We start from the raw sequence: 57,671 nt of genomic DNA, 5'->3' as shown, positions 1-57,671 counted from the left end.
GCGGATAAATATAAAACGGAACGGTTCGTTATGATCTCTTCCGATAAAGCTGTTAATCCTTCAAGCATTATGGGAGCGACTAAGAGAATTGCAGAGATGTACATACAGAGTATTAACACAATAAGTGATACCCAGTTCGTAGCTGTACGGTTCGGGAATGTACTCGGAAGTCGAGGCAGCGTAATTCCAAGGTTCAAACAGCAGATTGCTGCAGGAGGACCTGTGACCGTAACTCACCCTGACATGGTCAGATATTTCATGACGATTCCAGAAGCGGTTCAGCTCGTTATCCAAGCGGGGTCATTTGCTAAAGGTGGAGAAATCTTTGTCTTAGATATGGGAGAGCCAGTACGAATTCTTGATCTAGCGCAGGATCTCATTCGATTGTCAGGCTACGAGCCGAATATAGATATTGAAATAAACTTTAGCGGCATGCGTGAAGGCGAGAAGCTGTTCGAGGAGCTGCTAACGGATGAAGAGGCTGTAACCTCTACACATCATGAACGAATTTACATAGGCAAGCCTACACAGATTAATAGAGTAGAACTCGAGCTTCAATTCAAACGAATTGAGAAAGCTATTGGAGATAATCAAACGACAATTAAAGATGTTATCGAGCATCTTGTTCCTTTTTATTCACATGTATCTTAGCAGACAGACTATCATAACGGAGGAGATTAAACATGCGTAAGAAAAAGTGGAAGAAGATATTAATTTGGGTCGCATCAATCATTGTCATACTGGGAGTAGGGGGCTTATTTGCAGCTAATTATGCTGTGGATAAGCTTATTTCTACATTAGCTGCTGATCTTGAAGGCGATTTGTTGAATGAAGTGGTGACTCCAGACACAAAGCCAGAAGAGCAGGGAACAGATGAGACAGGGAAGGATAATCCTTCTACAACGGTTAATAATGATGGAACGGTAGATAGTTCAAACGAAAAAGTAGATAAGCCGCGGACAGATAATACTAAGGATAGCGGATCTAATGATTCAAACGGAACCAAAGAAGAAGATAAGTCTAAAGATGGCTACAGCGGCGAGGTTTCTTTAGATAAAGCTAAAGATCTTCAGGAAAAAATAACAGTATCTGAAAAAGCGAAGGTCTCATCCGTATTACTTAAAGAACTCAGCATGGCAGATATTAAGAAACTGCAAGCTCTTGCAAGCGGAGGCTTGAACTTAGAAGAAAAGAAAGAAGCGCGTACTATTATTCTCGAAAAACTATCAGAGGAGCAGTATGATGAACTGATTCAAGTTGCAAAAAAATACGGTATGAGCCAAGGGAAATCTTTTGATGAGGTTATTCAAGATAAATAGGTGTATTTCTAAAATTGTCACCCCAATAAGAAGGGGAAGTTGGATGAAGTGAATATTGAACCATACTTTAAAAAGCAAATTTAGACCAGTAGGAGGTTATCTCATGAAAGTACGTAAAGCTATTATACCGGCAGCAGGGTTGGGAACACGTTTTCTTCCAGCAACAAAAGCTATGCCCAAGGAAATGCTACCAATTGTAGATAAGCCTACTATTCAATATATTGTCGAAGAAGCGATTGCATCAGGAATCGAAGATATCATTATCGTGACGGGTAAAGGGAAACGAGCCATCGAAGATCACTTCGACAATTCGTTTGAACTGGAGCAGACTCTACTTGAGAAGGGAAAGCTAGAAATACTTAGTGAAGTACAGAAGTCGTCCAAGATGGTGGACATTCACTATATTAGGCAAAAGGAAGCGAAAGGGCTAGGTCATGCGATCTGGTGTGCTCGCAAGTTTATAGGACAAGAACCATTCGCTGTGTTGTTAGGCGATGACATTGTGCAGGCGGAAAAGCCTTGCTTGAAACAAATGATCGAGCAATACGATCGTTACAGATCATCTATTATCGGTGTCCAGACTGTACCGATGGATGAAGTATCCCGTTATGGTATCGTTGACGGTAAAGTTGTTCAGGACCGACTCTATAGTGTGTCGAACCTAGTAGAGAAGCCAAAACGTGAAGTTGCTCCATCTAATATTGCAATAATGGGTCGCTATATCCTTAGTCCAAGCATATTCGATGTTTTAGAGAACCAAACACCAGGTGCAGGCGACGAGATTCAACTCACCGATGCTATAGCAGAACTCAATCGTTTTGAAGCAGTATATGCTTACGACTTTGAAGGTACCAGGTATGATGTAGGGGACAAGCTTGGGTTTATTAAGACTCAATTAGTATTTGCATTGCAAAGGGAAGATCTGAAGATGGATTTACTAGAGTATTTAGAATTCGTCATGAATGAGCATCAACCGAAAGTCTTATTTTGAAATACATAAATTCAACAACGTGGGTGATGAATTGAAGCTGTACAGTGTTGTGAAAATAGTTGCTGATATTGTCTTATCCTTCCTTGCCATCGTCATATTGTCGCCAGTTTTGGCGCTTATCACTATTCTTATCAAAGCTGACTCTAAAGGCCCTGTCTTATTCAAACAAAAGCGTGTTGGTAAGAATAGGAAGCACTTTTATATTCTGAAATTTAGAACAATGCGGACAGATGCACCAAAAGATATGCCAACACATATGCTACAAGACCCGAAGGCTTTCATTACGAAGCTGGGACAATTTCTTCGTAAATCAAGTCTGGATGAATTGCCCCAAATCATTAACATACTCAAAGGTGAAATGAGTATCATTGGCCCACGTCCTGCACTATGGAATCAATACGATCTGATCGCAGAGCGCGACATTTACGGTGCGAATGACATCCTACCTGGCCTAACAGGCTGGGCGCAGATTAACGGTAGAGACGAGCTTCCAATTGAAGTGAAGGCTAAGCTGGATGGGGAGTATGTAGATAAGATTGGTTTGTGGATGGATGTTAGGTGCTTCTTCGGTACGATCTTGAGTGTTGTGAGAAGAGATGGTGTAGTTGAGGGCGAAACCGGAAAAGTGAGAAATAAAGATTTTCCTAGTTTATTGGAGACTAATGCAAAATGAAAAAAATATTGATAACTGGTTCTAATAGTTATATAGGCATAAGTTTGAAAAATTTACTTGTAAAAGATCCAACTAACTATTCAGTTGAATTTATTAGTTTAAGAGATGATATATGGAAAGAGAAAGATTTCTCCTCATATGATGTCATTTTTCATGCAGCTGGGGTAGCTCATGTCTCGACTGATCCTGAAATGGAATCCATATATTACAAAGTAAATCGTGATCTTACTATTGAAGTAGCGAAAAAAGCTGAAAATGAAGGTGTCAAGCAGTTCATATTTATGAGTAGTATCATCGTTTATGGTGATGGCAGTAATTTGTTAAAGCTTATCGATAGAAATACGATACCTGCTCCAAGAAATTTTTATGGCCGTAGTAAACTTCAAGCGGAAGAAGCGATACTTCCATTACAAAATGATAGTTTCAGAATTGCTGTCCTGAGACCTCCAATGATATATGGAAAAGGATCTAAAGGAAACTATAGTAGGCTTGCAAATATGGCTCAAAGATCTCCTATATTTCCGGATGTAGATAATATGCGAAGTATGCTTCACATAGATAACTTATGTCAATTTTTAAAGAGTATAATCGATTTTGAAGATTCGGGTTTGTTTTTTCCGCAAAATAGAGAATACGTTAAAACCAGCGAAATGGTTAGGCTAATTGCTGAAACGCATGGTAAAAAATTAAGATTAATTAAAGGGTTTAATCCACTTCTAAAGTGGCTAGCTACTAAGATAGGGGTCTTTAATAAGTTGTTTGGAAATTTAGTGTATGAGCAAAGTATGAGTGCTTATAGAGCAAATTATACAATAAGAGATCTGAAAAATTCAATTGAGATGACTGAGAGATAAGGGGTCGAAATTTACTTGAAAAAACATATTCTAGTTATTTCACAATATTTCTACCCTGAACAATTTCGAATTAATGATATTTGCACGGAATGGGTAAAGCGAGGCTATAAAGTAACGGTAATTACAGGAATCCCGAATTATCCACAAGGAAAGTACTATGAAGGATACGGATTATTTAAAAGTAGAAGAGAATCATATAATGGAGTCGAAATAATAAGAATTCCATTGGTTGCTAGAGGTTCTAATTCAATAACTTTGATACTAAATTATTTGTCATTTGTAGCAACGGGATTTATATGGAAGTCTACTACAAATATTAAAGCTGATTTTGTATTTATTTATGAAGTTTCACCAATGACTCAGGCATTGCCCGGAGTATGGTATGCAATGAAACGGAAAATCCCATGTTACTTATATGTACAGGATCTATGGCCAGAGAATGTAGCAATTATAACAGGGACAACTAATAAATGGGTCCTATCATCTATTGGTAAGATGGTAGATTACATCTATTCTAACTGTACAAAGATACTAACAACTTCAAAGAGTTTTGTTAAGTCTATTGAAAACCGAGGTGTTTCAACAGAAAAAATCATGTTTTGGCCGCAATATGCCGAAGATTTCTATAAGCCTATGAAGCAATCGGAATCTGTTATAGAAGAGACAAAAAAGGTGTTTAAGGTGATATTTACTGGTAATATCGGTAATGCTCAAGGGTTAGATATATTACCAGAAGCAGCAAGGATAATTAAGGATGAAATAGATTGTACTAGCAAGATACTGTTTACGATAGTAGGGGAAGGTCGATACAAAGGAACACTCTTAGAGCTAGTTAAGAACAAGGGTGTAACAGAGTTATTCTCGTTCATTCCAAAGAAGCCTGCTATTGAAATTCCTAAGATACTATCAGAGCATGATGTGGCTGTCATATGTTTAACCGCGAATCCTCTATTTAAGATGACAATTCCAGCTAAGCTGCAATCCTATATGGCGTGTGGAATGCCAATTCTTGCTTCTGCTGATGGCGAAACAGCGGATATAGTCAATGAGTCGAGTTCGGGTATGGTTTGCGAAGTGGGAAATGCTAAAAGTTTCGCGGATGCGGTGATAAAGATGTCCAAGCTGTCAGCTACCGAATTGGATGAGTTACAGTTAAACTCAAGAAACTATTATGATAATAATTTTAATAAGCAAGATTTACTAAATGAGATTGATGATTTATTCCAAAATGTGAAATAGTTAAGTCATAGTCAAGGGAGTGAGAATAGTATGTTTAAAGATAAAACTCTGTTGATAACAGGCGGTACTGGCTCCTTCGGTAACGCTGTTATGAATAGATTCTTAGATTCGGATATAAAAGAAATTCGTATATTTTCACGCGATGAGAAGAAGCAAGATGATATGCGGAAAGTTTATAAGAGTGATAAATTAAAGTTTTATATAGGCGATGTTCGTGATCTTGCAAGCGTAAAAAATGCAATGTATAACGTTGACTATGTATTCCATGCGGCAGCATTGAAACAAGTTCCTTCTTGTGAGTTCTTCCCTTTAGAAGCAGTGAAAACGAATGTGTTAGGTACTGAGAATGTGCTTACAGCTGCCATTGAGAATAGCGTAGAGAAAGTCATTTGTCTATCTACAGATAAAGCAGCATATCCGATTAACGCAATGGGAATCTCTAAAGCGATGATGGAGAAAGTATTTGTAGCTAAGGCGAAGACTGTAGATCCTAGTCGAACACTAATTTGTGGGACACGTTATGGAAATGTAATGGCTTCTAGAGGTTCAGTGATTCCATTGTTCATTGAACAAATTAAGAGCGGTCAACCACTAACTATTACGGATCCTAATATGACTAGATTTTTGATGAACTTAGAAGATGCCGTTGAGCTTGTAGTGTTCGCGTTTGAACATGCAGAAGCTGGTGATATTATGGTACAGAAATCTCCTGCATCCACGATTAGAGTCCTTGCACAAGCGCTCGTAGAGTTATTTAATGCTGATAATGAGATTAAAATCATTGGCACACGTCATGGTGAAAAGTTGTATGAGACTTTACTTACTAGGGAAGAACATGTAGTCTCCCATGATATGGATGGATACTACCGTGTACCAGCAGACAAGAGGGATCTAAACTACGATAAATATTTTGTTGAGGGTAATCAAGAACTATCTACGGAAGAAGAGTATAACTCCCACAATACGCAGAGGCTCACTATAGCACAGGTCAAAGAAAAGTTACTGATGCTAGATTATGTGCAAAAGGAACTTAGAGCGATTCCTGTAATATACTAATTCTGAATTATAGGAGGTTGGAATAAACAGTGAACATATTGGTGACCGGAGCAAACGGATTTATTGCTAAGAACCTGATAGCGGAATTGAAAAATAAAAATTTCGGAACTATCTTTGAATTCAGCAGAGACACTGATCCAACCCTACTAGATGAATATTGTAGAGAAACGGATTTTGTATTTCATCTTGCAGGTATAAATAGACCTAAAGATCAGTCCGAATACATGGATGGAAACTACGGATTTACTACCCTACTTCTCGACACTTTAAAGAAGTATGAAAATAGATGTCCAATTATGATATCCTCGTCTATTCAAGCTGATTTAGATAATCCTTATGGGCTGAGTAAGAGGGCAAGCGAGGAGTTACTATTTGAACACAGTAAGGCTACAGGGGCAAAAGTGCTAATATACCGTTATCCCAATGTATTCGGGAAGTGGTGTAAGCCTAATTACAACAGTGCTGTAGCAACATTTTGTTACAACATAGCCCATGATCTACCTATTACCATTAATAATCCAAATGTTGGCATGAGATTGGTGTACATTGATGACGTGATTGAGGAGTTACTTAATGCCCTGAATGGCAATGAAAACGCTGTTGGACAATATTGTGAAGTTCCAATCGTTCATAGTATTTTACTTGGAGAAATTTCTGAAATAATATATTCATTCAAGAAGAGCCGTGTGGAGCGTACTATTCCAGATATGTCAGATGCAGTTACCAAGAAATTGTACAGTACATACCTCAGTTATTTGCCAAAAGATCAATTTAGTTATGAATTAAAGATGAATGTGGACCATAGAGGTTCCTTTACTGAATTTGTGAAGACGCCAGATCGTGGACAAGTGTCCATTAATATATCTAAGCCAGGGATAACGAAAGGTAATCACTGGCATCACACAAAGAATGAAAAGTTTCTTGTTGTCAGTGGAATCGGGGTTATTCGCTTTCGGAAGATCGATAGCAATGAAGTGTTAGAATATTTTGTGAGTGGTGAAAAGATGGAAGTTGTAGATATACCTACAGGATATACACACAATATTGAGAACCTGGGGCAAGTAGATATGGTTACAGTCATGTGGGCCAATGAACACTTTGATCCGGCAAAGCCAGACACCTACTACTTGGAGGTTTAAATTATATGCAGAAGCTCAAAGTGATGACAGTCGTTGGAACAAGACCAGAAATTATAAGACTCTCAGCTGTTATCAACAAGTTGGAACAGTCCAATGCAATAGAACATATTATTGTCCATACAGGGCAAAATTACGACTATGAGTTAAACGAAGTATTCTTTAAAGAGTTCCATTTAAGAAAACCGGACTATTTCTTAGATGCTGCCACAGGTGGTGCCATTGAAACGATTGGGAATATATTAATAAAAATTGACCCTGTTATGGAAGAAGTTCAACCTGATGCTGTGTTGGTCTTAGGGGATACGAATAGCTGCTTATGTGCCATCGCAGCAAAGAGAAGGCAAATCCCAATCTTCCATATGGAAGCCGGAAAYAGATGTTTTGACCAAAGGGTYCCGGAAGAAACMAAYMGAAAAATTGTAGACCATATCGCAGATGTTAATCTAACTTACAGTGATATTGCAAGAGAATATTTACTAAGAGAGGGACTACCAGCAGATCGAATAATCAAAACGGGAAGCCCGATGTTTGAGGTTCTTCATTCAAGAAAATCGGATATTGAGAATTCCGATGTGTTAGAGAGACTGGCATTGAATGAGGGACAATACTTTGTAGTGTCAGCACACAGGGAAGAGAATATTAGCTCAGAAACGAACTTTTTAAACCTGGTGGAGAGTTTAAACGAGATTGCTGAAAAATATCAGTTGCCTATCATCATAAGTACTCATCCTAGAACAAGAAATATGATTGAGGCCAAGGGCATCAAGTTTAATCCGTTAGTGAAAACAATGAAACCCTTGGGGTTCAATGACTATAATAAGCTTCAAATTCATGCAAAAGTTGTTCTCAGTGACAGTGGAACAATAAGTGAAGAGTCATCGATTCTCGGATTTAGAGCACTTAATATTAGGCAAGCTCATGAGCGTCCTGAAGCAATGGAAGAGGCTTCGGTAATGATGGTTGGACTCAATAAAATGCGGATTTTGCAGGGATTAGAAGTGTTGGAAACTCAAGAAGCAGAGACATTAAGACGTGTGACGGATTATAGCATGCATAACGTTTCAGATAAAATATTAAGGATTATATTGTCTTATACGGATTACGTCGATAGAGTTGTTTGGGGGCGCAATTAGTGAAAGTATTACAAATCAACTCTGTCTGTGGAGTTGGGAGTACCGGTAGGATAGCTACAGATATCCATAAAATGCTTGTTGAGCAGGGGCATGAGAGTTATATTGCTTATGGTAGAGGCCAGGCGAAAAACTGTGATCAAACCATTAAAATAGGATCGAAATTCGACAACTATGCCCATGTAGCCTTGACTAGGATTTATGATAAGCATGGGTTTGGCTCGAAGAAAGCTACTAAGGAATTTATAAATAAGGTTGAAGAGTTAGACCCGGATGTGATTCATTTACATAATATTCATGGATACTATATCAATGTTGAAATATTGTTCGATTATTTAAACAAAGCTAATAAGCCAGTTATTTGGACCTTACATGATTGTTGGGCATTTACAGGCCATTGTGCTTATTTTGATTATGTGGGATGTGATAAATGGAAAACCAATTGCTTTGAATGTCCTGAGAAAAACTCATACCCAAGCAGTAAATTTATTGATAATTCATATAATAATTTTTCTATAAAAAAAGATATCTTTACTGGTATTAAGAATTTAACGATAGTAACACCATCAATTTGGTTAGCAGGTATAGTAAAAGAATCTATAGTAGGCGAATATCCTATTGCAGTTATTAATAATGGCATAGACTTGGGAGTTTTTCAACCAACAGAGAGCAATTTTAGAACAAAACATAATCTTGAAAATATATATATTATATTAGGTGTCGCAAGTATTTGGGATAGAAGAAAGGGATTAAAATATTTTGTTGAGTTATCAAAAAAACTGGAAAATAACGAAAAAATAGTTTTGGTGGGATTAACAGAAAAACAAATTGCTCAACTGCCTGACAATATAATTGGTATAACACGAACTAATAATATTAAAGAACTTGTGGAGATATACTCAACTGTAGATGTTTTTATTAATCCTACATTAGAAGACAATTTCCCCACAACCAATCTAGAGGCATTAGCATGTGGTACTCCTGTCGTTACTTTTGCCACGGGCGGAAGTGTCGAAAGTATAGACGAAAGTTGTGGTTTTATAGTAGAAAAAGGGAATTTGGACATTCTTATTGAGAGAGTAAGAGAAATAAAAACTTATGGCAAGTCTAAATATTCAATACAAGCGATAAACCGAGCAAAACAATTTTATAATGATAAAGACAGGTATATTGAATATGTAGAAACTTACAATAATAATATATAAAACTTTTCAACTATATATTAGGAGTTATTAACTTAAATGAAAATAGAAAACTCAATGATCTTCAAATTGTTTGTAATAGCGATAATATTTACTCTTATTACGCTTTCACCAATTAATACTTACACAAATATGATTAGTGCAATAGGAGTATTATTAGTATCAATATATTTGTTATTTAAAAGCAGAAAAAACATACTGTTTACAATAATGTTTATGTTCATACTCTATGTTAATTATAGTTTTACTATGGGTGAATATATTGTTGGTGGGGAATTAAGTGTTCCGTTTTATGAAGTTAAAACCCAAGAAATTTATGGACTTACGATAAGAATAATTTTATTGTTTATGACCGTTATAACCGTATTATATAATGGGAAATCTATTGAATTAAGTAAGATTAAATTAGAACCCAAAGACAATCTTATAGTATTTTATTTAATAATTTCAGCGTTAGTTTTTTCTTTAATTACTGGAGTTGATAGAGGGGATTTTAATTCTTATTCCGTTAGAATTTCACCTATTTTTGAATATTCAAAATTGCTATTTCTATTTGCATATTATTTTTCGGGAAAATCGAAAATTAGAATAACTATATTCACTCTATTAATTGGAATATTTATTTTGCAAGATTTGTATTATGGAGGAAGGATTACTTCTTTACAACTAATGATTCTCTTTTCTATAACGTTATTGGTTAATAAATTATCCTTTAAGAAAATATTCATTTTTGCAGCAATAGGAATACTATTAAATAGCATAGTCGCTGCATATAGAGATAGTTATTCTTTAACACATGTCAACCTAAAGCAATTAATTGGTAATTTGTTTAACAATTATTTAGTCTTTGATACTGCGACATTTGCTTATTATGCTTCTGCTACTCATGTTGCTGCTTCAGAAATCGCCAACATAAGTACAAGATTCAATTCATTTTATGAATTTTTCAAATCAATTTTAATAGGTTCAGACTCAATAGCTTCGGATGTAACAACTTTTGTTTCCATAAAATATTTTTATAATATGGGTGGAGGACTAATACCAACTCATTTTTACTTTTGGTTTGGATGGTTTGGGGTTTTAATTATATCTTTTATTGTAGTAACTTTACTAAATAACTTGAATTTTGGTAGAAGTGAATTCCAAAAGATATTAGTTTATTCTATAATTTTCAATGTGCCAAGATGGTATCTTTATTCACCAAATCAACTTTTTAAAGGCGCTTTGTTTTTTGTAACAATTTTGTGGATAATATTTTGGATTACCAATTCAATTACAACAAAAATAAAAAGTAAAGCAGTTAATTTATAAAGTAAGTGAGGTTAATATGAAGATAAGTATTATAATTCCGGTTTATAATGCAGAAAGATATCTAAATAAGTGTTTAGAGAGTGTTATAAACCAGACGTATAAAAAATTGGAAATTATTGTAGTTAATGATGGTTCTGTAGATAACAGCGAAAAAATATGCAATGAGTATGCATTAAAAGATAAAAGAATAATAGTAATACATAAAAGTAATGAGGGAGTCTCAGAAGCAAGAAATACAGGTATTAATATTGCTACAGGAGCTTACTTTTACTTGCTTGACTCCGATGATTTCATTAGCTCGGAAACTATTGATATATTTATAAAACGAGCAAAAAGAACAAAGGCCGATATTCTGACAGGTAAATTGATCAGTGTGGATGAGAATGGAGTTGTTGATTCAACTTTTACTTTTGATAAAGATAGAATTGAGAAAAAAAACTTAATGGACTCTAAGGAGAAATTTATATATTTCTTTGGTAAAAGTTTCGGTGCTTGTGCTGGTAATAAACTTTATAGAACTGAGTATGTTAAATCACTAGATATAAAGTTCGAGAAAAATATATATTATGGTGAAGATTTTCTTTTTAATCTCAAACTATACGTGAATTATCCGAATATTGAATTGATTAATGATGATACATACTATTACTATAAAAATAGTTCATCGATTTCAAATTCCTATAAAAAAGGATTGGCGGATAGATACATAGATTTAGTAACAAGTTTTTATAATTATACAGAGAAGATGAATAAAGTTAAAGAGAACCAGGACCTTATCTCTTATAATTCATTTACTGCCATTGATAATACTTGTTTAAACTGCTTCGGATTTTCAAAATATACATTAAGTGGAATAAAAAGTGAAATAAAAAAGTTTAAAAAATCAAAAATTATAGGTGAAGGAATAAAAAATCTAGCTTTAGGAAGATACTTGAAAGAGGTTCCAAGAAAAGATTGGAGATACTTTTCTAGAATATTCTCGATTTTATATACTTTAAATTTAATAGATTTAGCTGCATTAATACAAATCCTTAGATTCAGGTATAAAGCAAAAAAAAGAATTATAGAAATTATAATCACGACGATCGCGAAAATGCTTCGTCCTTTTCTTGATGAACTGCGCGGAAGACTCGCGTTTGTATTTCTCCCACCTTACAATCCTAAACTAAATATAGTAATGGGGCTTTGGAAGTGGTTGGAATTGGATGTCATCAACAATGTTTTTTTCAAAAGTCAATGAGATTTAAAAGAACGTCATTTTTTCATTGAACAGATTAAAAGAGCCCATGATTATCATAGAGCACCTTCAAAAGTGGCTCGATAAGGGACAAACTCCTGTTCGTTGCCCTGTTGATTGATAAGAAATATAGCTAAAAGTTCCTGAAGATGCAAGTGATGCCTGATGTGAAAGGAACCACACTTGTCAGTTTCACATGGAAGTAAATTAGAGCTTTTTGAAAGAGTTTATGAGAGTAAGGTGGGAAAATGAAAAAAAAAATCTTGTTTGTATCCAATCACCTGGGAGCTGGGGGGATTGAGAAAAGTTTACTATCGTTATTAAAGAATATTGATTACGAAAAATATGAGGTTCATCTTCTTCTCTTTGAGAATGAGGGAGTATTTCTAAATGAAATTCCACCACATGTAAAGTTACTAACTCCGCTACTTCCGAACTCTGTTATATCACTGACAAAAAAGGATTTGATCTTTAATAAATGTAGGCTAGCCATTATCCGCGTTGCAAGACTTACTGGGGCAATTTTAGGAAGGTTATTTCCAAACTTTAAATGGAAAATTTATTGGACATTCTTCAAAAAAGTCCTGTTTCATGCAAACGAGAGGTATGATGTTGCGATTAGTTACGCTGATGTATTTTGTAATTACTTTGTTATAGATAAGGTGAAAGCAAATAACAAAATACTCTATAATCATTTTAATTATGAAGCTGGTTTTAAGACGGGGATTTTTCAACCAAATATGGATTATTATTATTTTAAAACTGCACATAACATTGTTACTGTAGGGAAAGAAAGCTACAACTCATTGTGTAGAACATTTCCTGATATATCCGAAAAAATACATATAATTGAAAATATAATATCTCCTTCAGAAATTCAAAGGAAGTCACTTGAAGAGGGTTATACTGATGATTTTAAGGGAACGAGAATTGCTACTGTCAGCCGTCTTGCACCGGAAAAAGGAATACTTTTGGCAGTAAATGCATGTGAGTTACTTATAAGACAGGGATACAATATAAGGTGGTATATTGTTGGAGATGGGCATATTCGCACTGAGATAGAAAGGGAGATAAGCCATCGAGGGCTTGAGGATTATTTTATACTATTAGGCACCAAGGTAAATCCCTATCCTTTTATGCTTAATTGTGATGTATATGTGCAACCATCATTAACTGAATCGAATGGTATGACGGTCACTGAAGCCAAGATTCTTTATCGACCTATAGTTGTTACTGATATACCTGCTTTCAAGGAGCAGATAACCAATAGGGAAACAGGAATTGTTGTATCTATTAACGCTGGAGATATAGCTGAAGGAGTTAAGAAGCTTCTGGAATCAAAAGAGTTAAGAGACAGGTTATCGCAATCGCTTAAGCATGAGGATTTAGATAATAGTAACCAAGTAAATAAATTATATAGACTTATGGATAACAGGAGGTAATTATTATTAATTCAATATTTTGGAATATTGCATATAGAATAGCAAAGTTGTTACCTACCTCAGATGGTAGTTGGTATAATACTCTCTCAAAGAGGACAAGAGGAATAATTGCTTCAAAGCGTCTTAAATATGTTGGGAAAAATATCAATATAGAAAAAGGAGCAATTTATTCCACAGAAGTGTCACTAGGGAACGATTCAGGTATAGGTATAAACTGTCTAATCACTGGTGAAGTTGAAATTGGAAATAATGTAATGATGGGACCAGAAGTTATTGTTTTCACTACCAATCATAGGCATGACAGAGTTGATATACCTATGATAGAACAGGGTTTTGAAGCTATGCGTCCCGTCGTAATAGGTAACGATGTTTGGATTGGACAACGAGTAATCATTTTGCCTGGTGTTACTATAGGTGACGGTTGCATTATTGGTGCCGGTGCAGTGGTGTCAAAGGATGTGGATTCATATTCAGTATTTGTGGGTAATCCCGGTCGTGTGGTTAAAAAAAGGATTCTGTAAACTGATAAATAGAATAAGTCAACAAAGTGATCAGAACAAGTTGGTTTGTTAGTGATTACGACAAGTCATTGTAAAATTAATTATCAATATAATAATGACAGTAAGGAGAACCGTTAATCATGAGTTATAAAATATCAATTTTAATGCCTACATATAACGATGAATTATATATACAGAAAAGTATTAAATCGATTATTGAACAAACATATAAAAATTGGGAACTAATTGTTATTAACGACGGTTCAACGGATAGTACAGAGAATAAAATAAGAGAATTTAAAAATGGAGAAATTAAGTACATTTATCAAGAGAATAGTGATCAATTAAACGCACTTCAAAATGGAAGTACATTAATAACAGGCGACATTGTAATGCTTCTTCATTCAGATGATTTACTAAATAATGCAAACTCATTAGTAGATATTATCAAGGAATTTGAAAACAATCCTAACATAGATGGTCTATATGCTGATCTAATCACGATAGATGCGAGCTCTAGTGTGACAGGTACAATTAAAACAGCTGAGTTTAAGAAAAATGATTTGCTTAAGCGGATTTTTTGGACAAGAGGATCTAATTTGATTGGAGATATCTTTGCGGTAAAAAAGGTGGTATATGACAAAAATATAATACCTAATTATATACGAGATAATACAATATATTACCTCGCTACACCGTTACTTAATTTAAAAAAAGTTGATTCTTGGTATAAGTATAGAGTATTTAATGAGAATTATATAAATTCAGATGTTGGTAAATTCGTGGTTTATAACGGCACTCAACGAACGATTTATAAACATTTTTTTGAAAAAACGTTTTCATTGTATCCTCTAATATTAAATCCTTTTATTCACAAAGTAATCAATAGGTTTGGTTTACATAAAATGTATAAACTCAAGAGTGAGATCAATTCCAATTGGCCTTTTTTGAAAAAGTATTATAGCTTATGGTTAAGTGATATGGTGAGTCAAGAACATTCAGATTTAGCAAAAAAGCAATTGACTAAGACAATTGATTCAATAAATAAAAGAATGAGTTCCAAAAAAAACAACTGTCTAGAAATCAAGTATAGTCAGGAACAGCATTATTTTGGTAAAGATGCACGTAACTTTTATAAAGACTATAAAAGTGCTCAATTAAATTTATTTTATAAAAAAATACTGGAGGAAAATTATAATTATATATTAGTCCATGACATGGAATCAAAGAAAGCAGTAGAAGTAGCTATAAATTTCTATGGATTTTATTACGAGGTTGTTTATGAGTAGATTTTTAAAAAAAAGTAATTTTCAACAGGCAGTTAAAATATTATTCATATTTGACAATATTGCAAAAGTATTATCGTTTTTAAGAAACATTATTATCACAACTCAATTTGGATTATCTAAAATTACGGACTCTTTTAACTTTGCAACTACTATAATTACAACACCTATAAACTTAATATCAGATGCTATTTTGGCTGGAGTTATTCCCTTTTTAAATGAACGCAAAACAGATCAACAAAAAGTGAATTTCATTTATAGTGTAGCATTATTAAATATAATTTTGTTAATGATTAGTTCAATATTATTTTATTTTTTTTATGATTTCATCATTAAGTTACTAGCTCCTGGATTTTCAGATAAGGAAATTAAGTATGTATATGAATTTAGCATTGTTCTCTTAATATCAGCGCATTTTCAGTTATTTATGAAAGCTATGGAAGGATATTTTCGGGCAGAAAAAATTTTTGGAGTCAGCAACATAATTAATTTTATTTCGGCTGTTGTTTCACTTGTAACGTTATGGCTATTTATAGAAAAACAATTTATCTTTATAGTTCTGAGCCAATTAATAGGAATATTGATAGGATTCATTTTTTTTCTTTTAGTCATTCCCAAAAAGGTTACTGGCCTAGATAAAGAAGTTATAAAGTTAATATGGTTTTCATTACCACTTATACTTGGTGGTGGGATGGGAGTAATAAATAATTTTGTTGATAAGGGATTTGCTTCTAACTTAAATCCTGGGGATATTTCAGCATTAACATATTCTTTTTTAATCATAACTCTCGTGGGTAGCACTGTCACATCCCCAGTTGCAGGAGCAGCATATTCTTTTATTTCAACCCTAATTGCAGAGAATAAGTTAGAAGCTGTTCAAGAAAAAGTTAAAAAGTTTTCGAATATTTTATTGGTGATATTTATACTTATTTTGATACTTTTGCAAAATTTCGGTCTTTACGGTTTGAATTTAGTATTTTTGAGAGGACAGATGACAGAAGAGAACGTAAAGTTGATTTTTGAATTGATGCTTATTTATTTTCCTATTAACCTTTACACAGGAGCGGGAGGATTAATAATACAAATATTTTATTCTTTCAAGAAAACAGTCATACCCACAATAGTTAGTTTAACTTTTATAATAATGAATATTATACTTAATTTCTTATTTGTTGGAAAATACGGTGTTTACACACTCGCGACAACAACTTTGCTGACGTCCATCTTTTCAACTATAGCATTAAATATTTTTTTGAAAAGAAAGTACTCTATTAGTATATTAAGTAAGGCTAATTTGATGATCGGACTATTAACTATATTCTCAAACATAATATGTCTAGTATACGAGCAAACCGTTTTTATGAATCTTATAAATGTATTAATAATCTTTTTATTGATAAAGAATAGGTTTATAAATTTTTCCTTTTTAAGGAGACTACATAAAGGTGAGTGATTTAATTGAATATACTACTTGTATCAGCGGACAATTCTAAAAGTATTAAGGTTGGTGGAAAACATATTCATCAAGAGTTGCTTGAAAAAGCATGGAATGAAAATGGACATTATACTGAAGTTGTCTATCCGAAAGTCCTTAAAGGTTTCGAGTTTCAAAAACAAAGAATTAAATATAAGTTATTAAGAACTATTAAATTGGAAAGTAAATCTGGTGTCTTTATCAGAATTGTAGAAAATAAGATAAACGAAATGACTAAATTGGTTACACAGACTCTTTCTCTAAGAACTTTTGATTATATATCTGCACAGGATGTTATGGCAGCTGTAGCGTGTAAACGAGCACTAGTTAAAGCTAATAAAAACATACCTATATATTTAACATTGCATGGGTATTTTGCTAGAGAAGCAATAAATTACGGTTATTTTTCTAAAGATCAGGAAAATCAGGTTTTTGAGTATTCTATTAATTTAGAAAAACAAGCAGTAACAAATGTAAGTGGTGTAGTAACAGTAGACACTAGATTAAAAAATTATGTTTTAGAATATTTCAATTATAATAAAAAGATGGAAGTTATTTATAATTCTATTGATGACCAAAGATTCCATCCTGTGAACGAACAATTGAAAAGCAAATTAAGAAATAAATGGGGAATAGATGAGAAGAAAAAGATGCTATTAGTAGCAAGGAGATTAGTGAAAAAAAATGGTGTAATATTTTCCGTTAAATCATTACAGCAGCTTGTAAATAATGGAGTGAAAAATACGTATTTGGTTATCGTAGGAGATGGACCAGAAAAACAGTATATAGAAAAATATGTTAAAAGCAACAATTTGGATGAATATGTTAGATTTATTGGTGCTGTAGAGCATGCACATATAGATGAATTTTATAAAATGACTGATATTTTATTAATGCCTTCAATTAAATCAGATGATGTAGAAGAAGCAACTTCGTTAAGTATGCTTGAAGGAATGGTTTGTGGGAAAATAGTGATTGCCAGCGCAATAGGAGGAATGAAAGAAGTTATTAAAGACTATGAAAATGGATTATTGGTTCAAGAACAAGATCCAGAAGAGTTGGCAAAAAAAATATCAGAGATGTTAATGTCAAATGAATTGCGACAAGATATATCCACCGAAGCACATAGGTATGCAAAAGAACACCATGGCTATGTAAAGCATGGAGAAAAGTTTGTGGATTTTTATCAATCTGAATCAATTTCATAATTCCAAAGCCTTACTGGGTCAAAAGTTTTAGAACATAAAAAGGAGTGCCTCCCCAAATTTCAATGTGTTTAGTATCCCTACCAGACACTGAAGAGAAGAGAAATGAGCATCTTCAAATATTCAACAAGAAAGTCTGTTTCCCATGCAAAATATCGGGAATTTCACGTAAAGACACCTACGATTATCTCTTTGAGACCTTAGATAATAATCCATTCTTACGCGTTGTATCCGAGAAAGCTTTCTAAGAGCATCGACTCAGCTCAATTATGTTCTTTTGTTACATTGTTACGAGCTCCAACAGGACATGATCCCAGTTGTAGCTAGAGATCGCCAACTAGAAAAGAAGAATGAGGATACGGATTGGATAGCAGCTGAGATTCCAAGAGAAAAGTTTGGTTGCAAACCCAAAGGTGATCGTGAAAAATGATGGGAAGATGTCTATCTCCTTGCCGGGAGGGTTAGCCGAAAGGCAGTCTGAACTGATAGTTTCGCTTTTGCTTACGGATGCTAGATATGATTTAACACCTATGGTTTAGCAATCTAAGGCTATGGGTTCGAGAGCACACATTGATATCAAACGTCGCATTTAATAACAGGATGCATACATGGACAAATATTTTTGTCCAATCTGTAAAGTAGGTTATTCATATCTGTTTGACATTTTTGAATCAAAATACGAAACCTTAAAGTACATTCTTCAAAAGCATTACAAATAGTCAACACTGCGAAGAGGAGCAGGTAGGCGGTGGCGTTGGAGGGGGAAGTCACAGGAGCAGGTAAACGGATTGCTCTTTCAAATGAAAAATGAACCGACAACCCATAGCCAACCGACGGAAAGTATCAATGATTTCAGTGCCACATACTATGTTGAACTAGAACGCTAAGCAGAGCTTCGAGCAAAATGAAAAAACGAATTTTGAACAGGCAGTCTTTGTCTTTTTAATGAGAATCTAATCCCAGATACATCCATAATTAGAGAGAATAGAATGAACAGCTAAAATACAGAACTAAGAATTCTTATTTTGTGTTGTATGTTTAACTAAAGTTAATTGCCGAAAATTAATAGAACTTTGAAACATGTAAAATAATTATAATAACTCGGATGTAAAAGATGTCTTTCATTGTCCATATTTGTTCACTTTATTGTTTTAAAAAATATTACAATGAAAATTTAGTCACTCCAACATGGTACATGTGTATTATAGATTAGATAAATACTTCTATGTTGTCTGAATTAACTAAATAAAATCAAAAAAAATGGGTTAGTTCATATTAATGGAACGGTAAACCTAAAATGATACGTCTTTGTATCCTCCTATCCCATTTACGGAAATAACACAAAAGTTTCTTTTCCTTAGGATGATGTTGAAGATTTTTCTATTTCACCTTACCAAGATAAAGAAAAAGCAGAATAACTCGTGTGTACCATACCTACCACACTTTATATGGTAGTACTATGCTAGGGGATTGACGGTTTCATCAAGGATGTCCTGCGGGTAAAGGAAGGCCAATTTATTAGTCTGACGTTTTGAAGATGGGATAAGTAGGATTGTAGAATTTTTAAAACCTTTAAAAATAGTAGGTTTAAATATTATGCCGTTATGGACTGAATCAGCTCTAAGCCCTGTACACACTCCCATAATTTTGTTACCATACCATTAAACAAAACAACCGCATAACCACACGATAAAGGCAAAACCATTGAAAAGTGGTGACGCAAAGCTATAGGGGCTTATCTTTTAAAAGACTGCCAGCCAGCTACCGAATATCGTGCCTCCCGCGTGGTTTATGTGGAAACATGGAGGTTATTATTATGTTCATGCGCGCAAACGTTGTACGTGAATGGCATCAGCTCTGTATGGGATTCAATGAATTGCTGTGGGAAGATTGCTTAGATGAGAAAAAGCGCATGGAGATTTATTTGAGAATTGTTTATCACAAAAATAAACTAGCGGCTGTCTCATGAACTAGCACGAATGGCGTCGTTGACAGATCTGAAAACGCTATATCCGCAAGCTGACGCCCCGTCATTATGAAGCGTCAGCTTTTTTTATTTTAAAATCTAAAAAGGAGATTCATATGCAATCATTGCTTCTTTAGTGGCTCATATGAAACCAAAACAATGAAAAAAACGAACAAAAAACTAATGATTATCGCAGGTGCTCTCGTTGTTATCGGTATTGTCATTTATGGAAGCATGAGTCTCTATTCGAAGTTAAATCAGGTAGATGAACTGAATGGGCGTCTTGAAGAAACTGCAGATAGTAATGCAGGACAAGAGTCGCCGAATATTACGGAACAGCCAGATGAACAACCTTCTAATCAGGCAGCTCAGACTTCAGAACCTGATGCTACTCCATCACAAGAGCCTGATCTAGTTCCAACGACGCAGCCAGATGAAGTCCTTAAACCTAGTCCGAGCGCAACTTTGCCGCCAGATGAAGCGTCTAATAATGTAGACAAGGGACAAAAGCCGGATAAGGGATCTACAAACTCCGAAAATAAGTCCCAGAAGAAAAAAGAGATTGATGCATCGGTTACAGCAAAGCTGGAAAAACTGAAATCTTCGTGTCAAGCAACCAGCAATAGCTTGGTTAAGCAGATTGCGAAAGAGCTTAGCGGGGATGAAGAAGCTACACTTGCTACTATTCAAAGTAAATACCTGAATAAGGTATTTTCTGCGGAAGCCGATTGTGATGCCAGGTTCAATCAATTAATAAGCAATGCCAAGAGCGAGTATAAAGCAGCTGATCTAGGTGAGCAAAGCTTTCCGGATTGGAGCGCGCAATACGAGAGTGCGAAGGCTGGTGCTAGAGCCAATGCGCTTGCAATAATTGCAAACTCGCTAAACAAGTAAGCTTTACTATTCTGAGGAGGCTCTATGAAAAAGTCACGTATTCTATCTATTTTTCTAGTTGTAATGATGTTGTCATCCGTACTTGCAACCGCTGCATCCGCAGCAACCGAAACGATTAAGACAAAGACACAGCCCATTAAGCTGCAATTTGATGGACAAGCGCTTAAACTGCCCGATGGACAATATTCATTTATTTATCAAGGAAGTACATATGTACCGATTCGTTATATTTCTTACGCGCTGCTAAAAACAGTAAATTGGGATGGTGCGAAAGCGACGATCTCCGAGCCAACAGAGAAAGAGCTTGCTGCGCTGAAGAAACAATTGCAGAGTGCCGCTACGGGCAGCCAGAAGCCGCAAACGAGCGTTACAATTGCGATACAGCCAGTTAATGCAACTCTTGTGTTTAATGGAAAGATGAAGGCATTGCCGACTGGTCAATCCCTCTATGCCTATAAAGGCTCGATCTATGTGCCCATTCGTTTCTTGTCAGAATCAGTAGGCACGCAGATTAGCTACGATCCGGTGACGAAAACAGTTAGCGGTGAGTCAGCAGCATATCGAGCTGAGCAAGGTGGCGGCGGAGTCGTTCTTCCAGGCACGGGTGGCGGAACTGGAGGCTCTGGTGGTACAGGCGGTACGGGTAATGCCGGCGGTGGTGGCGTACCAGTTAAACCGACGTATGAACAAATTACGGCAGAAGCAGAGAACAAGCTTGCTGCGCTGAAAGAAAGCTGCAAGGTAACTCTTATGGATATTGGATTGCAGTATGTAGGGGCAACGGATAAGACGGTTCAAGCTCAGCTTAAAGCTAAAGGACTTCAAGAAGTAGACAATTGCTCTGCAAAGTTTGAAGTTATCATGACAGATACGAAAGCTAAGCTGACGACGAATGGGTATAGCACAGACGTTCTTGCTTCCTACAGAGAAGCCTTTAACAAAGAGCTTGAAGCAGGAAGAGCTATTGCAGAGGGTTTGATGTAGCATTGCTTCTATACGGATATAGTTTTAATTAGCCTAAAAGAACAGAAAAGAGGCAGTAGCGAAGTCTAATTGACTTCTCTACTGCCTTTTTAGTTTGTGTTATTGACCCGTGTAAATGCGGTAGATAAGTGCTGCCGCTTCCGCTTTGGTCGTGGTTTGATTCGGCTTATAAGTACCGTCTTGGTAGCCTGTTACTAGCTTCTGCTGCTTAAGAAGTGCAACGCCATCTTTTGCCCAGCTGGCAATAGATGAGCTGTCCTTGAAGCCTTTAAGCTGTTCAGTGCTTGCGCTAGTTAGTTTCTTGCTGTTGAAAGTTGTAAGTGCTCTGGATAAGAGTGTAGCAATTTCTTGACGTGTAATTTCTGCTTTTGGTTCAAAGGCAGTTGCCGATTTACCTTGAATTAGGCCTTGTTCGTAAGCCACAGCGATTTCATCGTAATACTCGCTATCCTTAGCTACGTCTTTGAATGGGAGGCTTAGGCCGGTCCCATCAAGGCCGTAAGAGCGAACGAGCCATGCAGCGAATTGCTCGCGTGTTACTTTTTTGCTTGGACTAAATGTAGTCGTTTGATCAAGTACACCTTTGTTAAGAAGGCTATTTACAGCTGTCGCTGCCCAGTGTGTGGTTGCGATATCCGTGAACGTTTGGCTAGCCTTCATAACTGTGTATTTACTGAAATGTCCACGATTTACGTTAACGGTTTTAGTAATTGGATCATAAAGACCGCCTACAGGCTCCCAAGTTAACGTTTTTTCATTCAACAAGTAAACGGTAAGGTTAGCTAGATCCGCTTCCGAGTATTTAGTCGTATCAATATTGGATACATCAAATGATACTGGAATTGGTTTGTTGAATGCTTCTACCTTCTTGCCATCTACCGATGCATTAAACTCCATAACAGGTATGTTTGCTACTTGCTTGGCTGAAGTTGGAGCAGTTACGGTTAAATTATGCACGACTTCTGCTGCTAGTGAGATCGTTTGGCCGCTAGCTACGTTTCCGAATGTTTCTGGTTCAACAGTGAAACCGACGTTGCCCATTGAGAGCTTAAGTCCCGCAAGACCACTATCCTTCACAGCTTGGTAAATCTCAGAAGGCAGTTCAGCAGCGAGTTTAGTGACGTTCTCGCTTTGTTTTGGAATATTAATGGTTACAACTGGGTTGATGCTCGTTGCTTTGTCTGCTCCGACTGCACCTGTAAGGTCTCTCATCGTTTCATCCAAAGCTTTTTTTGTTGTTTCTAGCTGTTGTCCGATTTTCTTCGCATCAAGTGCTGTCGTAAGCGCATTGCCGTCTACTTTGACATCCTTGTTATCCAGAGTGACGGTTGCAGCTTTTTCTACTGCTTTTTTACTAAGTGAAACAAGCGAATCTTTAAGTGCATCGATCTGTGCTGCATCTATGTTACCTAGGTTTTTCAGAACAGAAGCAGTGTCCTTGATGATAGCTTTAGCTAGTTCGATCGCTTTCGGACCATTCTCAACTTGTTCAAAAGCATATTTAGTATTGTTAACCATCTCTGTAATAGTTGCCGCTACTTTAGCTTTCTCACTAGCTGTTTGCATAGATTCAAGCAGTTTAGATGCCGAAGCAAGCGTTGCTGATACATTCTGAACAGACTTCTCAGCTTCATTGCTATCCTTGACATCCTTTACTGAGTTAACAAGAGCGTTAATGAGATCCGCTGCTTTGTCAGCTTTGTCTTTATCGGTCTTGCTGTTCTCTAGCAGGTCTTGTAAACCTTTATCTACATTCACTGGTGTTGGAGACGGTGTTGGGATAACTCCTGGTCCAGTTCCCGGTCCAGGTCCAGTGTCTGGAGTTGGTGTTGGTTTCGTTTCCGGTTCTGTAACTTCTTCACCAACAGTGCTCACTTTAATTGTTTTATTTAACGTGAATGTCTTACCTTCCATTGTCACGGATGYGGTTATTGTATACTCGCCGTCCACTTCAATATATATCCACTGAGGAAGGTATTCATTTTCTGTACTGTCTTGAACAACTGTTCCACTGCTGTTCTTAATGACAATTTTTGAAGCCTCCGGCAAAATATTATTTGAGCCTTTGCTCCAGCTATTGTTAAATACGATAAGCTCTGGCGTACTGTACAGCTGTACTTCATTGCCATTCTCATTAACCAGTCCGAGTTTAATCCAGCGTTGATCTACAGGAAGCATAATTTTTCCGGATTGGTCGAGACCGAAAATATCAATTCCTTTAAGAGCGGAAGTTGTGATTTCTTTTTGTGTACCCGCCTTTAAATCATCCTTCGTCAAACGCACATCATATTGATATTGCTTCGAACCGTCAAATCCATTAATGGAAACGGCTACGTTGCCCGGCGTCAAATTAACGAAGTTTTCCTCAAAATGTACATATCCGCTTAGTTTGGTTTGCTTATCCGTAATATAGGCTACAGAATTAATTGTTGCGTCTCCAAGCACCTTTACTCGGGCGAGGGAGCTTGATTGGGTTGGAATATCAAGTGTATTCACATCTTGGTTCAGCTCAACATTTTCCAAATAAATGATATTGCCTTCCATGGTTCTTGCTACTACGTTATAAGTTCCCTTTGTTGCATAGAAACGGTTGTTTTCTCCTTGGTTATCGTCGATGAGGTAAGGTAGATATTCGACACCAGAGAGTTCTTTGCGTGCAATCGTTACTTCGTCCATTTGTTTGGTTAAATTGACGGTAGACACCTGCTGAAGAGGTTGCCTTGCATCGAGTACAACATTGTAGTCTTTGCCTGGTTCGGTCTTCACGGAGCCCAGCATATAATAGCCAAAAGGTGAACCGCTATTGCTGCTGCTCATATTAACTCTGCGAACAAAATCCAAGTTTACGGTTGATGGTGATGGAACAATCAAATAGCTTACTGTTTCATCTTCATTAAGATAATCTTGTTGTTTTTGAACGGTATCACCAGACTGAATAGTAGCAAATACGGTAGCATTCTTCATTGGCACTCCACCAACTACATTCAGCTTATCGCTTTCTTCACGCTTATCGAGCCCAGAAACACGGATGACAGCTTGCTTCTCTGAATTAATAGCCATGAGATCAATGGTTTTGTCCAAATAGCCAGTTTTGCTGAATGTGAGATCATTGTGACCACCGGCATAAATTTTCGATAAAGTTATAAGGCCGTTGGCATCTGACTTGCTTGTATGTTCTTGGCCATATAAGAAGAGGGACACACCTTCAACGGGATCTCCGACCATACCGGATTTATGTTCACGAACAGTAATGGATAATTTCTCAACAATATCAGATGTGAGATAAGGCTTGTTAACCATATCTACAAGGGTGCCATTCTGATCGCGAATTTCTAAGTCAAATTCATGCTTTGGTCCAACAGTAAAGCTAGTGTTGCTGCGTTCAATCCAATTTTCTTGATTATTTCTTTGCATAATTTTAACGACATAATTTCCCGTTTCCGTTGGACGGAATTCGTTGTTATATACTTGAGTCAATTTACCGTTTTGCTTGTCACTAGACCAGCTCAGGTAGTTATATTCAAGGTACGATGCATTGTTTTTCGAGACGAGTATTTTGAGATCACTTCTACGGTCAATGGTTTGACCATTTTCATCTTTTAGTAGTGCTTTGAGCTTGAACGTTTCACCTAAGATAAGCTCGGTACGCTCCTCTAAAATGTTTCTCTTTTCTACGCCTGCAGTTATCTCCGTGTTAATGCTTTTACCGGATTTATAAAAATAACTATTATCCGTCGGTGTAAAGTAGGAGTCGAGAATAGCCTCATCTCTATTGCTGTTAATCGCAGCGTTCAGCTTATAAATTTGCTTATTCTTCTCTACATAAAGCTGATTATTGCTTGCAAGATTTATGGTCTGTTCTTGATAGTTGTATCTGTCATTTAAATAAGCAATACGCAGTGCGGTCTTGTCGGCTGCGGTTTTATAATCAGCAGCGATGCTGAGTGCAGAAAAGTTATCTTTATTCAGTTGATCTGCAAATGTATGTGATGCTTCATTTGTGTTTAGCAAATCCTTCACAACAGCTTTATCGCCATTAGGGAGATTAAGGGTAGCGATGAATTGGTAGGCAGTTCCTTTTGCAATATAGAGTGAATCTACATTTGCAAGAGGATCGTCATTTTGATAGTAAACCTGCTTAAAGCCACTGTTATTAATGAGGCTAAGCGATTCTACTCCTACAGGCTCACTGTTCCAGCTATAAGCGAAAGATTGCTTGCTGTATGCAGCCGCGTTAAGGATAGTCGTTTTGCGCTGCTCACCTGTTGCAGGCGTGAGCTCTTCATTGCTCAAGCTGTACAAATAGGTATCTGTGTTGGATTGCGGTTTAATCATTACTTGATAATTGCCGAACTTTCCATTCGTCAAGGCGACCATAACGCTTGGGGCAGAGAATTCTGCGCGGTCTCCTTGGCTATTACTAAACCAACCGCGGATGGTGGTTCCTTGGAACAGCTTACTGTTCTTATCCAAATAGCGCAGCTCAGTTACTTTATAGTTCGGAAAGCGATTATCTAGAACGTCTTGAAGATAGACGGTACCAACTGTGTAGGTATCTTTATTTTGATCGACCTGTAAGAAGAGTACTGGGTTGAAATAATTTGGTTGGATAATAGAGAATCCGATTAAAGGGAACTGCCCCTCAGCATTCGTTGTATGGGTAGCATGGTTAAGGACGCTAACTTGCTTCCCGGCAATCGGCTTACCATATTCATCAAGCAGCGTTACCATAACTTTATCGTCATCCGAACGAATTGTGTCATTGATGGCAATAGTGGATTTGGTATCGCCTTTTGGCGTGCGCTCAATCTTGAAGCTGTAGCTAGAAGGTAAAATGTTTACGGTTTGCTCCCATGCAAGAGGCTTTACATTACTGTGGAAAGCGGCTTTTAGTGTATAGGATGCGCCAGGCTTCAGACTGGAAAATTCCAGTCCAGAGAAGGGGATGGAATACGTTGAACCAGAAACCGTAACCTCATTCTCCTGGATTTGTTTTGTGATAGCACTACCGACTTTCTTATCCTCGGCATCGATCAACGTAAATTCGATGGATTTTCCACCCATCATTGCTCCGAAATCTTCTTTCTCAACATCGATTGTACTATTTAGTACGACATTTTTGGTGCCGTCCTGCTGTGTAGTCGTCGAGATGATTTCTACAGAGCTTGCTGCCATAACGGTAAAAGCATTACCTAAAGCAAGCAGCATTGTCATCAGCAGCAAAAAGCCGCTTTTGAACATCTTGTTTTGCATGTTTTTTGTCTCCCCTTACAAGAATTTGTTGTAAAATGTAAAAAAATGACTCATTTCACTAGCAAAGCCACTACCATAGTACTAAAATTTGCATTACACTAGCATTACAGACTAACCTAAAATCATACAGTAGTGGTAATGTAGGGGGACTATGGACATATTTAATTTGTTCTACCAATTCAATCAGTGCACTTCTGATCCTGATGCTGAAGTTGTAGTACTCTTACACGGTCTAGGTCTAAATGCTCGTGTCTGGGAGCCGCTGTCTGCTGTGCTAACTGAACGGTATCATGTTGTACGGTATGATTTGCGTGGGCATGGAGAGCGATCACATGACGGTTCTCAGTTAACATGGGAGCTGCTTTGCAATGATCTTGATGAAATTTTCCACTTATATAGCATAACGGAAGCACATTTGGTCGGTCACGGACTTGGCGGCAATCTTGCTGCAAGGTATGGAATGAGCCGCCCGGAGCGAGTGAAGTCGTTTGTTCTTATTTCGACGATTGGGTTTTATCCTCCTGAGGCAATGGAGCGTTCGGTTGAGCTGCGCCGGAGCTATGCTGAGAACGGTGTGGCAGATGCACTGGCGGAGCAGATGGCTAGTTTAGTGACCTGTCTGCCTCAGGATAGGGAAGAGACAAGATGGGTAAAAGAGGCGTACTTGCAGTGCGACATGGATGTGTACTTTAAATTAATTGAGCTCTTTGCAGCCGAGAATCCTTTGGATGACTTATCCGCAATTAATAAGCCTTGCCTCGTTATGGCGGGGGACAAAGATACGATATATCCATCCTATATGTCGAAGATTACGGCGCAGTTTATTCCGAATGCGTTCTCGGTAACGGTGCCTGATGCAGCTAGCTTGGTGTTTATAGATAATCAGACCTATGCTGCTCAGAAGATATTAGATTTCCTCTCCAACCCTTTAAGTAGCACGGAGAGCACTCATGTCGGTGATCCGCTGCTTGGGTTAATGAGGATCGATGCCATTAAAATGTTTGGCGATGCCTATAAGAGTACTCCAAGCAAGGATGTGCTGCTCGAGGTCAAGCTAATTGGAGCATTTCGTGTATTTATTAATGGCCAGGAAATACCGAGTGGCTGGCAGCAGCGTAATGCGAAGAGATTGCTTGTTTACTTAATGTTTTACCCGAATCCGACCAGAGAACAGTTATGCGATGCGTTATGGCCACTTGCAGAGATTAGCAAAGCAAGTAATTTGCTGCGAGTTAGTCTTTCTCATTTAAAAGGATTGTTCGATACGGCGGGGACGAATCCGATTGTTGCTAATCGCAGCCATGTTAAGCTGAACGCGGTTGTCGTGTGTGACTTGCTGAAATGGATTCAGTCACTTGAAGAAGCTCATATGGAGAAAAGAGCACTAAGGAAATTTATTCTTATTAAAGAATTGCTTGTCTATCCTGTAGAAGAAATGCTCGCAGGCTTGTACGATAACTGGGCGGTTCAGGAACGAAGCAGGCTGGAATACATGCTGCTGGGACTTGTTGAATCGCTCGCAGATAGCTATAAAAAAGATGGCGATTTTGCAGCGGCTAGTCAAGTGATGAGAAGAATAAGCAATATGTATAGCGAGGAACTAAATGTTGATACCGTTCGTAATACGCATGCTCAGGGAGAGGTGAGGGACCATTAATAGAAATACTGTTCTACACAAAATAAAGCTAGAGCAGACGATTGAGTTGCTGCGGCAGGAAATGATCGATAAGCTATTAGTGTGCCAGTCTTATCAAGCTGATGAAGTGTTGGGAGCAAGCAGGGCGCTTGATCTTGTTCTTAATTGCTATGATTGCGTAAGATTTGAGAGAGGCTGCATGAATGAGGAAAATTGTGCATCACGTACATTATTAGATGACGATAGCTCTATTTAAAAATACGTTTACGTTTATTTTGTTTGTATTTATACCAGTAGCTGCCGTTCTCATCCTTGAAAATCCGAATTCCAAACCATTTCAATGGCGTTGATAGCTCAGTAAACATTAAATAACTAGACATGTCTATCGCCCTCATTTCACTTCTTTTTAGTTATAATACCAAACTTTAGGCTTATTGACTATATTGAAATAGGACTTTTATATCATTTATATTGATAATTGATGGATTATATTTCTTTATTTCTCAGTTAAAAATTTCAACGCCGCCGGCTGCTTCACTTTTGCGAGCAAGCCGTTCTTTGGCATGACTAATTTAGTACGCCTATGCTCGCATTTTGTTTGAGTGTTTTTTTCAAGTATGATAGAGGGATAATAAATTGGAAGCTGGTTGCTTTACAGGAGGTGTAATTGAATATGTATAGACCTGCTAGATGGAAGCCGACTATTCTGTGGGGGCTATTATTAGTAGGGTGGCTCGGGCTTTTATTCCTATTTTCATCCCAAACATATGAACAACAAAGTATTCAGCCGTTTTTGCGCAGTCACTTTACATACGATCAGTTAGTTAGATGGCTGCCGGATGTTACGCTTACCTATCGAACGAGCATCGTTAATTCACATGATCGGCCTTATAGCTTTATCGAATTTTTGTTTCGAAAGGGCGCACATTTGTTTGTGTATGCGACTTTTACTGCGTTGATGTTTATGTTCCTGCGAGCACTGACCCGCGGACGCTGGTTCCTTTCCATTATACTTACTCTGACGGTTGCCATTGCTGTCCCGGCTATGGATGAATGGAATCAATTAGGCTCTGACGAGCGTACGGGTAACGCAACTGATGTAGTTCTTGATTTTGTAGGGGGATGTACGGGATTGCTCATCTGTTTGTGTATCTTAGGAGTGGTGAAGCTGTGGCGATCAAGGTCACGGAATCGATCTCAATATTGATGATAGAAGTTATTCTAATTAATCATTTTTAGCTTGCGGGCGGCGTGCAAAAATAGTTGCGGACAAAGCAGGCTGCTATCCATTATAATCGTCTTTGACATTGTATAGATTCGGTAAATGTGGGGGAATTGCAGCTTGCAGCGCTATGAGGAATTAGATTCACTTAGGGGATTGGCGGCATTAGCCGTAATGATTGGTCATTTCTTATTGGTATTTGCGCCTATTGCGCAAAATACGTCGGATCTCAGCTATTTTGATTACCCGCTTAACCTGTTTAAATACACACCGCTGCATGCGATATGGGGCGGTCATGAAGCGGTCATTATGTTTTTTCTGCTCAGCGGGTTTGTACTTTCCTTGCCGTTTTTCAGCAACCGCCAGCAATCCTATTCAAAATATGTAATTAAGCGGATTTGCCGTATTTACATTCCTTTTCTCGTCGCATTACTGATCGCCATATTAATGAGGGAAATCGTCTATGTATCGAAGCTGACGAATTTGACGAGCTATTATAACAATCTGTGGGTGATCCCCCCTAATGTGACCTCAATCATTCATCATTTGCTGTTTGTAGGAAACTACAATACGACGAGGTATGATCCGATTTTGTGGACGCTCGTTCATGAAATGCGCATCTCGTTATTGTTCCCGTTTATTATGTTCATCATTGTCAAAAGCAGCTGGAAGGTAGGGCTGCCGCTGGCACTCGTCTTATCCATTGGCGCTGAAATTATGCTTGAAAATTTTGAAATTAAATATATGACGAACTTTGTGATCTCGCTGCATTATGCCTCTTTCTTCATTATAGGGGCGCTGCTGGCCAAATATCAGAAAGAGCTGAAGTCAGCATTTTCACGGTTGTATGGTTGGCGGGTCATGCTGATGCTTATTATCGGACTGTGCTTTTATTCGTTCAAATGGATCGGTTATGGCGAGGACTTTCATGACATGCTCATGCCGCACAGCGGCGATTGGATGACGGCTATCGGCGCTTCGATCTTCATTATTACAGCGCTATCATCCGTTCGTTTATCGAGGCAGCTGCAGCGAAAGCCGTTATTGTTTTTGGGTAAAATCTCATACAGTCTCTATTTGTATCATATGATTATCCTGTTGTCGCTCATCCATCTGCTGAATGGCGAACTGGAAACAACGTTTATTGTGATACTCGCCTTTGTTGCTTCATTCGGAGCCGGGGCGCTAAGCTACTATTTCATAGAGCTGCCATCCATTCGGTTAGGCAAGTGGCTTACAGGCTGGGGCAAGAAGCAAAGTACAGCTGCTGTAAGCAGTAGTGATGTATCATCCGGTGCATAATCAATAGGGCATAAGGAAGGAACGGTTCCCTTAGTGGGAGCCGTTCCTTTTTTATGAGCAAGCAGGCAAGTGACTGATATCGAAGGAAAAGCGTGATGTTCGGTGTAATGTTTTGGCGGGAATGCACCCATCCTTACCCATGAGAAAATCGTTGTCTATATTTGCGCGGCGATATGCTTTCGTATTTGGCAAAGCAAGAGGTGAAATAGGCAGCATGATTAAAGCCAACCTGTTCTCCGATGCGGGCGATAGGCAGATCCGTTTGAAGCAGCAGCAGCTTTGCTTGTTCAATCCGGAAACGCATGAGGTAATCGAATGGCGCGCAGCCAAACTCCTTCTGCATGCATCTTGCGATATAAACGGGATGAAAGTTAATGCTGTCTCCCAGCTCCTGCGCGGTTATGCTATCACGATAATGCTCTCGCAAATAGGAAGCTGCTTGCTCTGCGCACAAAATAGAGGGAGAAGGCCCCTCCGCTTCCATCGATGCAGATAAATGCTCGATAACCTCTTGGAATACAAGCTGCTGCTTCCATTTTACGCTGGGAATATGGTCATTCATATTAAGCTGAACCAACTGTCGCAGCAGACTGTCCATCTTGGAGGGCTGCAGCAGTTTAGCAAACTGGGGAAGCTGTTTGGCAAAGGTTTGTGCCGTATAAATGTTGGTGTTGAGTATTCTTGTTTTGGAACTGTCAGGCGGTACCTCAGGCATGGATTGATCTGTTATACTCCACATCCCCGTCGTCTGAAAATGAATCCAGTAATAAGCGGTCTGCTCCTCGCATGCACGCGTTGCGTAATGATGGGCATCCGGCCTGAGAATAAGTGCGTGCCCTGCGCTCACTTCATAATGCTGATCTTCTTCTCCCATGTATAAGCAGCCCCGCGTTACGACAAGCAAATCAAATACATTAATGTTGCATCTGCTTGGATGCTTGCGGCCAGAAGGGGCAACCGTATACCCCCCAATGATATAATGCGGCAGCGGTGGAATCGTCATATGAATGATGGTCATGTTAGGATTTTCTCCTTCAAATATTGAAGTTTGAATCGTTATAGTTTCAGTTGTAAAAGTGATACATCAAGCTCAGTATAGCATCTATAATTTGATATGACGATTGATGATAAGACAACGGATACGGCCGCTATTAGGCAGCCGATGCAGGAGGACAACAGGATGGCTTTATCTAACAAAAAGATTTCGCTCTGGATGCTGGCGTGGCCAATATTCATAGAGCTGTTTTTACAATTTTTACTCGGTGCGGCGGATACGCTGATGGTGAGCCGGATATCGGATGATGCAGTAGCGGTAGTAGGCTTCTCTAACCAGCTGTTTCAAGCGTTGACGACTTTATTTATAACGGTCGCGAGTGGAGCGGGCATACTCATTGCACAAAAAATAGGCTCCAAAAATGGCGAGGATGCTCGCACGATCGCGATAATGGCGGTGAAAGTAAGTGCCATCATTGGGCTGTTGCTTAGCGGGCTGCTCATCCTCATTCCAGGCGAGATCGCTGCGGTGCTGCAGCTTCCAGAAAATTTGATTCCACTTGCAAAGACGTATATCTCGATAGTCGGCGGCGGGATGGTATTGATTGCGTTGATGTCGGCGCTTAGCACATCGATTCGGAATACGGGAAATACAAAGGGGCCAATGTATACGGCAATTGGAATGAACGTTGTGCATGTTTTTTTCAACTATGCGTTCATCTTCGGGGCATTCGGTTTTCCAAAATGGGGCTTGATGGGCGTAGCCATCTCAACCGTGTTATGCCGCTTGCTCGCTACGATTGTGCTGTTCATCATGTTCCTTAGCTCTTTTGAACGTACGATTGCTCTTCGTGACTTTAATGTATTTAATCGTAAGCTGTTTGGCGAAATTCTCCGTATTGGATGGCCGCTTGGCGTGAATATGTCTTGCTGGGTATTTACGCAGCTGCTTATTTTCACCTTTTTGGCTATTCTCGGCTCGAATGAGCTGGCGGCACGGACGTATATGAATACGTTGGAATCGTTTTGCTTCATGCTTGGCTATTCGATTGCCCTGGCAGTACAAATTCAGATTGCCCATCTATTTGGAGCAGGCAAGGTGAAAGAGGCGTACCATATCGCCTTCCGAGCGATGTGGATTGGGCTTGCGGTGGTGACGGTTAACGCGTTTCTTATCTATTTGTTTGGCAAACAGCTGCTAGGCATGTTTACTGAGAACAAAGAAATCGTAGCGCTAGGCGTGTCCCTGCTCGGAATGAATCTACTGCTGCAGCCGGGCAAAATGATCAATATGGCGCTCGGCAATTCATTAAATGCGGTAGGCGATACCCGTTTTACGATGTGGACTTCGGTATTCTCGATGTGGCTGATTGCGACGGGATTAGCTTATTTTGTGGGAATTCAACTTGGCTGGGGCTTGATCGGGATATATGCCTGCATGATCTTAGATGAGTACATCCGCGGTATATTGTCTTTAATTCGCTGGAGAGGCCAAAAGTTTCTGCGCAGAGCAGAGCGGGATGAGGCCGAAGCGAAGAGAAGTGCAGAGAGCGGCATTAGTGGAAAAACACATAAACAAACCGCGCTGGATATCTAATAAAAGCGTATAATAGAGGAAGGAATAGACAGCGGCTTCGCAAGTGAAGGCTGCTGTTTTCCGTATTCACGGCAAGGGAGCGATTAACGGATATGGCATCGATGGTTATGATGAATGAAAAAATACGCGCCTCCGAGGTGCACTTGACTGGCTTGCGAGGCGAGGATTTAGGCATTGTCTCGCGTGATGAAGCGCTGGCAAAAGCAAAGGAATTGAAAGTGGATTTGGTCTGCACCTCGCTTATGAGCAGTCCTCCGCCATGCAAGCTGGTAGCCAAAGGGCAAGCGAAAAAGCAGGCTGACCAAGAGAAGCGCGGGGCAAAAGTAAAGGAGCAGCCTAGCAAAATAAAAGAGCTCCGCTTGACAGCGCATATAGAGGATCATGATTATGATACGAAGCTGCGGCAGGCAGCGAAGCTTCTTGGTTCAGGCAACGGTGTGCAGCTCGTTGTAAAAATTCAAGGCAAGGAAGGCCCCAAAGCGAAGGAGCTGCTGGAGCGCATGCTGAAGGATCTAGAGGAGAGCGGCAAGAAACAATCCGGCATACAAGTAAGCGGGAAGCAAGCGGCGGTGCAGGTGCTGCCTTTATAAAGGTAGGTTGAAGGTGAAAGGTAAGCAGCGGTGTAACAATTGCCTATAAAACCTTTCTAAAGGCAGCGACAACAGGGGTTAACAGGAGAAGGCAACAGCTTTCTCCTAAAGCTACATATAGGTTAGCTGATAGGATGATTGATGTGAAGGCTTCTTGCTTTGCATCTATTTTTAAATATAAAATGTATGCGCTTACTCATTTGTGGTAGCTTAGTAAGTAGAATGGCAATCGTTCCATAATGATCATTAACGGGGTGAATCATTAATGAAGAAAACATTGCATACAGGACCGATCAAGCTGCCGAGGCTGCCAGACCCTAAGCTGTGGGTGAGCAAAGCACCGTTTGGGCTAGGACGCATTAAGCCGCATCATATTCGTGATACGCTCAAGGTAGCGTGGGATAACCGAGACAGCTTGCCGTATGCGTATCGGATTTTGACGCAGGGTGTATGTGATGGCTGTGCGCTTGGCGTGTCCGGTTTATATGATCAGACGTTGGACGGTCCTCATATTTGCACGACGAGATTGAACGTCCTGCGGCTGAATACGATGCCTGCTATCAAAGGCGATGTGCTGCATGGCGATATTGAGGAGCTACGGAAGCTCGATAGCACGCAATTGCGCAAGCTGGGAAGGCTGCCGTACCCACTTATAAGAAGCAAGGGAGAAAGAAGCTTTCGCAGAATTTCGTGGGATGAGGCGCTGGACCGCATCGCTGCCAAAGCGAGGGCAATAGACCCGAAGCAGATGGCTTTCTACTTAACTGCGCGCGGGATAACGAATGAATCCTATTATGTGGCGGCAAAGGCTGCTCGGCTCATTGGGACAAATAACATCGATAACGCCTCTCGGATTTGCCATTCTCCATCCAAAACTGCGATGAAGCGCTCTATTGGGGTAGGCGCCTCTACCTGCAATTATAAGGACTGGATTGGTACGGATGTTCTCGTTTTTTGGGGCAGTGTGGCAGCGAACAATCAGCCTGTATCGACCAAGTATATGTACGCAGCTAAGCGCAAGGGTACCAAAATCATCGTGATCAACCCCTATCGCGAGCCGGCAATGGAGGGCTACTGGATACCGTCTATACCGGAATCAGCTCTCTTTGGCACGAAGCTGGCAGACGATTTCTATCAGGTGAATATCGGCGGTGACATTGCTTTCATGCACGGCGTCATGAAGTGCTGGTTTGAGATGGAGGAGGAGCAGCCAGGCTCAGCGATTGATCATGCTTTTGTAAGCGCGCATACGAATGGGTACGAGGAGCTGAAGGTTCATATTCAGCAGCAGGACTGGGACCTTCTGGAGAAATCATCCGGGCTGACGAGAGAGCGGATGCAGGCTTTCGCTGCTTTGCTTGCCGCGGCGAAGTCAAGCGTATTCGTATGGAGCATGGGCCTGACGCAGCATCGATTCGGAACGGACAATATTTCGCAGGTTGCCAATCTTGCGCTGCTCCGCGGTTTTCTTGGGCGGGAGCATTGCGGCTTGATGCCGATTCGCGGCCATAGCGGCGTTCAAGGCTCAGGCGAAATGGGGGCTGACCCCTTTAGTCTGCCTGGCGGTGAGTGCAAAGGTGCGGATATCCGCCGTTTAGAGGAACTTTGGGGCTTTAAGCTGCCGGATTGGCAAGGGGACATTGTAGGTGTATCGCTTGAAAACGCAATGTTGAACGAGCATGCTGATCGTAAGCTGAAGCTGTTCTATACATCAGGCGGCAATTTTATCGAGACGATGCCTGATCCTGATTTTGTGAAGCGCTGCTTAGAGAGCGTCGAATTGCGGGTGCATCAGGATATCGTGCTGAACAGCTCGACACTTGTAGATGCGCAGGAGGAGGTTATCGTACTGCCTGCCATGACAAGGTATGAACAGCCAGGCGGGGGTACGTCAACCTCGACGGAGCGAATGGTTTATTTTTCACCAACTATTGAAGGGCCGCGGATCGAAGAAGCGCGTGCGGAGTGGCAAATCTATGCGGATTTAGCTGCACGCATTAGGCCGGAGCTCAAAGCGGCTATCGCGTTCAAAGATGCTGCTGCTGTGAGGGAAGAGATTGCGATGGCTTCACCGAACTATGAGGGCGTAGAGCTGCTGCGGAACCAAGGTGACGTATTCCAATGGGGCGGGGCGTGGCTGTGCGAGGGTGGTTTTTGTCCAACTTCCGACGGGAAGGGCAGCCTGCTGCCCATTGAATTGCCAGAGCTTCGTATACCGGAAGGGCATTTCTATGCAACGACAAGGCGCGGAAAGCAGTTTAACTCTATGATTTATGGCGAGAAGGATGCTTTTAACGATGCAGGGCGCTACGACGTGCTGATGAATGAAGCGAATTTGTCGGAGCTTGCGATCGCCGAAGGAGATGCGATTGTTGTATATAACCGAAGCGGGAGCTTCCATGGCAGGGCGAAACCAGCGGATATTGCGCCAGGCAATATCGAGTTGTACTGGCCGGAAGGGAATAGTCTATTTCCAAAAGGAGTATATGAGCCGTTTGCAGGCATACCAGAGTATAATGCTTCCGTTATCGTGGAGAAGGCTGAAACCTATCATGCCTTTAAGGATACCAAGTATATGGAGAAGCGGATTGTGGAGCTGGAAATCGAGCCGCCGGCGTAGAACTGCTGTGGTCGTAATGATGCATAAGCAAGCTGAGCGTGGAAGGGGAGTATTCGAATGGATCTTTCGAACACGACAAAATGGCGCATACTCAAATACGATAGCAGCGGCCACTGGGAGAAGGATGACGACATCGCTGCGGAATATCCGCTAACTCTGAAGCTAGGCGGTGAGGAATTTGCAACGATGGTATGCTCGCCATCACATTTGCAGGAGCTGGTCATTGGTTTCCTCGCTTCCGAAGGGGTTATACGTGCTGCCGGTCAGGTGAAATCGCTGAGGATTGAAGAGGATACGGGTTTTGCCTATGTTGAGCTAGAGCATAAGCATACGTTAAGTCAGGATCATTACGCGAAACGGTTTATCGGATCATGCTGCGGCAAGAGTAGGCAGTTTTATTTTCACAATGATATGCTGACGGCCAAAACGATCATGACCCGCACTAAAATATCTGCTGAGCAATGTATTCGCTTTATGCGCGAGCTTCAGGAGGCATCCTCGGAATTTCGCAGCACGGGCGGTGTTCATAATGCAGCCATTGGAACGCCATCGGAGCTGCTTGCGGTAAGAACGGATATTGGGCGCCACAATGCGCTCGATAAGCTGTTCGGCTATTGTTTGCTGCACCGTGTTCGGACTTCGGATAAAGTGATTGCATTCAGCGGCAGGCTCTCCTCGGAGGCGGTGCTGAAAGCGGCCAAGATCGGCTGCGGCATTATGCTCAGCAAGTCGGCGCCTACTGATCTTGCTCTTCGCTTGGCAGAGGATTTAGGCATTACCTGTGTGGGTTTTATTAGAGGCGGAGAGATGAATGTATACACCCATCATGACCGAATCGATTTCGGCGATGGATTGACAGCATGGTAGTGATTGTATATCATTTTAAATGAAAATGATTATCACCATGTGACAAGAAGGAGTTTATGATGCTTTTACGCTTTTTTTCCTACTACAAGCCTTACAAGAAGCTTTTTCTGCTTGATTTCTGTTGTGCAGTAGTGCTGGCGATTCTTGAGCTGTGCTTCCCCTTGGCAGTCAGCTATGTAATAGATACGCTGTTGCCTGACGAGAACTGGGGCCTTATCGTTACAGCCTGTGCTATCTTGCTTCTGATTTATATTATTAATACGATTTTGTCCTATGTAGTCACCTATTGGGGGCATATGCTTGGTATTAATATTGAAACGGACATGCGGAAGAAGCTGTTCGACCACGTACAGAAGCTGTCCTTCCGTTTCTTCGATAACACGAAGACCGGTCATCTAATCTCGCGTCTAACGAATGATTTATTCGAGATTGGCGAGGTTGCCCATCATGGTCCAGAGGATATGTTCATTGCTGCGATGACGCTCGTCGGAGCGTTCGGCATTATGGCGTATATTAATTTGGAGTTAGCCATTCTTACTTTTGTTATTGTGCCAATCATTATCTGGCTCGTTCTGATGTTCAACGGTAAAATGACGAAAGCTGCGAATCGGTTGTTCTCGGATATGGCCGATTTTAATGCTCGAGTAGAGGATACGGTTGGCGGGATTCGTGTTGTTCAAGCTTTCTCGAACGAAAGCCATGAGAAAAAGTTGTTCAAGGTGAACAACCTGCGTTTCCGTGAAGCGAAACTCATTTCCTACAAAATCATTGGTTTGAACTCTTCGATTACCTACATGCTGATGAGACTTGTATCTGTATTCGTATTGATTGCAGGCACTTGGTTCGTTATTAAAGGTGATCTGAAGTACGGCGAATTTATTAGCTTTGTTTTGCTTACGAACATCTTCTTTAAACCGATTGAAAAAATCAATGCAGTTATCGAAAGTTACCCAAAAGGCATTGCCGGCTTTAAACGTTATGTGCAGCTGCTGGAGACAGCGCCTGATGTTGCGGATAAACCCAATGCGAAAGAGGTTAACCGCCTAAACGGGAATATTGAATATCGGAATGTTACGTTTGGCTATGAAGGCGAAGCGAAGGTGCTTCAAAATATCGATCTTACTATTCGTGCAGGTGAGACAATTGCCTTTGTTGGACCTTCTGGCGCCGGCAAAACGACGCTTTGCAGCTTGCTGCCGCGTTTCTATGAAATTGAAGGCGGAAGCATCTCCGTCGATGGCTATGATACTCGCGACTTAAAGCTGGATTCGCTCCGGAAGCAGATCGGTATCGTACAGCAGGATGTGTTCCTGTTCGCCGGTACGATTAGAGAAAACATCAGTTACGGTAAGCTTGGCGCATCGGATACAGATATTTGGGAAGCCGCGCGCAGAGCGAAGCTTGAAGAATTCATTCACGCGCAGCCGGACGGACTGGAAACGGTAGTAGGCGAACGCGGCGTTAAGCTGTCTGGCGGACAGAAGCAGCGGCTTGCGATTGCGCGGATGTTCCTCAAAAACCCGCCGATCCTTATTCTCGACGAGGCGACTTCGGCACTCGACACTGAAACGGAAGCAGCAATCCAGCAGTCGCTGGCAGAGCTGTCCGTGGGCCGTACAACGCTTGTTATTGCACATCGCCTCGCTACGATCAAAAATGCGGATCGCATTGTTGTTGTAACGGAGCAAGGAATTACCGAGCAAGGCCGTCATGAAGAGCTTGTATCGGCAGGCGGCATTTACAGCCGCTTGCATAAAGCACAGTTTGGCAATAGATAATCTGAATTTGAATGAAGGCTGCCGATATCGATGAATCGGCAGCTTTTTTTTTATTAACAAAGCAGCCGAGGCTGTTTATCACTAACAGATAGAATGAAACAAACAGGAACTGCTACGCATCAAGCTCAAATATTAATCCTACAAATTAATCCCACACATCCGCCATTACAACGTACTCCACTCCATGCTAAAGGAACACTAAAGGCTTGATCTTGTTTAAACGGTATTCGCGGCGCCTGACAATACTTCTTGTTTGTCTTTCTTTGCGCCTGTTTTCCTTCTCTTATAAAACGACAAGAAGGCCGATGTAACGGCAATCGACAAGGCAGAGTACAATCCGCTTTTAAGAGGAAATACGGATAGACTAGTGAGGACAACTAGAAAATCAAATGCGAAGTTGGTAATCCCAGGGTTGACGCCATGCTTTTTGTGCAAATAGATGGCTAGTATTGTCGCGCCGCCGAGCGAAGCACCGTTGCGGAATAAGGCGGTAATGCCTGCTCCGATGAATAATCCTCCGACGATCGCTCCGATTAGTGGCGGAATCGTAAAGGCAGGCAAGATATCGTTTATTGCACTTAATGAGGAGAGCAGCGCGATAGCACCAATAGTTTTGAAGGTAAAGGATTTGCCCATGTAAAAGTAAGAGAAAATTAGAAATGGAAGATTGAGCAATAAAAACAAATAGTGGAATGAGACTTGCAGCTGGGGTGATAAGCTTAAAGAGAGTCCTGCTGTTCCTCCAGTTACGATATGTGAATGCTTTAAAATGACTAATCCGCCCACAGTAACGAAGCAGCCTATTGCAATATGAAGCCATTTGCTGATATTTTCCTTCATTTTGTAATCCAATATGCGTAACATCTCACATGCACCGCCTGCTTAAGTTTGTTACTATAAGAATACAAAACAGCATCAATTGTATATATGATAAACAGAATGAAATTGATGTGAATTTATATAACATTGAACGAATTTTTATTGTTTTTCCTGCAAAATGAAGGAGGTTGTGATCATGGATCAATTGGATCGTATGCTTCTCCAATTACTGCAGGAGGATGGCCGAATAACGGTGAGTGAGCTGTCCAAACGATTGTCTCTCAGCCGCCCCAGCATATCTGAGCGTCTGCTGCGCTTGCAGGAGAAAGGCATCATTACTGGATTCGGCGCACGAGTATCGCCTGCTGCTATCGGCAGAAACATACAGGTCATCATTCAAATGAGCGAATTGAAAGTATTTCCGATGGAGTTTGAGAAGCGCATCATGAATGATGATGAAATTATAGAATGCCACCGGGTAACAGGAACGGTCAGCTATATTCTGAAAGCAGCGATAACGGGGATGGATGGTCTAAGCGAGCTTGTAGAGAGGCTTATGCCTTTCGGCAATGTCAACACGTCGGTCATTCTCTCTTCGCCTGTAATGAACAAAACTATACTGCCTAAGGAATAAACAATTAACAGAGTAAAGGGGACGTATAAGATGGAACAAACGAAGACACTAATTGAAGCATATAATCAAGCCAGCTATCCGTTAATCGGTCATGGAAAGCGGAATGTACAGGTTCTCAAAGAAGCGCTAGAGCAGTGGGACGCAGAGCAGGATAGCGATATGTACGGCAATGGAGCGATAATTGAGAATTTTGAGGAAAAGATGGCTAAACTGTTAGGCAAAGAATCGGCTGTATTTTTCCCCAGCGGTACAATGGCTCAGCAAATTGCGCTTCGTATATGGTGTGACGAGAAAGGAAATAAGAAGGTCGGTTATCATCCTTTAAGCCATCTGGAGATTCACGAGAAAGACGGCATGAAAGAGCTGCATCATCTTGAAGCTGTACTGTTGGCGGATGTAGAAAGGCCTGTCCTTCTTCATGATTTGCTTGGTCTAGAGGAAAACATCGCTTGTTTGCTGCTGGAGCTGCCGCAGCGCGAAATTGGCGGACAGTTGCCGGAATTTGCAGAGCTCAAGGCTATGTCGGCATTTTGTCGGGAGAGAGGAATTAAGCTTCATCTGGATGGTGCGAGGCTGTTCGAGATTCTTCCGTATTATGAAAAGTCTGCTCAAGAGGTTTGCGCGCTCTTCGACAGTGTATATATTTCGTTCTATAAAGGAATTGGCGGTATTGCAGGAGCGATATTAGCCGGAGATCGCAGCTTTACAGAGGAATCGAAGATTTGGAAAAGACGCCACGGCGGTGATCTCATCAGCTTATATCCTTATATTATTGCTGCAGACTATTACATGGAGCGGCGACTTCCGCATATGAAGAAGTACTACAGGGAAGCGCAGGAGCTTGCTGCATTATATAACGGGTGCGAGGGCATGAAGACTATCCCGGAGGTGCCTGTTTCCAATATGTTTCATGTTCACTCGACAGCACAGAAGGAGCAGCTTGATTCAATCCTAATCGATATCGCTGGGAAAACAGGTATCGGTTTGACGCAGTCTGTCCGTGATAAAGGAGACGCTGGCTCCTATTTTGAGGTTAACATTGGCGATCGGTATGATGCGGCTCCTAAAGAAACGCTTTTTGAAGCATTTCGATTGCTGGACAATAAGCTGCAACAGAAAGGTGGGAGGGAATAGCATTAACACTTTTAACTCGATTATGTCTGCACAACATGCTAAGTTATAAATAGTGGAAAATGAGATAATTTCTGATAAAATTCTCGTTTGTTTCATTAGGCATAAGTGCAGAGGGGGAAATGAGGATGGAAAAGAAGCCGTGTTTAGGTTGTCAGCTGGCCAATCATGAATTAGAGACTCAAACCGTATACGAAAATGAATGGGTGACTTGTCTTCTAGATATAGCACCGCTTAATGAGGGTCATCTGCTCATACTCCCTAAGAAGCATTTTCATGATGTCGATGATTTAGACGAGTTAACCGCTAATGAAATTATGAAAACATCTGCGATGCTGGCAAGGGTGCTAAAGGTACATTTTCAGCCAGACGGTATAACGATTATTCAAAATGGCGGAAAATTCAACGATTTGACGCATTATCATATGCATGTGTTCCCTCGGTATGATTCGGATGGGTTTGCTTGGGTGGAGCCTGTTGATTTTACACATGCAAAGGAGCGTTTAAGCGAAACACGAGAGAAGCTGCTAGTGGCAATCCATGATGTTAGCACATAATGTGAAATGAGGCTAAAGAAGGAGTGATCCATTCTGAAAAAAATCATTTTACTAATTGTTTGCTGTTTCCTTGTATTTGGTGGTTCTTATGTCTACTCGAAAGCGAAGCCGCCTTTAACAGCACAGGCGTTCTCTTCAACAAACGATAGACAAATTGTTTTAGTGATAGTCGGGAATAAAAGTTTGGTTGGATCTATCGATATTAATGAAGTATTAATAAATGATGGCGACGTGCCTGAGCGAGTCAAAATACAAGTTAGCAGTCCTGCTAAAGGTTTTATTGTAACCGACCGCTTCGATGAGACGGAAGAAAAGGATTACTCATTTAAGGATCTGAATGAAGTGACCATTCCAACAGGAACATCCCCGCAGGCACAGACGGCCAAAGAGAATAAAGGCAAAGTCACAGATGCGGATCATACCTATGCCCTAACAATAGGGGATAAGCAAACGATTGAATCGGTCACGATCAAATATAACCACCTCGGGATTTCGCATAAAATAACGATTTCGACGATAAAGGTTCAATGAGCTATACTACGTACAACATAAAGAATGATTAACGAGGTTAGTTTTTGATGAGGCTAAACGTTGGATAGCAATAGGGGTTCCAATTTATAAAATAGTACAGAGGAGGTATGTATTCATATGAAATATTCCTTTTGTGCAGGAGCGGCTTCTGTGGGATGTATCATGTTGAGCTGCCTTTTATTGTTTTGGAACCCTTACACGGAAATACGGGTGAGTCATAAAACGATTCTTATCGTGTTTATGATGTTGATCCTTCCAGCTTGTATAGGAATTTTAGCTGCAATTGTGAGAAACCGAATGTTAATGCTAGTGGTACTCATCTGGTCGCTGCCGTATGGCATTTATTTATCTGTAGCATCTATACCGAGTATTTGGAATCTCTATGCAGCGGTACTCATTTTATATGTCATTTCCCTAATAAGGAAAGAAACCGCATATAAAGGGGCATTATAAAGCAAAAAAAGACATGAAAGGACGAGACGAAACAATGGAGAAAGCAAATCAAAAAATTAAAACATTTTTTATGTTTGAAGGCAGAGCGGAGGAGGCTATGAACTTCTACACTTCATTATTCGATCAATCCGAAATCATAAGCATCCAGCGATACGGAGCGAATGAGACAGGCCCTGAAGGAACCGTGATGAAAGCTACATTTTCTCTAAAAGGACAACAGTTTATGTGTATCGATAGCGGCGTCAACCATGGCTTTACGTTCACACCTTCAATATCTTTGTTCGTTACCTGCGATACGGAAGAGGAAATAGATCAGGTTTTTGAAAGCCTATCACTTGAGGGCAGCATACTCATGCCGCTTGCCGCTTATCCGTTTAGTGAGAAGTTTGGCTGGGTTTCAGATAAGTTCGGCGTTTCATGGCAATTAAGTCTTGAGAAAAGCTGATTGCTCCCTATTCCCCATCCGTTTCATGCAAATTGGGAAAGGCTGAAGCAGGCAAGAGAGAGATTCCAAGAACGTAGAGTTGAAATTCAACATATTCTGTACCCTGTGCGTTACATATGTGCACATATGAATTCTGAAGTCATGTTTACTTTTGATTCACAGCTATTTAAACAAACATGGCATAATGAACAGCCCGAAAGCGCTCGCTTTAGAGTTTTACCACTTCGCAAATCCCAAATTTCCCGAAGAAGTTGATGTTTACATTCCAACTCATGAATAGTGCTGATGCAGAAGATAGTGGACATAATCCACCGTCTTCTGCATCTCGCTAGCGCAGCTTCAAGTTTGAAGCAGCTATAGCATCTCAACCTTTAGGTCAGGGAAACGACCTTGCAGATCTGCTAAACGATCTAGTAGTGCTGCCTTATCAAATGGATATTTAAAAATGTCCGGATTCGGCTTAAAGGTAATGCTTGTGCCTGTTTCCTTCGTCATGCCTAAGACAAGCAGTTCACTTTGCGGTATGCCATGTTTAAAGTCTTGACGAAATACTTTTCCATCACGGCGAACCTCTACAGAAAGCTGTTCAGACAAAGCGTTAACTACAGGCATGTTTATGCCTTTTAACCCTTCGGAAGCTACAACGGATGCGCTTTTATTGTAATGCCCAAGCTCCGTAAGCACGGTTTGTACTGGAGTTGTCTTCGACTGAGGGAAGGCTTGAATCGGAATGCCTCGACCATTATCAGAGACGGTAATACTTGTATCGCTGTGAAGGACGATATATAGCTCCGTACTATAGCCTGCTTGGTGCTCCAACACCGAATTATCAATGACGGACCATAAAAGATGATTCGGATCGTACCCCTCTTTATTTTCGCCTAAATACTCTTCAACGTTGTTTCTAGCCTCAGTAAGCTCCATATAATGGCTCGTATCGAGCAGATCAGTAATAGCGGTCAACAAAAGCAGCAGCGGAAGCGTTCGATGAGCAGGCAGAGAATACTTGCCTCCACGTTCCTCTTGAACCAAAAGGTCAGCCCCGAGTAAGGCTTTGGTATGGTGGTAAAGCTGCCCCGTAGTTCCCAGGTTTAGTCGTTCTACGATATCTGAGCCGGAGAGAGGCTCCAGCAATACAGCAAGCAGGATGTCGAGCCGCTGCTTATTTCCGAGTGCAGCCAAAATTTTTGCTACTTTATCGGTGTCAAGACCAAGTAAGTGATGGACTTCTTGCTGCCTAGGGTCCCACCTGAAGCCATTGTGCCCGCGATATTGCCCGGAATAAAAGAGGCTGCCTAAATCATGCGGGACTTCATCGTTTAATGAGTTCTCATTTAAATTCATGGTTAATGCTTGTTTTGGAGAAGGACGAGTATTAATGACCTGAGTTAACATTTGTTTGAGCTCGTTCATCTCTTTGGTAAGTAGATCAAGCTCAGTTCCGTAGTCTCTAGAAGCGGTCAAACGGCATCACCTCTTAATATTATTGTTTTACGTAATTACGTTATACGATAAATTTAACATAAGTTCAGTGAATTGTAAACAATGACCAAAAACTTTATGGTACGATGAACAAATATTTTAATAGCAGGCCTAACATTTAAGGGGGTAAAGCATTGTTTTCGAAAAAGAGGCATGTGAGGATAGATTGGGAATGCTCCATTGAGGACGAAACAGATGCTCGCGTCTGTGTTTATGTCACATTTCCAGATTACTCCCGGTGGGTAGCTAATTTTTATACGGTAAAATGTATCGAATCCATCCGTAACGATCGGCTGAGCAGAGGGGACAATACGTTCGTCTGTTCAGAAGAGAATTTGATTATTGTCGATCAAGTAAGTCGAGCACATATTGAGAAAATTATTGATGAGAGTATTGAACAAAATACATTCGAGTATTTATTTAAATATTTTGGCTGGGTTCATGCACCGAATGTTAGACAATATCCTGGCGGTTTCTTCGAAAGCAAGGGCACTATCGATCCGATTATAATCAGCAGCCAAGCGAGCACACTACGCGAAATGTTGGAGCATGCCAGCGACGAATTAAGAGAGGTGATCAAACAGTTTCTGTTTGGCGAATGGCAGGCGAGGATCGAGCATCTTAAGCTGATACCCAAACTTGAAGCTAAACATATGAGAGTGGCTCAGGCAGAGCTTGAGGGTCGTGACATGAAGCGCGAGTGGGAAGACATTTTTGCAGAGGGTTTGGATGCCCAAGAAAAGACGAACATTTATATGGAACAATATTTATGGCATGTTTTCAGCTATGCAAAAAAATCATGCTTAAGCGATGAACAAGCGGTAGAAGCATTCCGTAATGAGCCTAAAAAGGCATGTTATGTCTTCTATCAGCAGCATGATTTAGTGTTGCTGATAGAAGATGCAGCGCGTTTAATGCCTGAGGATGTGGAAGGCGAGCAGGACATCTATATTGTAGATGAGCATTTTAAGTGGACCTATGTGGTAACCCATGAGTCTGAATTAGGGCCTTATTTTGTTAAGGCACAGTATACTCGCTAATCGTTACTCCAGGATCAGAGCCGTATTTCATGGTTTCGCCAGAGATCGAAATTTCCTTTACTTCATTGCCCAGTTCATCTACTAATACATGCCTAATGCCTCGCACAGGCCGAGGACTGGACGTTTTATAATTACCATTTTCCGAAATGTTAATTACTTCATATCCTTTTTTCTTAGAGATAGGTGGAGAGCTTGAATCGCCAAAATGAATGACAACAGTGCCATGAAAGCTTTGCGGAATGTGATGGATAACTGGTCTGCTTTTCTCAACCTCTGAGACCAGCATATTGATCGGCAGGTATATGATTACAAGTGAAGCAAGCAAGAAGATGAGATAGCCCTTCTCTTTTATAGCAACAAGAGAACCTACAGAAAATACGATTGCAGAGCTGGCAAATAATAAAATAAACAGTCCGAACTCAGGAGAAAAGAGATCCTGTATTCCCCATATTCCTAAGCCCATCATAACGGTAACGGAAGCTGCGGCAATGATACTTAGAACAATCAGCAGGGCAGTGCGCAGAAAAATAACCGACTTTCTCCAGCGGAACATCAGGGTGTAAAACGGGAGAATAAGGAATAGATACGAAGGAAGCGTCCAGCCGATTAGCTTGCTCGAATCACTTCCGAGGCTCTGATCGTACACAAGCGCCAAATATCCTAAATAGGCGAGTACGCCTGCAAAATAGCTGGCTATAGCAACTAAAACGTAAAATAGCTTTTGTTTCATGGGGACAACACCTCTTCTGTGTGTATGGGAGCTTTGTACCCCTAAAGCATAACGTTATACTGAATATCGCAATAGTTCTATCTTTTGTAGTACCGACCTCACGAAGCGCTTGGAGCAAGTACATCTCCAATAATTATTAGCCGCAAATAAGGAGGAAGTAACATGAAACGTATCCTTTCAGGAATAAAACCAAGTGGGGAGCTTAATATAGGCGGTTATGGAGGTGCCTTGCATCAATTTGTGAAAATGCAGCATGACTTTGAGTGCTTTTTCTTTGTGCCGGATCTTCATGCGGTGACTGTTCCTCAGGACCCTAAAGAATTATTTCAGCGTTCAAAGGACATTGCCGCATTTTATATTGCTGCTGGAATTGATCCTAAAAAGGCGACGATTTTTATACAATCGCATGTACCTGCTCATGTCGAGCTGGGATGGATAATGGAGACTCAGGTTCACTTTGGAGAGCTGAGCAGAATGACGCAGTTCAAAGAGAAATCAGATGGGAAAGATTCTGTCAGCTCTGCTTTGTTTACGTACCCTGCCTTGATGGCAGCGGACATTCTCCTTTATCAAGCGACCCATGTTCCTGTCGGGGAGGATCAGAAGCAGCATTTAGAGTTGACTAGAGATTTGGCTGCGCGATTTAATAGTCGTTTTGAAAAAACATTTGTAATTCCTGAACCAATCATCCCCACTATTGGCTCCCGTATTATGGGGCTTGATGATCCAACTAAAAAAATGAGCAAGAGCAACCCCAATAAAAATAGCTACGTGCTGCTACTTGACTCGCCAGCTGATATTCGTAAAAAGCTCGCAAGAGCTGTTACCGATTCAGAAATGTCTGTGCGATATGATTGGGACAATAAACCTGCGGTCAGCAATTTGATCGAGATCTATGCGGTGTTCTCAGGAGAGTCCACCGAGACGATTGAAAGGCGTTACGAGGGCCAAGGATATGGCGGGTTTAAGAAGGATTTAGCCGAGGTTGTCGTCGAGAAGCTAGTACCTATACAAGAGAGATATAGAGATATTATCGATTCAGATGAGCTGATCCGTATCCTTAAAGAAGGAGCGATGAGAGCCTCGGAAACGGCTCAAATAACGCTTGTTCAAGCGAAACGCGCCATGGGATTCGTAACCTTTTAACCGAGCAGATTTTGATTGCGGGTAGAGATCAAAATCAACAGGAAAATCTCCAGTTAATTTTGCGATTATGCCCGTATATTCTGAATTAGAAGGAATTTGTACCGTTAAATCAATGGAAATGGGCTGTTTCCTAAAATACTGCCTAGATTAGCGGGAAGATTTCCCGTTAAATTGGTTTTTATCAGAAAAGAGCGAATGATAGCGGGAGAAATTCCGGTTAGTTGGTTTCTCTGAAAGCCTATAAGGCAGGACGCCGTCTAGAATGAGTGGATTGGGATGAGTGAGTTACCAATATAGTAATGAAAAACGGCCAATCCCGCATCTGCAGCGGGATTGGCCGTTTTTTTTATTTCCTCCTAAGCGGCTTACACTTCTTTGCGAGTGAAATAAAGTAGGCCAATTGCAAAAAACAAAACAAAGCTGCTCGTTATCGTAATGAGCAAGTTTTCTAAAGGGAGCGCAAAAGCGCCGAAATTGTCGCCTTCGAAGCTTAGCATCGCGAGCATTGGTTGTGCCCATGGGTAGAAGGGAGCGAAACGTTCAGAATTAACGATAAGCATATTAGGCAGCGTAAGCATCACATTAATGACGAGTGGAGCGGCAAAGCTGCTCCAGCTTACAGATACGAGCAGCTGAAGCGCGGCAAGCGGGAGACAGGCAAGCCAGCCGCTGCCAACTCCTTTCAGAAGCATTGCCCATGGAAGCGGGCCGTCGATGCCTTGATAGGTCGCTGCAATAATAACTGCTCCTAGAAACAAAAGCTGCGTTATGGCAAGGAGAACAGCAACTACACTGAATTTGGCGAAGTAGAGTCCGATTCTAGACACAGGCAGCGTAAGCAGCTGCTTCCAGCCTCCTCCTACATGCTCGTATCTGCATACGAAAGCGGACAGAATGCCCGTTAATATTGGTAAGAACAGCATGGCGTGGAACGAAGCCATTGAAGCAATGAGCAGGGCATATTGAGCGGACGCATCCGGCGAATCAAACGATATTAACATGCCGAGAGCAAGTGACAGCAGCGAGCTGAGCGGGATGAGTATCCAAATAAACGTTTTGAATAACTTAATCCGTTCCGCAGCGACTAAACGTAGGAAACCCATCATTTCAATTCACATCCTTTTTGATGAAATGAAAGGCGCCAACAAGTAGAAGGATGCACCCGAGCAGAAAGCCTCCACCAACGAATAGCTCTCGCTGCGGATCCATATAACCTAGCATCGGCCAGTTTAACGGCAGCAGCTTTGACCAATCCTTTGAAATCAGGCCTGTGAATATGGAGCTGATCGCGATCAACACGCCAAACGTAATAGGAATGGCTTGATTTTTCATGGTCATGCAAAGCCATACAAACAGCGCAAGCACCGGGAGCGATGCGATAAACGGCAGGAAGCAAAGCCGCAAAATATCGATTACTGGCATCTCTTTAAGCCCGAATCGCAACGATAAACCAAGCGCAGCGGTTCCTATCGCCAGCAAAACACATGATGAGAGCAGCAACAGGAAGCTTAATGCAAATTTGGAGCGGAACACGGCACCCTTGGAAATAGGAAGGGCGAGCAGCTGCTTCCACGCATTTGTGTTATGTTCGATATTTGCTAGCAGGGAAGAGACAAGTGTCACTCCAAGGAATAGCGAGATTGGAACAAACATTTGGATGTCCTGAAGCAAGACCTCCCAGAGTCTCCCTGCATATCTGTTCGTTAAATAATCATAACGAAGTCCGTAATTAAGAGCTTGCATAGCGATCAATCCGATAGGGCCAATAAAGATAAGAAACCATAGCCCCTTGCCGCGTATTTTCAAAAAATCAGCTGAAAGTGCTTTGAGCATCATAGCTTACCCTCCCCGACAATTTGCAGGAAGAGATCCTCCAGTGATTTGCGTTTCTCCTCGACACGGTAGATAGAGTGGTCTCGCTCTACGAGATTTTTGACAATGCGTGCAAGCGCAGGGTTATCGGTATGCTCCAGCATAATGGCGGAACCATTTTGTACAGCGCCCACACCTTGCCGCTGCAAGGCAGCAAGTGCTAGTTCTGGCTCAGACACGACCAGCGATATTGTGCCTTGTGCCTGTGCATGCAAATGGCTGATCGTATCTTGGAAGACGAGCTCCCCCTGACGAATAATACCGACGGTTCCTGCTGTAAGCTCGACCTCGCTTAACAAATGACTGGATATAAGGACGGTAATGCCGTGCTGCTTAGGCATTTCTTTAATTAATTCACGAATTTCCAATATGCCGGATGGATCTAGTCCATTTGTCGGCTCGTCGAGCAGCAGCAGCTCTGGGCTGCCAAGCAATGCGCTTGCGATACCTAGTCGCTGCTTCATCCCAAGCGAGAAGCCTTTCACTGGACGCCGCGCTTCCTTGGCCAGTCCAACGATGTCGAGCACTTCAGCAATTTTGGATACAGGAGCACCGAGTATGCGGCGAATAGCTTCTAGGTTGTCGACGGCGCTTAAATGGCCATAGTACGAAGGGTATTCAACGAGCGAGCCGACTCGGCGCAATATAGATAACCTTTCCTTGTTCAAAGATTTCCCGAAAATATGAACCGATCCGCCCGAGGGCTGGATTAATCCGAGCAGCATGCGGATTGTCGTCGTTTTACCAGCGCCGTTCGGTCCAAGGAAGCCATAAATATCACCTTTTGCAATTTTTAAATTCAGATTGGACACCGCATAACGCCCTTTATAACGTTTGCTTAGTCCTTTCGTTTCGATTACCCATTCATTCACGTTAATCACCTCATTACTTACATTAACGGGTGAAGGTTAAACGAAGAGCTCCCCAAGTTTAAATTTTGTTTAAAAAAATTAAAATCAATTTGAATAAATGTATATGGTCGTTCCACTAGCTTGGGTATCCCTATGCCATTCGAGCTTCATTTCTTTCAGAAGATAATCGACAATGGCTAGCCCAATGCCTGCACCTTTGCCAGTCGGAGAAGCCTCTAGCCCGTTGCCATGATCGTGAATAACGAGCGCAGATTGGCCTTGGTAGCTCTCTATGGAAATGCCGATGTATTTGCCGCCGCTCGCATGCCTCGTTACATTTTGAAATAAATTATCCAGCACGCGGCGGAAACCTGCCTTATCGACAATACGGAGCATAGCACCATCAGGCAGCTCCACATCAGCGACGATACCTTCCTGTTCCCAAAGGGGATACCAAGACGCGGCGCTTTCACGAACTAATCGCAGCAGATCCAGTGGCTCCAGCTTAAGCGGATAGCGGCCGCTTGTCATGAGCGTGTAGGAAAGCAAATTTTCAATGAGGCTGTCTAAGCTGGTTATTTTTTGCTCCATTTGCTTCACAGCTGCTTTCGCATTCAAGCTTAATGATTCCTTATGCAAGGAATACAGATGGCTGTTCATGACGGTTAATGGTGTCCTCAGATCATGCGACAGGCTGGCGATGAGCTGCTTGCGAAGCTCTTCCTCTGCACGCTCGCGCTCCTTGCTCTCTTTAAGCTGTTCAACCATCTGATTAAAAGCGGTCTCCAGCTGCCCAATCTCATCATTTTTCTTAATAAGGATTGGCATCGGAAGACCGTTGTCGCCATGCAGCGTCATCGCTGATTGCAGACTGAGCAGACGTTTGCGAATGTGCCGGAAGAACAGCAGCGATATCATGAAGAAAAAGGCGAACATAATAAACAGAAACGCCAAATAAAAGGGTGTGCCTGAACCGATCGGCTTATCGAGCTGAATGATGGAGCGCTGCAGCTGCATCACCATAAACCCAGGCTCCTTATGGTTCGCCCCAAGGAAGGACACGACCGTAAAAGGATCGCTGTCGATGCTTGCTTTCATAAATTGAATGGAGCTGGCAGGCGTCCACTGACTGGGCAACTGCTCTTGTACGGGAAGCTGCAGCCTTGTTGATCCAGCAGAGTCAACCCAGAAGAGGGAAGCCTCGGGGTAAGTTTGTTTTAGCTCGTGCAATTTTTTGTCGATTTGAGCGGGATCCTTCTCTGTTAACTCAGCAGCCTGATTATGCCATATTGTGGTTAATTCTTTTCCGCTGCCATACTTTAAATAGTCCATATTAGCGGTTTGTGTATTTTCTTGAATAAGCATATAAAGAATAGAAGCTACCGGAAATATGATCGGAATAAACAGAAAAGCAAACAAAATAATAAGAAGGTAGCGAGACAACAAGGTTTGGCGAAACTTCATGCCTCCCGCGTGTGGTTTGGGCATCTTCATGCGCGCACCCGATAGCCGATGCCGCGTACCGTCTCAATGATTTCAGGAGCAGCGGGGTTTCGTTCGATTTTTTCCCTCAAATAACGGATATGAACCATCAACGTTTTATCTCCATCAATAAAGGATTCTCCCCATACAGCCTCATAGATTTGCTCTTTCGTAAGCAGTTGTCCCAAATGGCGAAGCAGATAGCTGAAAATGTGAAACTGCTTGCCTGTCAGCATAATTTCTTCCCCGGTCTCACGGTTTTCCACCCGGTTTTGCTGCTCATAGACAAGCAGATGCTTAATAGCCAAAGGTTCAGCAAGGCGTGCGCCTGACCTGCGAAGGAGCACTTCGATGCGTGCGGTCAGCTCGTCGGGATGAAAAGGCTTGGTGAGGTAGTCGTCAGCGAACTGCAGCCCTTGCAGCTTATCATCGATGGAGGTACGCGCTGAAAGCATGAGAATCGGGACATCCGGCGCCGCTTTTTTCAGACGTTGTCCAATAGTAAAACCATCGAGACCCGGCAGCATAACGTCTAGGATGACGAGTCTGCAGCCTGCAGCGGCCTCGAGTGCATGCTCGCCATTTTTTAACCATTCAACCTTATAGCCTTGCTCTTGCAAATGCTGTGAGACAAAGCTTCCGATTTCGATATCATCTTCAATATATAGCAGTGATGCCGTCATTTTTATAAATTTCCTTTCGTTCATTCATTTTGATCCCTTATTTTAGCTGTTCTGCTTCGATTATACGGCAGAGCTTGGCGGAATGCATACCATAAAGCAACGTTTGATGTGAATCAGCAATAGGAATTTATTTGAAAATAAAGAAAGGGACCTAGCCGACAACGGCTAGATCCCTTTCTATTCATTGCTTGGTCAGCCCTTGCTTCCAGGCTCCCGTGCTTTCTTTCCTTTTTCCCACCTAAATACTTTGTTTAACACTTTGAATACCCACTTTGACTCCTTAGTCAGAAGTGGTCCCAATATCGCCAGAATGAGTACATACAAGGCAGCGAATGGCTGCAGGAGCTCAAGCAAGCCGCCTGCTTTGCCGAGGTTCGCCATAATGATGGAGAACTCGCCGCGAGATACGATGGTCAAACCTATATTAGCCGATGCCTTCGGCGTTAAGCCAGCACTTTTACCGGCTAACATGCCTGCCAAGAAGTTACCGAATAGTGTAACGGCAACCGCACCAAGTGACAGCCATACGGCTCCGCCAAGTGCGAATGGGTCGATGGTCAGTCCGAAGCTGAAGAAAAATAAAGCGCCGAAGAAGTCACGGAAAGGCAAAATCATATGCTCAATCCGCTTCATATGAACAGTCTCAGCTAGTACTAAGCCTACAAGCAAAGCGCCGATCGCCTCAGCGACGTGAATCGTTTCGGAGAAGCCTGCTACGAGGAACAGGAAGCCGAATACGAGCAGCAGAAACAGTTCATTCGAGCGAATATTGAGAATTTTGTTCAGGAGCGGTGCAGCCTTCCTGCCGATAATCAAGAAGAGCAGCATGAATCCTAATGCATAGGAAGCAGACAGGAGTACTCCGCCTAAAGATGACGAATCACTGAGCACGAGTCCGGATAGCACGGAAATATATACAGCAAGGAAGATATCCTCGAACATAATGATGCCGAGAATCATTTCTGTCTCCGGGTTGGCAGTCCTCTTTAAATCGACGAGCACCTTCGCGACGATAGCGCTCGATGAGATCGTTGTAATGCCGGCGATGACCATGGTTTCCGCTACAGGGAAGTCGTTGATCCAGCCAAATAATAAGCCAAGTGAAAAGTTGATCAGAATATAGATCGTTCCGCCTACCGCTATTGAGCGACCCGATTTCATTAATCGACCCACAGAAAATTCCAGACCTAAATAGAACAGGAGGAACAGCACACCTAGCCGCCCCATGAATTCAATTAGTTCTGCACTATGAATAAACCTAAAGTCCAGTATGCCTACGTGCGGAGCATGTGGACCTACGGCCATGCCGATTAAAATATAAAACGGGATGACGGAAAATCGAATTTTTGCAGCTAACAGCCCGACTAAGGCGATGAGTATAACAGCAAGACCGATCTCCAGCACCATGTGATCCATAATTAACGGCTCCCATTTTGCAGCATCAGCTTAAGTAGCTTCAGATGCTGGCGTTCACCTGCAACGATGAGGGTAGTATCTGCTTTGAATATATAGTCGGGGCCGGGATTAATATGTTTTGCTTCCTTCTCAACCGCAGCGATAATGGTCGCTCCAGTCGTTTGGCGAATATCGGCCTGGCCGATTGTTCTGCCAATGCATGCGGCGTTTGGTTCAATCTTGTACCACTCAATCGTTAAATCATCGAGTGCGACTTCAATCGTTTCAAGCGCTTTCGGCTTGTAAGTCATACCGCCAATGATGGCAGCGACTTGTCTTGCTTCTTCATCCTCTAGGGTAACCATGGAAATGCTATCATCTGGATCCTCATAGTCAAAGTGATACATCTCACGGCGTCCGTCATCATGAATAATAATGACAAACTTATCGCCGCTCCTCGTCATAACTTGGTACTTTCGGCCAATGCCGGGCAGATCGGATTCTCTAATATTCATTGTGTATGCCTCCTCATTTGTTGTTAGTATACGAACAAAATGAGAGGATTAACCAACGAAATGGGAAGTGAATTTAATCGGAGTCATGAGCAGATCGCGCAATCTCTGTCGATAAGTAGTGACGAGTGCGGATAGGGTTGTGGAACGCCAATAAATAAGCATGAGAGCATGCATATAGGCGGCAACGAGTGCGTTTTCAGGTAAAAATGTTGTGGCAGTGGTGCTCTGTTTGCGTACGGTTGACGTCGCATATTTGGCTGCCGTAGTAATGCGGCTTGCACCAGCTGTTAACTCAAACATATTGCCTGCTTGGTAGGCGAACAGCGCTGCGAGCAGCAGCGGAACAATAAGGAACAAGTTCATTAAATGCTTGCGGCTAATGCGACTGAAATCATGTATGCCATTGTTCATCTGTCCACCTCCAAAAGATTTCGTTAATATAAGTATAACTTATAAATTGAAATTTAAAAAGGCGATGTTACATATTAACAAAGAAAAAAAGATTATTGCCCTCTATTCCCAGCTGTTTAATGAATTGACGATAAACCATAAGCGTTATAAAATAAGTAAACGATTTTTTTAGGCGAATAGTACGTAAAAGAGAGAAAGAAGGTTGAAATGGATGGGAGCAGAAGTGAAACAATTGTCACCGCTCGTACAAACGCTTGGTTTGAAGGAGCATATCGAGGGCGGCTGGTACAAGGAAATTTGGAAGGCTGGTTTCACAATACCGCAGGAGGTGCTTGGAGCTCCTTATTCAGGACCACGCTTCGCAGCATCATCAATTTATTTTATGCTTCATCCAGGTGAGTTTTCAGATTGGCATAAGGTTTATTCAGACGAGCTGTGGATGTGGCATTCGGGCAGTCCATTAATGCTTACGCTTGGCGGTACCGAAGATTCGCCGGAAACTAGAAAAGAAATTATTGTTGGACCTGATGTGCTGGCAGGTCATCAGCCGCAAGCATTAGTGCCGGCTAACGAATGGCAAATGTCCCACCTGCTAGGGGACGAGCCTGTACTCGTTTCATGCGTTGTAGCTCCGGGTTTCCATTATGATGATTTCCAGCTCATTAAGCGATAATTACGATCATTAAATAAATGTTGAAGAGCCATCCGAGGAGTGAAGTTTCTTTCCCGGATGGCTCTTATTTTGCAATTAAGAAGCTTCGTACGTGGCCTATTATGATCAAAGGAACGAGGCTGGCTAAAAGATCCGGTGGCTCCAGCCGTTAAGCTTGGCGAATGCCTCTACGAAGTAGTAGTCTCCGTAAATAAGTGATACGTTGATGTTGGCGTTTTCAGGCTTATGTCCGGTGCCTTGGAGAAGAATTGCTTCATGGTCCGGATTGTCCCAGGTCGCATAATTCACGCTTAGTGAATACAGGATTCTCTCGGCAGCCGCGTTATAGATTCGGCGTTCCGCGGATGGAACCAGCTCGGTAAGTTCGAGCAGGCCGGATGCTGCGATGGCGGCAGCGGAAGTATCGCGCGGCTCATTTTCTATGTTTGCTACGCGAAAATCCCAATACGGCACATCGTCTTCCGGCAGGGCGGCGACAAAGTAATGCGCTACCCGCTTCGCCGCGTGCAAATAACGCTCAAGCCCGGTGCATCGGTAAGCAATCGCTAGGCCATAAAGTGCCCAGGCATTGCCTCGGCTCCACGCCGAAGAGCTGGAAAAGCCTTGACCGCCCAGCGGTTCTATAAACGCGCCTGTCTCCGGATCAAAAGATAAAATATGACATACCGAGCCGTCCTCGCGAATGGCGTAACGGAGGAAGGTATCCGCGTGACGTATCGCGATATGCTTGTAACGCGGGTCGCCTGTCGTGCGGCTTGCCCAGAACAATAGGGGGATATTCATCATGCAATCAACAATGGCCCAGCCGTAAGCCTCTTGCCCGTTCCACGCACGAATAAACTCGCCATTCACGTTGAAGCGGCCCGCTAGGAAGTTTGCCGCCTCCAAACCGATTCGCAGACCTTCCTGATCGCCCGTTAATTCGTATTTGATGACAGCAGTCGGCAGAAACTGAAAGCCCACATCGTGATGCAATTGTACCGGATACTCGCAGAAGCAGCGCTCCAGCTTGGCGTCCCATTCCCAAGCAGCTGCCTTGAATGACTCTTTCCCTGTTGCAT

Annotated in this window: 52 protein-coding genes, 1 pseudogene and 1 riboswitch (2 of these 54 cut by a window edge); of the genes and pseudogenes, 38 read left to right on the top strand and 15 right to left on the bottom strand. The window is 41.4% G+C overall.

Going from position 1 to position 57,671, the window contains the following annotated elements:
* From AC1DPK_RS16230 to AC1DPK_RS16135, 20 genes and pseudogenes are all read left to right on the top strand, one after another.
* Positions 1–651, top strand: the final stretch of a protein-coding gene (locus tag AC1DPK_RS16230) for a polysaccharide biosynthesis protein (protein WP_477510979.1). 1,182 nt of this gene lie to the left of the window's left edge; only the last 651 of its 1,833 coding nucleotides appear in the window; its start codon lies beyond the left edge, outside the window; the stop codon is at positions 649–651.
* Between the two features lie 32 nt (positions 652–683).
* Positions 684–1,319 carry a hypothetical protein gene (locus tag AC1DPK_RS16225; RefSeq protein WP_477510978.1) on the top strand — a complete coding sequence of 212 codons (636 nt, stop codon included), beginning with the start codon at positions 684–686 and terminating at the stop codon, positions 1,317–1,319.
* Positions 1,320–1,422: 103 nt separating this feature from the next.
* Entirely contained in the window at positions 1,423–2,310 is an 888-nt protein-coding gene (galU, locus tag AC1DPK_RS16220) for a UTP--glucose-1-phosphate uridylyltransferase GalU (protein WP_477510977.1), read from the top strand.
* A gap of 37 nt (positions 2,311–2,347) precedes the next feature.
* Positions 2,348–2,983: a sugar transferase gene (locus AC1DPK_RS16215; RefSeq protein WP_477510995.1), complete on the top strand. Its 636-nt coding sequence runs from the start codon at positions 2,348–2,350 to the stop codon at positions 2,981–2,983.
* Positions 2,980–3,837 (top strand): NAD-dependent epimerase/dehydratase family protein, encoded by an 858-nt coding sequence (locus AC1DPK_RS16210; protein WP_477510976.1) that lies wholly within the window; start codon positions 2,980–2,982, stop codon positions 3,835–3,837. Before AC1DPK_RS16215 ends, AC1DPK_RS16210 begins: the two co-directional genes overlap by 4 nt.
* A gap of 15 nt (positions 3,838–3,852) precedes the next feature.
* Positions 3,853–5,076 (top strand): glycosyltransferase family 4 protein, encoded by a 1,224-nt coding sequence (locus AC1DPK_RS16205; RefSeq protein ID WP_477510975.1) that lies wholly within the window; start codon positions 3,853–3,855, stop codon positions 5,074–5,076.
* A gap of 30 nt (positions 5,077–5,106) precedes the next feature.
* On the top strand, positions 5,107–6,132 hold the full coding sequence (locus AC1DPK_RS16200; protein WP_477510974.1) for a polysaccharide biosynthesis protein: 1,026 nt from the start codon (positions 5,107–5,109) through the stop codon (positions 6,130–6,132).
* A 29-nt stretch (positions 6,133–6,161) separates the two neighbouring features.
* Positions 6,162–7,271 (top strand): capsular polysaccharide biosynthesis protein CapF, encoded by a 1,110-nt coding sequence (locus tag AC1DPK_RS16195; protein ID WP_477510973.1) that lies wholly within the window; start codon positions 6,162–6,164, stop codon positions 7,269–7,271.
* Between the two features lie 5 nt (positions 7,272–7,276).
* Positions 7,277–8,404, top strand: a complete 1,128-nt coding sequence (gene wecB / locus AC1DPK_RS16190; RefSeq protein WP_477510972.1) for a non-hydrolyzing UDP-N-acetylglucosamine 2-epimerase — start codon at positions 7,277–7,279, stop codon at positions 8,402–8,404.
* Complete coding sequence (locus AC1DPK_RS16185; protein WP_477510971.1) at positions 8,404–9,606, top strand: glycosyltransferase; 1,203 nt, start codon at positions 8,404–8,406, stop codon at positions 9,604–9,606. Before wecB ends, AC1DPK_RS16185 begins: the two co-directional genes overlap by 1 nt.
* A gap of 36 nt (positions 9,607–9,642) precedes the next feature.
* Positions 9,643–10,914: an O-antigen polymerase gene (locus tag AC1DPK_RS16180; RefSeq protein WP_477510970.1), complete on the top strand. Its 1,272-nt coding sequence runs from the start codon at positions 9,643–9,645 to the stop codon at positions 10,912–10,914.
* Between the two features lie 16 nt (positions 10,915–10,930).
* Positions 10,931–12,154: a glycosyltransferase family 2 protein gene (locus AC1DPK_RS16175; RefSeq protein ID WP_477510969.1), complete on the top strand. Its 1,224-nt coding sequence runs from the start codon at positions 10,931–10,933 to the stop codon at positions 12,152–12,154.
* Positions 12,155–12,399: 245 nt separating this feature from the next.
* A complete protein-coding gene (locus tag AC1DPK_RS16170; protein WP_477510968.1) occupies positions 12,400–13,593 on the top strand; it encodes a glycosyltransferase in 1,194 nt (397 codons plus the stop codon).
* A 356-nt stretch (positions 13,594–13,949) separates the two neighbouring features.
* A pseudogene (locus AC1DPK_RS16165) lies at positions 13,950–14,105 on the top strand (DapH/DapD/GlmU-related protein); the annotation flags it as partial.
* A gap of 128 nt (positions 14,106–14,233) precedes the next feature.
* A complete protein-coding gene (locus AC1DPK_RS16160) occupies positions 14,234–15,382 on the top strand; it encodes a glycosyltransferase family 2 protein (RefSeq protein ID WP_477510967.1) in 1,149 nt (382 codons plus the stop codon).
* The gene (locus AC1DPK_RS16155; RefSeq protein ID WP_477510966.1) at positions 15,375–16,832 is read left to right on the top strand and encodes a lipid II flippase MurJ; all 1,458 of its coding nucleotides are present in this window, start codon (positions 15,375–15,377) and stop codon (positions 16,830–16,832) included. Before AC1DPK_RS16160 ends, AC1DPK_RS16155 begins: the two co-directional genes overlap by 8 nt.
* A gap of 5 nt (positions 16,833–16,837) precedes the next feature.
* Positions 16,838–18,061 (top strand): glycosyltransferase family 4 protein, encoded by a 1,224-nt coding sequence (locus tag AC1DPK_RS16150; RefSeq protein WP_477510965.1) that lies wholly within the window; start codon positions 16,838–16,840, stop codon positions 18,059–18,061.
* A gap of 1,681 nt (positions 18,062–19,742) precedes the next feature.
* A riboswitch (cyclic di-GMP riboswitch) is annotated at positions 19,743–19,827 on the top strand.
* A 47-nt stretch (positions 19,828–19,874) separates the two neighbouring features.
* Complete coding sequence (locus AC1DPK_RS16145; RefSeq protein ID WP_430055687.1) at positions 19,875–20,027, top strand: hypothetical protein; 153 nt, start codon at positions 19,875–19,877, stop codon at positions 20,025–20,027.
* Positions 20,028–20,183: 156 nt separating this feature from the next.
* Positions 20,184–20,918 carry a hypothetical protein gene (locus AC1DPK_RS16140; RefSeq protein ID WP_477510964.1) on the top strand — a complete coding sequence of 245 codons (735 nt, stop codon included), beginning with the start codon at positions 20,184–20,186 and terminating at the stop codon, positions 20,916–20,918.
* Between the two features lie 24 nt (positions 20,919–20,942).
* Positions 20,943–21,902: a copper amine oxidase N-terminal domain-containing protein gene (locus tag AC1DPK_RS16135; protein WP_477510963.1), complete on the top strand. Its 960-nt coding sequence runs from the start codon at positions 20,943–20,945 to the stop codon at positions 21,900–21,902.
* Between the two features lie 99 nt (positions 21,903–22,001).
* Here AC1DPK_RS16135 and AC1DPK_RS16130 read toward each other — a convergent pair whose 3' ends face one another.
* Positions 22,002–27,155 carry an S-layer homology domain-containing protein gene (locus AC1DPK_RS16130; RefSeq protein ID WP_477510962.1) on the bottom strand — a complete coding sequence of 1,718 codons (5,154 nt, stop codon included), beginning with the start codon at positions 27,153–27,155 and terminating at the stop codon, positions 22,002–22,004.
* 151 nt (positions 27,156–27,306) lie between these two features.
* Here AC1DPK_RS16130 and AC1DPK_RS16125 point away from each other — a divergent pair, with 151 nt between their 5' ends.
* Both AC1DPK_RS16125 and AC1DPK_RS16120 read left to right on the top strand, forming a co-directional pair.
* Complete coding sequence (locus AC1DPK_RS16125; RefSeq protein ID WP_477510961.1) at positions 27,307–28,812, top strand: alpha/beta fold hydrolase; 1,506 nt, start codon at positions 27,307–27,309, stop codon at positions 28,810–28,812.
* Positions 28,808–29,047 carry an aspartyl-phosphate phosphatase Spo0E family protein gene (locus AC1DPK_RS16120; RefSeq protein ID WP_430056201.1) on the top strand — a complete coding sequence of 80 codons (240 nt, stop codon included), beginning with the start codon at positions 28,808–28,810 and terminating at the stop codon, positions 29,045–29,047. The genes AC1DPK_RS16125 and AC1DPK_RS16120 overlap by 5 nt, the downstream gene beginning before the upstream one ends.
* Here AC1DPK_RS16120 and AC1DPK_RS16115 read toward each other — a convergent pair.
* Positions 29,040–29,171, bottom strand: coding sequence for a hypothetical protein (locus tag AC1DPK_RS16115; RefSeq protein WP_256710911.1), 132 nt, complete (start codon positions 29,169–29,171; stop codon positions 29,040–29,042). The genes AC1DPK_RS16120 and AC1DPK_RS16115 overlap by 8 nt on opposite strands.
* 293 nt (positions 29,172–29,464) lie before the next feature.
* Here AC1DPK_RS16115 and AC1DPK_RS16110 point away from each other — a divergent pair, with 293 nt between their 5' ends.
* Together AC1DPK_RS16110 and AC1DPK_RS16105 are read left to right on the top strand one after the other, a co-directional pair.
* Complete coding sequence (locus AC1DPK_RS16110) at positions 29,465–29,998, top strand: VanZ family protein (protein ID WP_477510960.1); 534 nt, start codon at positions 29,465–29,467, stop codon at positions 29,996–29,998.
* A gap of 135 nt (positions 29,999–30,133) precedes the next feature.
* Complete coding sequence (locus AC1DPK_RS16105; RefSeq protein ID WP_477510959.1) at positions 30,134–31,315, top strand: acyltransferase family protein; 1,182 nt, start codon at positions 30,134–30,136, stop codon at positions 31,313–31,315.
* Between the two features lie 133 nt (positions 31,316–31,448).
* On the opposite strand, the gene AC1DPK_RS16100 is transcribed toward AC1DPK_RS16105, so the two are convergent.
* Positions 31,449–32,333, bottom strand: a complete 885-nt coding sequence (locus AC1DPK_RS16100) for an AraC family transcriptional regulator (RefSeq protein WP_076268449.1) — start codon at positions 32,331–32,333, stop codon at positions 31,449–31,451.
* Positions 32,334–32,495: 162 nt separating this feature from the next.
* Here AC1DPK_RS16100 and AC1DPK_RS16095 point away from each other — a divergent pair, with 162 nt between their 5' ends.
* The 5 genes from AC1DPK_RS16095 to AC1DPK_RS16075 all read left to right on the top strand — a co-directional run bounded on the left by AC1DPK_RS16095 (position 32,496) and on the right by AC1DPK_RS16075 (position 39,760).
* Positions 32,496–33,905, top strand: coding sequence for an MATE family efflux transporter (locus tag AC1DPK_RS16095; protein WP_076268448.1), 1,410 nt, complete (start codon positions 32,496–32,498; stop codon positions 33,903–33,905).
* Between the two features lie 101 nt (positions 33,906–34,006).
* Entirely contained in the window at positions 34,007–34,495 is a 489-nt protein-coding gene (gene infC, locus AC1DPK_RS16090; RefSeq protein WP_477510994.1) for a translation initiation factor IF-3, read from the top strand.
* 265 nt (positions 34,496–34,760) lie between these two features.
* Positions 34,761–37,115 (top strand): FdhF/YdeP family oxidoreductase, encoded by a 2,355-nt coding sequence (locus tag AC1DPK_RS16085; protein ID WP_477510958.1) that lies wholly within the window; start codon positions 34,761–34,763, stop codon positions 37,113–37,115.
* Between the two features lie 57 nt (positions 37,116–37,172).
* Entirely contained in the window at positions 37,173–37,982 is an 810-nt protein-coding gene (fdhD, locus tag AC1DPK_RS16080) for a formate dehydrogenase accessory sulfurtransferase FdhD (RefSeq protein ID WP_339206430.1), read from the top strand.
* 59 nt (positions 37,983–38,041) lie between these two features.
* The gene (locus tag AC1DPK_RS16075) at positions 38,042–39,760 is read left to right on the top strand and encodes an ABC transporter ATP-binding protein (protein WP_477510993.1); all 1,719 of its coding nucleotides are present in this window, start codon (positions 38,042–38,044) and stop codon (positions 39,758–39,760) included.
* A 216-nt stretch (positions 39,761–39,976) separates the two neighbouring features.
* Here the strand turns inward: AC1DPK_RS16075 and AC1DPK_RS16070 are convergent, their stop codons facing one another.
* Positions 39,977–40,624: a YitT family protein gene (locus AC1DPK_RS16070; RefSeq protein WP_477510957.1), complete on the bottom strand. Its 648-nt coding sequence runs from the start codon at positions 40,622–40,624 to the stop codon at positions 39,977–39,979.
* Positions 40,625–40,775: 151 nt separating this feature from the next.
* Between AC1DPK_RS16070 and AC1DPK_RS16065 the strand changes: the two genes are divergently transcribed.
* The 6 genes from AC1DPK_RS16065 (at position 40,776) to AC1DPK_RS16040 (ending at position 44,330) form a co-directional block, all read left to right on the top strand.
* Positions 40,776–41,213, top strand: coding sequence for an Lrp/AsnC family transcriptional regulator (locus tag AC1DPK_RS16065; protein WP_477510956.1), 438 nt, complete (start codon positions 40,776–40,778; stop codon positions 41,211–41,213).
* A gap of 30 nt (positions 41,214–41,243) precedes the next feature.
* The gene (locus tag AC1DPK_RS16060; protein ID WP_477510955.1) at positions 41,244–42,347 is read left to right on the top strand and encodes a threonine aldolase family protein; all 1,104 of its coding nucleotides are present in this window, start codon (positions 41,244–41,246) and stop codon (positions 42,345–42,347) included.
* A gap of 125 nt (positions 42,348–42,472) precedes the next feature.
* Positions 42,473–42,901 carry an HIT family protein gene (locus AC1DPK_RS16055; protein WP_477510954.1) on the top strand — a complete coding sequence of 143 codons (429 nt, stop codon included), beginning with the start codon at positions 42,473–42,475 and terminating at the stop codon, positions 42,899–42,901.
* A 183-nt stretch (positions 42,902–43,084) separates the two neighbouring features.
* Positions 43,085–43,432, top strand: coding sequence for a hypothetical protein (locus AC1DPK_RS16050; RefSeq protein WP_477510953.1), 348 nt, complete (start codon positions 43,085–43,087; stop codon positions 43,430–43,432).
* A 117-nt stretch (positions 43,433–43,549) separates the two neighbouring features.
* Complete coding sequence (locus AC1DPK_RS16045; protein WP_477510952.1) at positions 43,550–43,885, top strand: hypothetical protein; 336 nt, start codon at positions 43,550–43,552, stop codon at positions 43,883–43,885.
* A 34-nt stretch (positions 43,886–43,919) separates the two neighbouring features.
* Positions 43,920–44,330 (top strand): VOC family protein, encoded by a 411-nt coding sequence (locus AC1DPK_RS16040; RefSeq protein WP_339206440.1) that lies wholly within the window; start codon positions 43,920–43,922, stop codon positions 44,328–44,330.
* Between the two features lie 354 nt (positions 44,331–44,684).
* On the opposite strand, the gene AC1DPK_RS16035 is transcribed toward AC1DPK_RS16040, so the two are convergent.
* Positions 44,685–45,794 (bottom strand): ATP-binding protein, encoded by a 1,110-nt coding sequence (locus AC1DPK_RS16035; protein WP_441910533.1) that lies wholly within the window; start codon positions 45,792–45,794, stop codon positions 44,685–44,687.
* Between the two features lie 152 nt (positions 45,795–45,946).
* On the opposite strand from AC1DPK_RS16035, the gene AC1DPK_RS16030 reads away from it, so the two are divergent.
* On the top strand, positions 45,947–46,852 hold the full coding sequence (locus tag AC1DPK_RS16030; RefSeq protein WP_477510951.1) for a DUF4275 family protein: 906 nt from the start codon (positions 45,947–45,949) through the stop codon (positions 46,850–46,852).
* Here AC1DPK_RS16030 and AC1DPK_RS16025 read toward each other — a convergent pair.
* Positions 46,830–47,582 (bottom strand): DUF6843 domain-containing protein, encoded by a 753-nt coding sequence (locus AC1DPK_RS16025; RefSeq protein WP_477510950.1) that lies wholly within the window; start codon positions 47,580–47,582, stop codon positions 46,830–46,832. The genes AC1DPK_RS16030 and AC1DPK_RS16025 overlap by 23 nt on opposite strands.
* Before the next feature lie 162 nt (positions 47,583–47,744).
* Between AC1DPK_RS16025 and trpS the strand changes: the two genes are divergently transcribed.
* Positions 47,745–48,728: a tryptophan--tRNA ligase gene (trpS, locus tag AC1DPK_RS16020; protein ID WP_477510949.1), complete on the top strand. Its 984-nt coding sequence runs from the start codon at positions 47,745–47,747 to the stop codon at positions 48,726–48,728.
* Positions 48,729–49,093: 365 nt separating this feature from the next.
* Here the strand turns inward: trpS and AC1DPK_RS16015 are convergent, their stop codons facing one another.
* The 8 genes from AC1DPK_RS16015 to AC1DPK_RS15980 all read right to left on the bottom strand — a co-directional run bounded on the left by AC1DPK_RS16015 (position 49,094) and on the right by AC1DPK_RS15980 (position 55,937).
* Positions 49,094–49,834 carry an ABC transporter permease gene (locus tag AC1DPK_RS16015; protein WP_076268437.1) on the bottom strand — a complete coding sequence of 247 codons (741 nt, stop codon included), beginning with the start codon at positions 49,832–49,834 and terminating at the stop codon, positions 49,094–49,096.
* A gap of 1 nt (position 49,835) precedes the next feature.
* Positions 49,836–50,564 carry an ABC transporter permease gene (locus AC1DPK_RS16010; protein ID WP_477510948.1) on the bottom strand — a complete coding sequence of 243 codons (729 nt, stop codon included), beginning with the start codon at positions 50,562–50,564 and terminating at the stop codon, positions 49,836–49,838.
* On the bottom strand, positions 50,561–51,472 hold the full coding sequence (locus AC1DPK_RS16005) for an ATP-binding cassette domain-containing protein (protein ID WP_441910529.1): 912 nt from the start codon (positions 51,470–51,472) through the stop codon (positions 50,561–50,563). Before AC1DPK_RS16005 ends, AC1DPK_RS16010 begins: the two co-directional genes overlap by 4 nt.
* 84 nt (positions 51,473–51,556) lie before the next feature.
* Positions 51,557–52,939 carry a HAMP domain-containing sensor histidine kinase gene (locus AC1DPK_RS16000; RefSeq protein ID WP_477510947.1) on the bottom strand — a complete coding sequence of 461 codons (1,383 nt, stop codon included), beginning with the start codon at positions 52,937–52,939 and terminating at the stop codon, positions 51,557–51,559.
* Positions 52,940–52,941: 2 nt separating this feature from the next.
* Positions 52,942–53,616, bottom strand: coding sequence for a response regulator transcription factor (locus AC1DPK_RS15995; protein WP_076268628.1), 675 nt, complete (start codon positions 53,614–53,616; stop codon positions 52,942–52,944).
* A 192-nt stretch (positions 53,617–53,808) separates the two neighbouring features.
* Positions 53,809–55,032, bottom strand: coding sequence for a cation:proton antiporter (locus AC1DPK_RS15990; protein ID WP_076268433.1), 1,224 nt, complete (start codon positions 55,030–55,032; stop codon positions 53,809–53,811).
* A gap of 2 nt (positions 55,033–55,034) precedes the next feature.
* Positions 55,035–55,526: a cation:proton antiporter regulatory subunit gene (locus AC1DPK_RS15985; protein ID WP_339206454.1), complete on the bottom strand. Its 492-nt coding sequence runs from the start codon at positions 55,524–55,526 to the stop codon at positions 55,035–55,037.
* 48 nt (positions 55,527–55,574) lie between these two features.
* Entirely contained in the window at positions 55,575–55,937 is a 363-nt protein-coding gene (locus tag AC1DPK_RS15980) for a hypothetical protein (RefSeq protein ID WP_477510946.1), read from the bottom strand.
* Between the two features lie 211 nt (positions 55,938–56,148).
* On the opposite strand from AC1DPK_RS15980, the gene AC1DPK_RS15975 reads away from it, so the two are divergent.
* Positions 56,149–56,610: a cupin domain-containing protein gene (locus AC1DPK_RS15975; RefSeq protein ID WP_477510945.1), complete on the top strand. Its 462-nt coding sequence runs from the start codon at positions 56,149–56,151 to the stop codon at positions 56,608–56,610.
* Positions 56,611–56,733: 123 nt separating this feature from the next.
* Here the strand turns inward: AC1DPK_RS15975 and AC1DPK_RS15970 are convergent, their stop codons facing one another.
* Positions 56,734–57,671, bottom strand: partial view of a glycoside hydrolase family 88 protein gene (locus AC1DPK_RS15970; RefSeq protein ID WP_477510944.1) — the 3' portion only. It continues 178 nt past the right edge of the window; 938 of the gene's 1,116 nt are visible here — the last part of the coding sequence; its start codon lies off the right edge, out of view; its stop codon occupies positions 56,734–56,736.

The organism is Paenibacillus sp. 01T424, from assembly GCF_056398745.1.
The sequence above is the reverse complement of the archived record's forward strand: the minus strand, read 5'-3'. Positions and strand labels throughout refer to the sequence as shown.

Excerpts from the sequence above, each read along its gene's own strand:
- AC1DPK_RS16225 (WP_477510978.1), top strand. The coding sequence starts at position 684 with ATGCGTAAGAAAAAGTGGAAGAAGATATTAATTTGGGTCGCATCAATC.
- galU (WP_477510977.1), top strand. The coding sequence starts at position 1,423 with ATGAAAGTACGTAAAGCTATTATACCGGCAGCAGGGTTGGGAACACGT.
- AC1DPK_RS16210 (WP_477510976.1), top strand. The coding sequence starts at position 2,980 with ATGAAAAAAATATTGATAACTGGTTCTAATAGTTATATAGGCATAAGT.
- AC1DPK_RS16200 (WP_477510974.1), top strand. The coding sequence starts at position 5,107 with ATGTTTAAAGATAAAACTCTGTTGATAACAGGCGGTACTGGCTCCTTC.
- AC1DPK_RS16180 (WP_477510970.1), top strand. The coding sequence starts at position 9,643 with ATGAAAATAGAAAACTCAATGATCTTCAAATTGTTTGTAATAGCGATA.
- AC1DPK_RS16175 (WP_477510969.1), top strand. The coding sequence starts at position 10,931 with ATGAAGATAAGTATTATAATTCCGGTTTATAATGCAGAAAGATATCTA.
- AC1DPK_RS16170 (WP_477510968.1), top strand. The coding sequence starts at position 12,400 with ATGAAAAAAAAAATCTTGTTTGTATCCAATCACCTGGGAGCTGGGGGG.
- AC1DPK_RS16160 (WP_477510967.1), top strand. The coding sequence starts at position 14,234 with ATGAGTTATAAAATATCAATTTTAATGCCTACATATAACGATGAATTA.
- AC1DPK_RS16155 (WP_477510966.1), top strand. The coding sequence starts at position 15,375 with ATGAGTAGATTTTTAAAAAAAAGTAATTTTCAACAGGCAGTTAAAATA.
- AC1DPK_RS16145 (WP_430055687.1), top strand. The coding sequence starts at position 19,875 with ATGTTCATGCGCGCAAACGTTGTACGTGAATGGCATCAGCTCTGTATG.
- AC1DPK_RS16140 (WP_477510964.1), top strand. The coding sequence starts at position 20,184 with ATGAAAAAAACGAACAAAAAACTAATGATTATCGCAGGTGCTCTCGTT.
- AC1DPK_RS16135 (WP_477510963.1), top strand. The coding sequence starts at position 20,943 with ATGAAAAAGTCACGTATTCTATCTATTTTTCTAGTTGTAATGATGTTG.
- AC1DPK_RS16125 (WP_477510961.1), top strand. The coding sequence starts at position 27,307 with ATGGACATATTTAATTTGTTCTACCAATTCAATCAGTGCACTTCTGAT.
- AC1DPK_RS16115 (WP_256710911.1), bottom strand. The coding sequence starts at position 29,171 with ATGTCTAGTTATTTAATGTTTACTGAGCTATCAACGCCATTGAAATGG.
- AC1DPK_RS16110 (WP_477510960.1), top strand. The coding sequence starts at position 29,465 with ATGTATAGACCTGCTAGATGGAAGCCGACTATTCTGTGGGGGCTATTA.
- AC1DPK_RS16100 (WP_076268449.1), bottom strand. The coding sequence starts at position 32,333 with ATGACCATCATTCATATGACGATTCCACCGCTGCCGCATTATATCATT.
- AC1DPK_RS16095 (WP_076268448.1), top strand. The coding sequence starts at position 32,496 with ATGGCTTTATCTAACAAAAAGATTTCGCTCTGGATGCTGGCGTGGCCA.
- infC (WP_477510994.1), top strand. The coding sequence starts at position 34,007 with ATGGTTATGATGAATGAAAAAATACGCGCCTCCGAGGTGCACTTGACT.
- AC1DPK_RS16085 (WP_477510958.1), top strand. The coding sequence starts at position 34,761 with ATGAAGAAAACATTGCATACAGGACCGATCAAGCTGCCGAGGCTGCCA.
- fdhD (WP_339206430.1), top strand. The coding sequence starts at position 37,173 with ATGGATCTTTCGAACACGACAAAATGGCGCATACTCAAATACGATAGC.
- AC1DPK_RS16075 (WP_477510993.1), top strand. The coding sequence starts at position 38,042 with ATGCTTTTACGCTTTTTTTCCTACTACAAGCCTTACAAGAAGCTTTTT.
- AC1DPK_RS16070 (WP_477510957.1), bottom strand. The coding sequence starts at position 40,624 with ATGTTACGCATATTGGATTACAAAATGAAGGAAAATATCAGCAAATGG.
- AC1DPK_RS16065 (WP_477510956.1), top strand. The coding sequence starts at position 40,776 with ATGGATCAATTGGATCGTATGCTTCTCCAATTACTGCAGGAGGATGGC.
- AC1DPK_RS16060 (WP_477510955.1), top strand. The coding sequence starts at position 41,244 with ATGGAACAAACGAAGACACTAATTGAAGCATATAATCAAGCCAGCTAT.
- AC1DPK_RS16055 (WP_477510954.1), top strand. The coding sequence starts at position 42,473 with ATGGAAAAGAAGCCGTGTTTAGGTTGTCAGCTGGCCAATCATGAATTA.
- AC1DPK_RS16045 (WP_477510952.1), top strand. The coding sequence starts at position 43,550 with ATGAAATATTCCTTTTGTGCAGGAGCGGCTTCTGTGGGATGTATCATG.
- AC1DPK_RS16040 (WP_339206440.1), top strand. The coding sequence starts at position 43,920 with ATGGAGAAAGCAAATCAAAAAATTAAAACATTTTTTATGTTTGAAGGC.
- AC1DPK_RS16025 (WP_477510950.1), bottom strand. The coding sequence starts at position 47,582 with ATGAAACAAAAGCTATTTTACGTTTTAGTTGCTATAGCCAGCTATTTT.
- trpS (WP_477510949.1), top strand. The coding sequence starts at position 47,745 with ATGAAACGTATCCTTTCAGGAATAAAACCAAGTGGGGAGCTTAATATA.
- AC1DPK_RS16015 (WP_076268437.1), bottom strand. The coding sequence starts at position 49,834 with ATGATGGGTTTCCTACGTTTAGTCGCTGCGGAACGGATTAAGTTATTC.
- AC1DPK_RS16010 (WP_477510948.1), bottom strand. The coding sequence starts at position 50,564 with ATGATGCTCAAAGCACTTTCAGCTGATTTTTTGAAAATACGCGGCAAG.
- AC1DPK_RS16000 (WP_477510947.1), bottom strand. The coding sequence starts at position 52,939 with ATGCCCAAACCACACGCGGGAGGCATGAAGTTTCGCCAAACCTTGTTG.
- AC1DPK_RS15995 (WP_076268628.1), bottom strand. The coding sequence starts at position 53,616 with ATGACGGCATCACTGCTATATATTGAAGATGATATCGAAATCGGAAGC.
- AC1DPK_RS15990 (WP_076268433.1), bottom strand. The coding sequence starts at position 55,032 with ATGGATCACATGGTGCTGGAGATCGGTCTTGCTGTTATACTCATCGCC.
- AC1DPK_RS15985 (WP_339206454.1), bottom strand. The coding sequence starts at position 55,526 with ATGAATATTAGAGAATCCGATCTGCCCGGCATTGGCCGAAAGTACCAA.
- AC1DPK_RS15980 (WP_477510946.1), bottom strand. The coding sequence starts at position 55,937 with ATGAACAATGGCATACATGATTTCAGTCGCATTAGCCGCAAGCATTTA.
- AC1DPK_RS15975 (WP_477510945.1), top strand. The coding sequence starts at position 56,149 with ATGGGAGCAGAAGTGAAACAATTGTCACCGCTCGTACAAACGCTTGGT.